The following is a 56,968-nucleotide window of genomic DNA, read 5'->3' on the forward strand; positions in this document are numbered from 1 at the left end:
TGGTGGGATTGCTTGTCGCTGCGTCCAACCGACTCTAGGCGAATCGCGGCCGATCGATAAGGCAACGCTTCGCAAAACGCTGTTTCTGCTGAGTCAAAAGAACTTCGGCAAGAAGTAGCTCGCGCACGACTGGCGCTTTGTGCCCGACCCGGCGCTCGGGGTCTGAGGCAGCCGGGGGTGGGCATGCCAGGGTCGCTCGCGCGGGGGACATCAGGCGCTGTTCCTGGAAGCCCTTTTCGGAAGGTGCGATGTCCTACAGGCGTCGCCAGGTTTGGTTGCAAACTGCGCATATGCACCTCGAAAAGCTGCAAGTGCTTCGCGTCTCGTACGAGCAGACGAGAGGCGAGTACTTCCGCGTGCATCGGGCATTGGTGGCGCGGTTGGAAGCTGCCGTAGACGGGTGTGGCCCCTGGCCGGACGCCGCCGAATATGCGCTCGTGGCTGCACTTGGCAGGAAGATGCTGAGCGCCCTTCGGGAGTACCTGGACTGCTCGAACGTGCGGCACACATCTGTGCGGTCCGTGGAAGAGAAGATGCAGCTCATTCAACGCTTGTCCGCCAACGAGCGCCTGTGGCAGCCCAGCCCGGAGCACTGGCTGGAGATGCAGGTCATCGCAGGATTTCTGCGCGACGACGGTCAATAGCGCGCGCGCCAGCCGGCCCACACGGCATGCCCGCTGACAGTATTCAAGCCGATGGCGTCCTACAGTCAGGGAAGCTCCCCGGACGAAGCGCGACTTGCGACCCGCGTGAACGAGATCGGCACCAGACTTGGCGCCAGCACGTAGGTGGTGAGCCGTCGCCCATGACAAGTACAGGGACTATCGATGAAGGAACCTTATGTCGTGGTGATCGGCGCCTCGTCGGGCGGTATCCCGGCCCTGCTGGAACTGGCATCCGCGTTGCCCAGGGACTTCGCAGCGCCTGTGCTGGTGGTGCAGCACATCGGCGCCAATCGGAGCATTCTTCCCGAGCTTTTGAGCAAGCATGGTCCCAATCGCGCGGTGCATGCAAGCGACGGCGACAGATTGCAGCGGGGGACCATCTTCATTGCGCCGCCAGACCACCACATGCTGCTGGAAGGCGATCGCATCACCCTGAATCTGGGCGCCAAGGAGAACCACGCGCGCCCGGCCATCGATCCGCTGTTCCGTTCGGCCGCGCTTCACTGGGGCCGGGGCGTGATCGGCGTGATCCTCTCGGGCCACCTCGACGACGGTGCCGCCGGGCTGCAGGCGATCAAGTCATGCGGCGGCCGGGCGATCGTGCAGGATCCGAGCAGCGCGCTGGAGCCCTCGATGCCACGCAGCGCGCTGGCGAGCGTGGCTGTCGACCTGTGCGTGCCGCTGCCCGAAATCGCGCCGGCGCTGGTGCGGATGGTTGCCGGCGCTCCGTCGCCGGAGGTCGGCGCGCCGCCGGATCTGGTCTTGCGCGAGGTCGAGATCAACCAGGGGATCGAACGCATGGAAAACCTTCTGCGCATCGGTACGCCCTCGGGGCTGACCTGCCCGGACTGCGGTGGGGCCCTGTTCGAACTGGAAGGCGCGCGGCCCGTGCGCTTCCGGTGCCACACGGGCCACGCGTTCTCGGTGAGCAGCCTGGAGCAGGCGCAGGACGACAACACCGACCAGGCGCTGCGAAGCGGCGTACGCGCCTTGCAGGAGAAAGAGATATTGCTGCGCCGGCTCGCCGCGGTTGCGCGGCAGACGGGGCAAACCAGCGAGGCGGCGGCCGGCGAAAAACGCGCGAACGAGTTCCGCCAGCAGGCGGCGATCTTGACCCGACTCATCGAAGAGGAAGACTTCCGGAGCGCATAATTCCTTCCTTCATTGGGAAGGTCGATGAGTCAAGCAGATTCGGAGAGGGAAAACCCTTTACCGCCAGAAGAGCTGAACGGCGATCTGTCGGATAACTTCGTGCCCGCGGGCGGCTACCAGACGGTTCCCGTGGTCGGGCTGGGTGGCTCCGCGGGCGGCATCGCGTCGCTGGTTTCGTTCTTCAAGACGGTTCCGGCCGATCCTGGCCTGGCCTTCGTGGTGGTGCTCCACCTGTCGCCGGAACACGAGAGCACCCTGCCCGAACTGCTGCAGCGCTGCACCGAGATGGATGTGTTGCAGGTGCAGGACACGCTGCGCATCGAGCCTAACCGGGTCTACGTGATTCCGCCGCGCAAGTCGCTGCGCATGGTCGACGGCCATGTCCAACTGGCCGAGCCACAGTCCGATCGCGGCCGCCACGTGGCGGTCGATCTGTTCTTCCGTACCCTCGCCGACACCCACGGGCCGCACTCGGCCGCGGTGGTGCTTTCCGGCGCGGACGGCGACGGCGCCATCGGGATCAAGCGCATCAAGGAACGCGGCGGCCTGACGGTGGCGCAGGATCCGGACGAGGCCGAACACGGCGGCATGCCGCGTTCCGCGATTTCCACCGGCATGGTGGACTGGGTGCTGCCCGTCGGCGAGATCGCCGCCAAGCTGCTGGAGTACTACCGGCTCGAGCCGCTGGTTCGCCTGCCGCCCGTGATCGGCCCGCAGCCCACGCATGCGGCGCGCCCGCCGGGCAGCGCGGACGAAGCGGCCCTGCGCGACGTGCTCAGCTTCCTGCGCACGCGCACCGGGCGCGACTTCTCGTACTACAAGCGCGCGACCATCCTTCGCCGCATCGGGCGGCGCATGCAGGTCAACGGCATCGACGACCTGCAGTCCTACCTCACCTGCCTGCGCACGCGCGCGGGCGAGTCGGGCGCGCTGCTGCAGGACCTGCTCATCAGCGTCACCAACTTCTTCCGCGACAGCGAATGCTTTGCCGCACTCGAGCAGCAGATCCCGATGCTGTTCGCCAACAAGGGCCCCAACGATGCGCTGCGCGTCTGGGTTGCGGCCTGTGCCACCGGCGAAGAGGCGTACTCGATCGCCATACTGCTGAGCGAGCACGCACGCACGCTGGAGTCACCGCCGCTGATCCAGATCTTTGCCACCGACCTGGATGAGGAAGCCATCCAGGCGGCACGCGAAGGCATCTACCCGGCCGCCATCGAGGCCGACCTGTCCGAGGAGCGGCTGCGCCGCTTCTTCATCAAGGAGCACCGCGGCTACCGGGTGCGCCGTGAACTGCGCGAGATGGTGCTGTTCGCGATGCACGACGTGCTCAAGGATTCGCCCTTCTCGCGCCTGGACCTGGTGAGCTGCCGCAACCTGTTCATCTACCTCAACCGCGAGGCGCAGGCGCGCGTCTTCGACACCTTCCACTTCGCCCTGCTTCCCGGCACGCGCCTCTTCCTCGGGTCCTCCGAGTCGGTGGAGGACGGTAGCCAGCACTTCGGCGTGATCGACAAGAAGCACCGGATCTACGCGCAGCGGCCCACCCCCCGCGTCGGCCTTCCGGTGCCCAGCGGGCCGGGGACCCTGGCGATGGCGCTCGAGGCCCAGCAGGCCGCTCGCGATGGCCCGGTGGTGGCGGGCAACGCCTTCGAGCAGTCGACGAACTCCATCAGCCGCGTGGTACGCACGGGCGAGCCGCGGCAGACCTCATGGAGCGAGCTGCACCTGCGGCTGCTCGAGCATCTCGCGCCGCCGTCGATCCTGGTGGACAGCGAATACGAGATCGTCCATCTCTCGCCCAGCGCTGGCCGCTTCCTGCAGTACAGCGGCGGGGAACCCAGCCGCAACCTGCTGCGCGCGGTCAATCCCAGCCTGCGCATCGAGCTGCGTGCGGCGCTCTACCAGGCCGCACAGACAAAGTCCGACTCCGAGGTGCTCGACGTCGGCGTTGACATCAACGGCGAGAGCCTGTCGATCTCGATCCGCGTGACGCCGGCCAGCGACCTGGGCGCCGACATGTACCTGGTCGTGCTGCAGGCCAACGCGCCCGCCTTGCCGCTCGGGCCACCGGAAGGGGCGGCGCCTCGGCCGGAACCCGATCCGGTGGCACGCCACCTGGACCGGGAGCTGGAGCGGCTCAAATCGCACCTGCGCGACACGGTCGAGCAGTACGAGGCTTCCACCGAAGAGCTCAAGGCCAGCAACGAGGAGCTGCAGGCCATGAACGAGGAGCTGCGCTCGGCCACCGAGGAGCTGGAGACCAGCCGCGAAGAACTGCAGTCGATCAACGAAGAGCTGACCACGGTCAACCACGAGCTCAAGAGCAAGGTCGACGAGCTGGGGCATGCCAACAGCGACATGCACAACCTGATGGACGCGACGGCCATCGCCACCGTGTTCCTCGACCGCGAACTGCGCATCACCCGCTTCACGCCCTCGGCGGTGACGCTGTTCAACCTGATCCCGACCGACGTTGGCCGCCCGTTGACCGACCTCACCACGCAGCTGCACTACTCCGAGCTGGGGGAAGACGCGCAGCGCGTGCTCGAGCGCCTGGTGCCCATCGAGCGCGAAGTCGGCCAGGCCGACGGCAGCTGGTATCTGGCGCGGCTGCTGCCCTACCGCACCATCGAGGATCGCATCGCCGGCGTGGTGCTGTCCTTCGTCAACATCACCGAGCGCAAGCAGGCCGAGGAGATGCGCCTGTGGCTCTCGGCCGTGGTGAACTCGACCACCGACGCCATCGTCAGCTTCTCGCTCGAACGCACCATCCTGAGCTGGAATGGCGGCGCCGAGCGTGTCTTCGGCTACACGGCCGAGGAGGCGATCGGGCAGCCCGTGGCCATGCTCTCGGCCGATGGCGAGAGCGAGGACACCATGTTCCTCGCCACGCTGACCGCCGCGCTGCCGCTCGAACACTTCGAGACCGTGCGCCGCCGCAAGGACGGTGCCGAGATACAGGTTTCACTGACCGTCTCGCCCATCCGCGACGACAGCGGCAACGTCGTCGCCGGCACCGCGATCGCGCGCGACATCACCGAGGCCAAGCGCATCGAGGCCGCACTGCGTGACAGCCGCGAGCAGCTTCGCATGGTGATCGAGAACGCCAGCGAGTTCGCCATCTTCTCGACCGATCTGGAGCGGCGCGTGACCGTCTGGAACGCCGGCGCGCAGCGGCTTCTCGGCTTCACGGAGGATGAAGTGCTTGGCCAGCCGGCCGACATCATCTTTACCGACGAGGACCGTGCCGCGAAGGCGCCCCAGCGCGAGTCGGAGCAGGCGCTGCGCGAGGGGCGCGCCGGTGACGACCGCTTCCACCGCCGCAAGGACGGAAGCCTGTTCTGGGCCAGCGGCGTGATGATGCAGATGCGCGATGCGGATGATCGCGCGGTCGGCTTCGTCAAGATCCTGCGCGACCAGAGCGCGGCGCGCGAGGCCCAGCAGGCCATTGAGCGCAGCCAGGCCGACCTGGTGCTCGCGCTGAACGACGTCCGAGCCTCGCGCGATGCGCTGGAGGCGGCCGATGTCGCCAAGGACCGCTTCCTCGCGGTGCTTTCGCACGAGTTGCGCAACCCGCTCACCTCGATCACGGCCGCCGCACGGCTGCTGGACATCGCGCCCGGGAGCGGCGGCGACCTGCAGCGTGCCGCCGAAGTGGTTCGGCGCCAGGCCGGCGCGATGGCTGCGCAGCTCGACGACCTGCTGGACGTCTCGCGGCTGCGACTTGGGCGGCTCACCATGCAGAAGCGCCCGGTCGGCATTTCCTCGGTGATCGAGGCGGCACTGGAGGCGACGCATCCGATCATCGAGGCCGCGGGCCACGCCGTGGCGGTGCGGATGCCGACCAACGAGCTCGAGGTCGATGGCGATCCGGTACGCCTTGCGCAGGTCGTGAACAACCTGCTGAGCAACGCAGCGAAGTACACGCCGCCGGGGGGACACATCGATATCTCGGCCGAGCTGTCGGGCAACCAGGTCATCGTGAAGGTGGCCGACGATGGCATCGGCATGGTGCCCGCCGAGATCGAGGCCATGTTCGACATGTTTTCGCAGGCGCCGCAGGCTCGTGAGCGCGCGGGCGACGGGCTGGGCATCGGCCTGGCATTGGCGCGCAACATCGCACAGCTTCACGGAGGGTGGATACGCGCCACGTCCAACGGGCCTGGAAGCGGCAGCGAGTTCCAGTTCGGGCTGCCCGTACTGCGCGTGCTCGGTGCACGCGAATCGCGTGCATTGCCCGTGACGCCGGACATGCAGCGCCCGGCCAGCGACGTGCTGGTCCTGGTGGCCGACGACAACGAGGATGCTGCGTGGAGCATGGCCAAGCTGCTCGAGGTCTCCGGCTATCGCACCATGACCGCCGCGGGCGGGCGGCGCGCACTGCAGCTGGCGGCGGAATTCAATCCGGCGGTTCTGCTGCTGGATGTGGGCATGCCGGACATCGACGGTCACGAAGTGGCCCGCCGCCTGCGCGCGACCCATGGCGGCGCGAACCTGATCCTGCTGGCGATGACCGGCTGGGGACAGGAAAGCGACGTGCGCCGCTCGCTCGAAGCCGGTTTCGATACGCACTTGACCAAGCCGATCGACTCCGATCAGGTCGCCAAGCTGATCGAGGAACAGCTCGCGCTGCGGCGAGGCGAGCGTTCGGCTGCATCCTGATTCGCGTCCGGACGGGCGGCATCGCGCAACGGGAACCACGCGGCAGCGCTGCACGGTCGTGCTGGGGCAGGCGGGTAGCGGCAAGACCACCGCGCTGCTGGCTTGGCGTCGTGAACGCCTGACGCTCGAGCATTGGGTGATCTCGCTGGTACAGGTTTTGGCCGTTCGGCAGCGAGAGCTGGTCATCATGCTCGACAAACAACCTGCACCAGTCTTCAGGCTCATCCAGCGGCTGCTCGACTACGCGCCCGGAGCGTCTGCACCTGCCGCTGAGTTCACGCAGCCCCTTACCGCTTTACTTGGAGCGCATGCGATCCAGGGAAAGGGCGACCGAGCCGGACATGCGCGACTTGCGCTTCAGCCCCGATCAAGAATTCGCTCAACCGCAGCTTCGACAGCAACTACGGGACGCTGGCCGAAATCGAGGCGCACCAGCAGGCCGTGGCCATGTCGCTTCCCTTTCGTGCCGATGCGCTGTAGCGCTTCCTGCACAAGCGACCGCTGGCTTACGACTGGGACCGGCCGGGCGAGTGCGGCGGTGAATGATGGTGCCTGGGCCGGGCGCGGCCCAGGCTGCCGGGAGAACAGTTTCGCCTTGCGCTCGGACCGGGGTGCTCGGGCGCCTTGAACTGTATCCCGTCTGCACCGATAACCGAACCACGGGTCGAACAAGGAGACACGTGTGACATCGGCAGTGCAGACGAGCCTCGCAGCCCTCGCGGCCCTGGCGGCCGCCGGAAGTGCCTCGGCGCAGTCGCGCGTGACGGTATTCGGCGTGCTGGACGCCGGCGTGAGCTACTACCAGACCAATAGCAAGGACCGCGTCGGGACGCAGCCCAATCTGCGCCAGAGCCAGTGGGCCCTGTCCACCGGCAACTACGCCGGCAGCCGCCTGGGCTTCAGCGGCACCGAGGACCTCGGTGGCGGCCTGGCGGTGGGCTTCTGGCTGGAGGCGGGCTTGGCCAATGACACCGGCTCGGCCATCTCGCCTGTGGCGCTTTTCAATCGGCGCTCCACCGTCAGCCTGACAAGCCGTTTTGGCGAACTGCGCCTGGGCCGCGACTACACGCCCACCTTCTGGAACGACACCGTCTTCGACCCCTTCGGCACGGTGGGCGTGGGCGCCAGCGCCATCAGCATGCTGCTGGGGGGCTCGGGCAGCCCGGGCACCATCAATGCCCTGCTGGTCAACCCGAACTATGTGCGCGCAGGCAATGCCGTGAGCTATTTCCTGCCGGCGGGCCTGGGTGGCCTCTATGGCCAGGTGATGTACGCATTCGGCGAGAACACCAAGTACGACCCCGGCACCAGCACGCCCCCCAACGCCTTGAACACCGCACGCACGGGCCGCTACGCAGGCGGGCGACTGGGCTGGGCCAACGGCCCGGTGGACGTCGGCGCGGCCTACGGCTCCAGCACCGTGGGCGACAACTACTACGCGGGCAGCACAAAGTACTTGAATACCAGCAACGTGGCGGGCTCCTATGACTTCGGCCCGGTCAAGCTTTTCGGCGAATACTCGTACGTGCAGCTGAAGAACGACTATGTGAGCACGCCGCAGCCCACGGGCGACGCCAGGGTCAAGGGCTACCTGCTGGGCGCGAGCGTGCCGGTGGGCGTGGGGCTGATCCGCGTGGCGTATTCGCACCTGCAGGCGAACGTCGACCAGGCGGCGGCAAACACCTCAGGGCAGGATCTGCCGGAGCCCAAGGCCGACAAGTTCTCGCTGGGCTACGTGCACAACCTGTCCAAGCGCACGGCGCTGTACGCGAGCTTCGCCTACACGAAGAACAAGAACGGCGCGGCACTGCCGCCAGCGCTGCCGCCCAACGGCTCGGTGGGCTACGCCAGCCCCACGCTGGCCGACCTGAATCAGACCGGCTATCGCGCGGATATGGGCTACGGGTATGACTTCGGCATCCGGCACTCGTTCTGATCGTTGGTCCCGCGCGTGACCGCGGGGTAGCAGCACTTGCCCTGTGGGTTCCACGATCGGACGCGTTGAGAATCTTTCGCAGCGTGTGCAGGGCGGCACGCCGCCCTCCTTGCGAAAACCCTGACGCCGGCGCGCCGCGCGCTGCCTGTCAGGATGCGCGTGGCGGCTTGCCCGAAGCGGTCGCATGCAGATGGAGGTTGCGCCATGAAAGGCTTGTGTCTTCGTGCCTCCGCCTTGGCCCTGGCCCTGGCTGCACTTTGCGGCTGCGTGGCCGTTCCCTACGACGGCTACTATGCCGCCGGCTATGGCTATCCGTACGGCTATGCGTATCCCTACGGCTATGGCTATCCCTACGGCTATGGCTACGGGTACGGCTATGGGTACCCCTATCCCTACGTGTCTTCGTCCGTCTTCATCGGCGGCGGCTACGGCTGCTGCTGGGGCCGAGGCGGGTGGGGGCGCTATCCCTACTATGGAAGCCGCCCTTACTACGGCGGGCACGGCGCGTGGGCGTCCCGCGGCTACGGCACTTACGGAGGAGGAGGCGCCCGGGGCGGGTGGGGTCGCCGCTAGCTCACCCCGTCGCTGCAGCAGGGCGATGTCGCCCAGGTCCTTCGGGGGTGCCGATCACCTCGCGCAAGCGCTGGTGGGCGGCGCCTTCCCATTCAATGGGCTGTTGATTCTTCGCACGCAGGTAGTGATGGGTGAATACCGCAAGATAGGCTTGCAGAGTTCGCTCGACAAGGTGCTCGCCCGCCAGATTCATGCACAGGGCGGCCACCTCGCTGGTACACAAGTGGTCGTCGCGGCCGGAGTGGCGCAGCTTGTATTGCGATACCTGGCCAGGTTCCAGACTCAGCACCGGGAGTTGGTCGAGGTAAGGGCTTCTTCGAAACATCTTGCGCGCCTCGGTCCACGTCGCGTCCAGGAAGATGAAAAGCGGGCGCCTTGCGGCAGCACCACGCAGGCTGTCAGGCAATTCAACCGCGCGCACGACCCGCTCGGGCGCCGCATACTGGCCCGGGAACACCACATAGGGTTGCCACTGCGGGTCGCCGAGCAAGTTCAGAAGGGCGGGATCGACTTCGGTTCGCGTCCAGCCGAAGGCAAAGGTATCGGGCACCACATCGGCGACCAGCCAACCCGTGTTGCTCGGCTTGAGTGGCTCGATGTCGGCCATGAGCAGGCACACCCCTGCGCGCGTGGTCAACGAAGGGCGCAAGGCACACATGCAGTGGCTGGGGGCGAGGCGGCAACCGGCGCAGCGCTCGCGCTTGAAGCCACCGCGGGCGAGAAAGGGCTTGGCGCTGCGCGCCAGACGCGCGGCACGCAGGTCGGACACGGCGTGGGGCATCCGGAGATTCTCGGTCATGCGCACTGGCGCTGGGCAACAGCCCGACTGTCGGCTGCCCGGCGTGATTGGTGGTGTTCCTGGACGAACTGGGGCGACCCGCGGCACGCCCATCCGCCTTAACCATAGCTCCTCCTCACCCCGACGAGAAAATGACTGGCCTCGTAGGCGCCGCGTGCCGCGAGCTTCAGCGCTTCGATCGACGCCTTGATCTGCAACTGCGCTTCCTTGTCGGAGCTGTGGGAAGGATCGTCCATCAGCGCGGTCGCGACCGCCAGGAGCTTCTGCGCTGCCGCCAGCGACTTGCGTGCCGCCAAGCGCTGCTGCGTGAGGGCCTGCCCGCCTTCCTTGTCTCCATGGGCACGCAAGATCAGGTATTGGCCTTCGTCGCCGCACCGGAGCAGGACTTGTTCGATGCGTTCCAGCGCATGCTCGACCTCAAGAAGTTCCAGGGTCTTCATTGTTGAAGGCGCCAGCAGCGCTGCTGATGCTCCCGCTCAAGACCGGTGGGCCGCATGGGATTCTCCGTGGATTCAGCTGGCGCTGACGTCGGGCAGCGCGAACTCGCGTCCGACCATGGCGCGAGCGAACAGGTAGTTGCAGCGGCTTCGCTCCGACAGCGTGTCCAGGTCCACTCGACCTGCGGAGTCGCACGGGAACACATAGCCCCGGCCCTGGTGGAAAAGCGAGCGGAACCGGATCTCGAAGCGCCCGTCGCGCCGGGACTGGCTGATGAGGTGGAACATGGTGGCGACCCTCGGGAGAGACTGCGTGTCTCCAATCTAGTCGCCGGCTCGTCCCGGAAAAAGGTGCTGCGGGACAATGTGGCATTGCCTCCGGGGAAACAATGGTCAGTGGCGGCCCAGGGGGCCAATCGTGCGTCCGAGGCATGCAAGCTCAGTGCAGATAGCCCCCGACGCCGTCCCACAGCAACTTCATCGCCGTGACGACCAGCAGGCCATAGCAGACCCTGTACATCTGGCGCTGGTCCAGCCTGGCATGCAGGCGCCAGCCGAGCCAGACGCCCGAGGGTATGGCCAGGAGACTGATCGCCATCAATGTCCAGACCGAGCCCGCTGGCCTGGCCAGGGCCAGCCACGGCGCGGCCTTGACGATGTTGCCCACTGTGAAGAAGAGGCTGGTCGTTCCGGCATAGACCTGCTTGCCCAGGCCAAGCGGCAGCAGGTACATCGCCAGTGGGGGGCCGCCGGAGTGCGCGACCATGGTCGTGATGCCCGAGGTCAGGCCGGCGGCCACGGCCTTGGGCGGGGAACGAGGCTGCACCACGACCTCCCGCCGCGCGGCACAAGCGCATGTGTCCGTCCGACCTGCTGTCGCGCATAATGTTCGTATGCGAATAAATTGCCGCTTGGGCGGCCCGTCCCGCACATGCAGCATCGCCTCGTCTATCTCCTGAACGTCGGCCAGCGACGGTTGCAACGCTGGTCGCAGGCGCGCAGGACCGCAGGCGGCGTGACGGCCGCTCAGGCCGGCTTGCTCTTCATCCTGGAGAAGAGTGACGGCGCCCTGATGAGCGAGGCCGCCGCGCAGCTGCACATGGGTGCGCCCGGGATGAGCGGGCTTGCCGATCGGATGGAAAGAGCGGGCCTCATCGAGCGCCGGGCGGACGACACCGATGGGCGCGCGTCGCGCCTGTGGCTGACCGACGCGGGCCGTGCGGCTCGGCAGCGCTCGCAGGCGGGCATGAAGCCATTGAATGCCAAGCTGACCGAAGGCTTCACCGCGGCCGAGATCGATGTGGTGGCGCGGTGGCTGACCAGCCTGCAGACGAAGTTCCCGCCTACGGACGAAGACGACGTGTAGCGCGCGGAGCCGCCGGGACGACGAAGCATTCGATTCAGTGCGGGGCAAGCTTCGTGAAGTCGGGCTTGCGCTTTTCGGCAAAGGCCGAGAATGCTTCCCTGGCCTCCGCGCTGGCCAGCCGGTCTTCGAACCTCGCGCTCTCGCGGGTCATCTGCGCAATCAGCCGCTGTGCGTCGCGCATGAGTTCTTTCATCGCGCTCAGCGAGCCTGCGGGCTTGGCAGCGAGCCTTTCCGCCACCTTGCGCGCATGCGTGCGCAGTTGATCAGCATCGCACACCTTGTTCGCGATGCCCCATGCCAGGGCGGTCTGCGCGTCGAGCGGCTCGCCCATCGCGAACATCTCGAAGGCCCTGGCGTGCCCGATGCGCAGCGGAAGCAGGTAGCTCGATGCTGCCTCGGGGACCAGCGCCAGGTTGACGAAGGGCGTGATCAGCTGCGCATCCTGCGATAGCAGGACGTAGTCGCAGTGCAGCAGCATCGTGGTACCTACGCCGACGGCCTTGCCGTTGACCGCGGCGACGATCGGCAGCGTGGAGCTTGCCAGCGAGTGCAGGAATCGATGCACATGGCGCACACCCGGGTCCTCTCCGGCAGCCATCGCGGCGAAATCACCCATGTCGTTGCCGGCAGTGAACATGTCACCGTCTCCCTGGAACAGAAGCACGCGGATGCCGGCGTTCAGCCGCGCCTGCTCGACGGCGTCGGCCAAGGCAGCGTACATCTCGTTCGTCAACGCATTCTTCTTTTCAGGCCGGGCAAACGTAATGGTGAGCACGCCGTCGATCAGGTCGGTGCGGATTTCAGAGGACATGGTGTGTTTCCGGTGAGTGGCTGGCAGCCGTGAATGAAGTTCGCATGCAAAGTATAGAAGTAATTCGCATGCAAAGTAAATCCACCGTCGTTCAGCCCTTGGGGCTGCAGCGAAGCCGATCCTTCGGCGGATGTGCCGTGGGACGTTCGAGAGGACAGTGGTCGTGTCTCCAACAAGCAATCGAGGTGGACCATGAGACTTCCCGAGTACCCGCATCCCTGCGTGGCGGCGCACTTGCGGCCTTTCTAGGGCTCGGCGCACCGACTGCGCGAGCTCGAGTACGCGCGGATGCAGCTTGCCTTCCAACGCACCGGTGGCCTGCTGAGCGGCGACGAGTTCGCCGATCGGCTGCGAGAGCGTGTGCTTCAGCCCGTATCGCACGTGGCTCGCTGGATCGTCTCGAACCGGGTGCTGAGCTTTTCCTGGAGATCTCAGACGCTGCTGCCCATCTTCCAGTTCGACCCTGTCGACATGACGCCCTCGCCATCTGCCACGGCTGTGGTGCAAGAACTGGCTGGCACGCTCGGCGACTGGGACACGGCGCTGTGGTTCATCGAGCCCAACCATCTGCTGAACGACGCCGTGCCCATGGATTTGCTGCAGGCAGGTGCGGCATCGGTCCTCTCGGCCGCACGGGCCGAGCGCTTCTTCGCTCGCGGCTAGGGGACGTTGCCGTCGGCCCGACCAGGTCGCGCTTGGCGATCCGGACCCACGCAGGCGATCGCGTCCTTTCGATCCTCAATTCTGGGGAGCCTGGACCTGCGGGCAAGTCCGAGAATTCCCCTCCACCTTCTGGAGGGAACGATGCTCATCTTCACAAACAGGGTGATGACGGCAAGCTCGAATGAATCGGCGTTCGGCACGGCCTACAACCAGGGCTCCGAGAGGTTGGGCATGGCCACGGTGAGCGCCAAGTCTGCTGGGTGGAGGGTCACCGCCGCGGACGACGACGTCGAGCAGGCCGAAGCCAAGTCGGCGCTGGACCCGATCTTCAAGGGCGCTCGCCCCGTGTTGGTCTACATCCACGGGAACAACAACTCCCCGGCCCGATGCTTCGAGCGCTGCGCCAGACTGGAGGCGCTCTACAACGTCGAGGTGGTGGCCTTCTCGTGGCCGTCGGAGGGTTACCTGCCGGACGGCCAGCGCTATCCAGGAGTCGATCCCGCTGAGACCGATGGCGACGAAGACGAGTTGAGCGCGGTGGATGCATCCAACCGCGATCAGTCCGGCATTCGCTCCAAGATCTACCGCTATCACCAGGCAAGCCTCAACGGAAAGCACGCCGCCGATGCGCTGGCACGCTTCCTTCGGCTCGTAGGCGCAGCACGCCTGGACGCCAACGCACAGTCGTTCACTGTCGCTGCCCACAGCCTGGGTGCGCAGTTCCTGCAATACGCGCTGGACATTCCCGGCGCCGCGGACTCGCTCTCCATCGCGCAGAACGTTGTGCTGCTGGCGCCCTGCGTGCGAGCCAGCGATCACCGCAGTTGGCTGGGCAAGATCAGACCGAAGAGCCAGCTTTTCGTGACCTTCAACAAGGGCGATGTGGTGCTGGCGGCCGCCAGCATTGCCGACAATGGGCTGACCGGCGACACCCAGCAAAAACTCGGCACGGACCCCACGCCCGACCGGCTTCGTGTTCCCGCCATGCGCTACATCAGTTGCACCGGGGCGAAGGTCGGGAGCGGCGGGCATGGGTACTTCGTGCAGAACAAGATGCCCAAGCGCATGAAGAACGTGTTCGGCCGCATTCTGCGTTCCGAGCGGGACCTGCAGCCAGGCGAGATCGACCGGACGGTCTACGGGATGAAGGGCGACGAAGACGGCTTGACCTGCTATTTCAACGTTGAGCCCTGACTTCGACAAATTCAATGACAGTGGCCTCGCTCCAGCGAAATCAGGCATGCTTCATTGAGCTACCAGCTCCATACAAAAACTGCGTGGCGCCCTCGTGAACTATGGGAGGGCCAAGTCCTTGCTTAGGCGATCGACCAGATCACCGGGCGTTGCAACGAAGCGAAGAAAGGGATCAATCTCGTCCTGGCGCACGACCCTTCTAGCCACCAAGTCCTTCAAGCGCGCGTTCAAGCCAGCCCAATAGATCGAGCGATCACCCAAGAAATACACGGGAACCGGCGTCTGCTGACGGCTCTTGATCGTCTCAATGGCTTGATAGATCTCCCACTCTGTCCCGGACCCACCGGGGGTAAACACGATCGCAGCAGAATGGCGGATCATGGCTGCCTCCCGCTGGGCGATGCTAGTGAAGACCAGACCGTCAGAGACAAAGGCATTGAACGCCTTGGACGGATCACCAACATACGGACGCACCGAGTTCGCCGGCGCCGGTGGGTCGGGGCGATCGTAATACGTCGTGTACCCGACGCTCGGTCCACCTGCCGCCGCAGCGCCTTCGTTTCCGGCGCTCATGAGTCCTGGTCCCGCACCCGTCAGAACCGGCAATGCTCGACCGTGCCGGCTGGTCCAGATGGCGGCGAAATCCTTCACTGCCGCATACATTCGGTCGTTCTGTTGCAGCACTTCATCGCACTTGCCCTGCGCGTCGCACGCCCTGTTGTCCTTCTCGATACGCGAACTCCCGAAGATGGTCACGAATCCGCGGGGATACTTGCTCGCCTTGAACGCGTCTGCGCAGTACAGATCGCGCGCCGCGTCACGGGCAGGCACCGCGTTCTCCATTCCCGCATACGCACCGACGTACCAGGCTTTGGGCGCAGCTGAGGAACCCGTGCATGAGAACTGAAGCGTGACCGGACTGGCACCCGCAACTACGTCTTTGGGAGTCGTGTGACACCCCGCAAGCAGACAAGCAGCCACCACCATCGATATCAGTTTGCACATCCACTCACCTCCAAGTTGTCGTCCTCGCTTGATGCATGCCCCAACAGCCGACCCTGCGAGTGTGTTGCGACTGTGCCCCTTCACACACCAGTCGTCTAGCAGCAGCAGTCATCCAACGACTCAGCCGGCGCAGATGCGACTCGAAGTAGTCGTTGTTCCAACCCTCCCTCGCCACGCCTCCTCAAACTTGTGGACGTGACAAAGGTTCCGGTTCGAGGAAACTGGAGACAATGCATTTGGCGCCTTGCGCTCCGATGCCACTCAAAGGGACTTGCCTATCGCGGGCAAGCTGCGATCGGAGGGAACATGCGGAAATCAGCATCGGGCCTGGTCAACGTACGCGCCATCAGCGGTACCCACGTCGTATTTCTCGCTCTAGACATGCGTGAACAGGACGCTCGGGGGCTCATGGGCTTTGCAATCCAGCGAACGGACCTGACCGAGGACGAAACTGTCTGGCTACGCGGCAACAAGACATTTGCGAGCATCCGCCCCCCGACCGGGTTTGAGGACGCGAGCAGCAGGCAGCATCCGTTCCAAGTTTTCCAATGGGCCGACTACACGGCGAAACCTGGCTATCGATACAAGTATCGCGTCATCCCGATGTTCGGACGCCCCGGAAAGCTGGAAGAGAAAACACCCACTGACCTGACAATTGAGGCCGAGCCCTTGAGTGCAGGCAAGCACGACTTGCACTTCAATCGTGGTGCGATCGCATCGCAGGCGTTTGTGCAACGCTTTCCAGGGCAAACTTTGAATGAAGCGGGTGCCCCCGCCTATTCCTGGCTTGCGCGTGATCTGGTCCCTGCGCTCATCAATTTCATCGGCTTGGCGAAGAACGCCGACTACAGCTTGCATGCGGCGATCTACGAGCTCAATGTACCCGGCGATCAACCTTGGCCGGATGTGCTGGCCGCGTTCAAGGCCGCGAGCGAAGCAGGCGCTGACGTCAAGCTCATCTACCACGCTGGCAGCGACGACACAGGAGTGAAGAACGGCAAGGTTCTCACGAAGGTCAAGTTCAAGGGCGGAGTGGCCATTGCGCGCAGGAATGCCAAACTGATGCACAACAAGTTCATCGTGATCAGTCGCAAAGGCAAGCCAGTGGCTGTCTGGACCGGATCCACGAACTTGAGCCGCAATGCCCTATACGGTCAATTGAACTTCGGACACGTCGTTCGAGACAAGGACGTTGCAAAGCGCTTCCTCGCGTACTGGGAGAAACTGCGCGGTGACCCGAGCTCTGAGGAGCTCAAGGACTGGACCGAAACAGAAAACGCACTGCCTCCTGTAGACGACGGGGACGAGATACTTCCAATCTTCTCACCTCATCGAGGCGAAAGCGTGTTCAAGTGGTGGATCGAACTGGCGTCCGCAGGCCGTCCCTTGTTCATGACCTTCCCGTTCGGAATCGTCAAGGATTTCCGGCCGCCATTCGACGTCAGCGACCAAGTGCTTCGCTTCGCCTTGCTGGACAAGTACGTCAATGGCGGGAGCAAGGCGTCGCGGGATGCAGCCATTCAGGACATCGAGCGAATTCGCCGACACCCGAATATCGGCATGGCGCTGGGCAATCACATCTATGTCGACTGGATCGATGGCTGGCGCAAGGAGAGCGACCCCATCGGAGTGAATGTCAACTGGATTCACACGAAGTTCATGCTGATCGACCCCTTGGGAAGGAAGCCGGTCACCCTCGCAGGCTCTGCAAACTTCAGTTCGGCCAGCGTGACCGACAACGACGAGAACATGCTCTTGATCCGGGGAGACACACGGGTTGCCGACATCTTCTTCGGCGAGTTCATGCGGGTCTTCGCGCACCACCGATTTCGCGAGTCGGTCAAGCGGCACATCGAGGAGCATGGAAGTGCGGCGCGTGACACATGGAAACCACAAGATCTGTTCGAGACATGGACCGAGTGGGTTCCGTCGCACTTCAAACCAGGCTCTGAGAAGGACATCAAGCGGCGATACTTCATCGGTGCATGAACGACCAGGAGCGATCTGAGATCGACAGGGGTTCGAAAGGTAAACGTTGTGACCTGTCCGTATCGGCGGGTGATGCCAGTGTTGCCATCTGGCTCGCGCCTTCTGTGGTGGCAGCGCTCGTGTCAGTATGCGGCGCGTTCGTCGGAATGGTCTGAGTCGCCCCGGCCGTGGCATCCGCTCAATCGATATACGACAAGGGCAGCGCGGTCGTGAACTTGAGTTCCTCCATGGCGAAGCTGGAGGACACGTCGAACAGTTGCGTGCCCGCGATCAGCCGCTTGTAGACCTGGTCGTAGGCGGCGATGTCGGGCACCACGACGCGCAGCAGGTAGTCCACGTCGCCGCTCATCCGGTAGAACTCGACCACTTCGGGAATGGCCTCGATGGTGGCGCGAAAGCGGTCGAACCAGGCCTGCGAATGGGTGTTGGTGCGCACCGAGACGAAGACGGTCACGCCCACGTTGACCTTGTCGCGGTCCACCAGCATCACGTTGCGGGTGATGACACCTGCTTCCTTGAGGCGCTGCACGCGCCGCCAGCAAGGCGTGGGCGAGAGCCCCACGGACTCGGCGAGTTCGGCGACCTGAAGCTCGGCGTTTTCCTGCAGAAGGGCCAGAAGCCTTTTGTCGATGGAATCCAATTTTACTGATTTGCTCATATGTAGAAATGGATGCTAATACGTGAGGCGTGCGAGGGTAATTTAGCACGTCCATTCCCTCCGAGCGTCTGCACAATTCCCCGGATGGAAATCTATCTCGACGCCAACGCCACCACCCCGGTCCTGCCCCAGGCGCGCTCTGCCGCGCTCGCCGTCATGTCGGAAACCTTCGGCAACCCGAGCAGCATCCACGGCAGCGGCCTGCGGGCCCGCGCCCTGCTGGACCAGGTGCGGGCGGCCGCGCGTCGCGTCCTGGGCGCGCCGAGTGGGCAGTTGATGTTCACCAGCGGCGCGACCGAGGGCATCCAGACGGCGGTGCTCTCGGCCCTGCATGCGTTGCGCCAGCGTCGCGTGTCGGGCGAAAGCATCCCGGGCCAACTGCTCTACGGTGCCACCGAACACAAGGCGGTGCCCGAGGCACTGCGCCACTGGAACGCACTCCTGGGCCTGAACCTGGAGATCCGGGCCATCCCGGTGGGCATCGACGGCCGGCATGACCGGGGCTGGCTGCGCGCCCATGCTGGCGATGCGGGCCTGGTGTGCACCATGGCCGCCAACAATGAAACAGGCGTGATCAGCGACCTGGACGGCATCGCCGACGCGCTGGCGCAGAGCCCAGCACTCTGGCTGGTCGATGGCGTGCAGGCCCTGGGCAAGCTGCCCTTGCGGCTGGCCGAGCGGCGCATCGACTACGCACCCTTCTCGGGGCACAAGCTCTACGCGCCCAAGGGCATTGGTTTGCTCTATGTGCGCGAGGGTGCGCCCGTCACGCCGCTGCTGACGGGTGGTGGGCAGGAGGGCGCGTCGCGTGCCGGCACCGAGAACATGGCGGGCATCGCCGCCCTCGGCGCGGTGCTGGCGGCGCTCGAAGCGGGCGACGTGTTCGCGAGCGGCGATGTGCTGCGCGCGCAGCGCGAACGGCTGGCCGACGCCCTTGGCGAAGCTTTCCCCGGCGTGGTGTTCAACGCACCCTTCGATTGCAGCCTCCCCACCACCCTGAATTTCTCCGTGCCCGGGCTGAGCGCGCGCCTCCTGCTCGATCTCTTCGATGCCGCCGGCCTGCGCGTGAGCGGTGGCTCCGCCTGCAGCGCCGCCAAGGCGCAACCCAGCTACGTGCTGCAGGCCATGGGCCTGCCGGCTTGGCAGACCGCCTCGGCGGTTCGCCTGTCCTTCGGCGCGGCCGACACGCCTGCGCTGATCGACGAGGCCTGCGCGCGCTTGCGCGACTGCGGCGAGATGCTGCGCGCCACCTGCCAGGGTGCCGAAGCGTCTGGCGCGGCGGGACCGCTGGACCCGCTCACCCGATTCGTCGTCGATGGCGCCTGCTGCTACGTCGTGGCCGATGCACAGAGCCGCCGCTGCGTCGTCATCGACCCCTTGCCCGAACTGACCGAGCGCCTGGCGCAATGGATCAGCTGCCGCCAGGGCGTGCTGGCCGCCGTGCTCGACACCCACAGCCACGGCGACCATGTCTCGTCCGCGCAGTCGCTGATCGACGCGCTGGCTCCGGCGCAGGTCGATCTTTTTCCCGTACGCGACGGACTGGGCTGGCCTGCGGAAGCCGCAATCGTTGCGCTGGGCGCGCATCGGCTCACGCGGCTTCACATCCCCGGCCACACGCAGGATTCCACGGCCTACCTGCTGCACGATGCGCAGGGCCTGCGGCTGGCCTTCGTCGGCGACATGGTGATGCCGGGCGCGCTGGGACGCAGCGACTTCGAACAGAGCGCGCCGCATTCCTTCGCCGCCTCGCTCAAGACGCTGGAAGCCGCGGTCGGCCCGCACACGCTGCTGCTGCCGGCGCACGACTACGACAACTTCTTCGCCACCACCTTGAGCGTCGAGTGCGCGGCCCATCCGCTGCTGGCCGGCGCCTTGACGGGCGTTGTCGATGCACAGGCTTTCGCCATGGAAAAGGCTGCGCTGGAGCGGAACCTCGCGCCGACCGAGTACCAGACCCTCGCCTGCGGCGCGCGCACCGCCTGCGCGCTTGCGATGGAAAACGTCGAGCTGCCGGCGGAGCAAGTGCGAGAGCAGTTGCGCACCGGCCAGGCGCTGCAGCTCATCGACGTGCGCGAAGCCTTCGAGGCGCGGATGGGAACCGCCGGTTCTCTGGACGCCGAGCCGGTGCCGCTGTCGACCCTGGTCGGCGCACTGCCGCGCTGGGGCGCCCTGGCCGCCGACGTGCCGCTCGTCTTCGTCTGCCGCAGCGGCAACCGCAGTGCCCAGGCCGCGCGGGCCCTTCGCCGCCTTGGCCATGCGCAGGCCTGGAGCCTGGCGGGTGGGCTCGCGCTGTGGCCGGTGGATGCACAAGCGGTACCGGGTGGCGAAGCGCTTGCGATCTGAATCTGCCGCCTGACGCGGCGCCGTGCCTGCCGATCAGAGCAGGGATTCGATGGGCAGCACCTTGAGGAAATTCACCCACCCGCGGCGCAGGGCGCTCGTGCCGGGTTCGTCCGAAAACACGGTCTCCTTGCCGCCCTCGTTCTCGACCCATTCGAGCTTCCCCTCGGGCGTGAGCCGCACCTGGTAGGCCACGTGGGGCAGGCGGCCGTCGAGCTGGCTCGACAGCTGCCCGGCCAACTGCGGACTGTCGATGACCACGCCCATCTCGGTGTTCAGCCGCGCCGAGCGCGGGTCCAGGTTGAAGGAGCCGACGAAGATGCGCTGGCGATCCGCCGCGAAGGTCTTGGCGTGCAGGCTCGCCGCGGAGCCGCCGCCGGTCGAGCCGCTGCCCGGCAGGCCGCGCGGCCTGCTTTCCTCGCTGGGCGGCGGAACGGCCGCGCCCGGCTTGAGTTCGAAGAGCGTCACGCCGGCTTCGAGCAACTGCTTGCGGTACTTGGCATAGCCGGCATGCACCGGCGCCACATCGGTGGCCGAGAGCGAATTGGTCAGCACCCGCACCTTCACGCCGCGCCGCGTCAGTTCGCCGAGGGCGGCCGTGCCGTCCTTGCCCGGCACGAAATAGGGCGAGACCAGGTCCAGTTCCTTCTGCGACTGGCCCAGGGCCCGCTCCAGCCGGGGCAGCATCTGCAGGTCGGTCCGGTCGGCGGGCTGCAGTGCCTTGGCCGGGTCATCATGGACCACGTGCGCGGTGGTCCACTCGAAGTCCACCTGGCCCTGGATCACCTGCGCGACCAGGGGCGTGCGCTGCGTGGTTTCGATGTACTCGCGCGCCTCGGACCGGCCGCGGTTTGCTTCCCACTCGGCCTTCAGCGTGTCCGCGCTCTCGGGCGTGACGCCCGACAGCATGCTGGCGGCCGGATAGGCCGAGGCGCTGTTCCAGAACAGGTCGAACTCCTGCGACACCTCGCGCACCACCGGGCCCACGGACATCACGTCCAGGTCCTGGAAACCCACTTCCATGTTGGCGCCGAAGTATTCGTCGCCGATGTTGCGCCCGCCCACGATGGACACCTGGTTGTCCGCGGTAAAGGACTTGTTATGCATGCGGTGGTTCACCCGCGTGAAGTCGCTCAGGAAGTCGCCGGCCCGGAAGCCGCGGTTGGCGAAGGGATTGAACAGGCGCAGCTCGATGTTCGGATGCGCATCGAGCGCTGCCAGCATCGGGTCCTGCCCGGCGGTGTTGGCATCGTCGATCAGTATCCGCACGCGCACGCCGCGCTCGGCCGCGCGCCACACCTCTTCCCACAGCAGCAGGCCGGTGGTGTCGCGGTGCCAGATGTAGTACTGCAGGTCCAGACTGCGCTGCGCGCCCCGGGCGAGCAGGATGCGCGCGGCGAAAGCCTCGTTGGCCTCCGGCAGGGCGCGGATGCCCGACTTGCCCGGATGAGCGGCCGTCATGCGGCGCACGCCCTGGCCCAGGCGCGTGTCGTCGGTGCTCGCGAGGGCCTTCGACTCGGCTTTCGGAACGTCGGCGGGCAGCGAGGCACAGCCGGTGAAGAGAAGCACGAGGGTGCTGGCGAGGGCGGCACGCAGGATCGACTGGGGCGACACGGCTTCTCCGGACAACGAGGGTGCCGCAAATTCTAGTGCGGCACCTCCGCCGGAGCGCCCCCCGTCTGCGAGCGCCGCGGACTGCGGATCAGCAGCAGCAGTGGAATCGCCAGCACGGTCACGAGCATCATGACGCCGAAGTCGTTGAGGTAGCCGATGAGCGCACTCTGGCGCGTCACCTCGTTGTTGAGAACCGCCAGCCCGGCCAGTGTGTCGGGGCTGATCATCGCGGGCAGGTTCGCCAGCCCGTGGTTGCCCGGCCCGACCAGCGCCGACAGCTGCGCATGCGCCTTGCCCGAGCCTTCGGTCAGCAGCGCCTGCACGATCGAGATGCCCACGCTGCTGCCGATGTTGCGCAGCAGGCTGAACACCGGCGTGCCGTCGTGCCGCAGGTGCGGTGGCAGCGTCGCGAAGGTGGCGGCGGACAGCGGCACGAAGGTGAAGCCGATGCCCAGGCCCTGGATGAAGCCGGAGGTGACGATGAGCGTGCTGTCCATCTGCAGCGTGAGCTGCGTCATCTGCCACAGCGAGAAGGCGGTGAGCCCGAAACCCACCGCCATGATGGCGCGCACGTCCACCCGCTGCACCAGCCGCCCGACCACCAGCATCGCGAGCATGGTGCCGATGCCGCGCGGCGCCGTGACCTCGCCGGTGTAGATCACCGGGTAGCCCATCAGGCCCTGCAGGAAGCTGGGCAAGAGCGCCATCGTGGCGAACAGGATCATGCCGACGATGAAGGCGAACAGCAGGCCGGTGACGAAGTTGCGGTCCTTGAGCAACTCGCGGTTGAAGAAGGAGGTGCCGCGCGCGGTGGCCGTGTGCACCACGAAGAAGGCGAAGGCGACGAGCGCGGCAGCGGCCTCCAGCTTGATCTCCCAGGAGTCGAACCAGTCCAGCTGCTCGCCGCGGTCCAGAAAGAGTTGCAGCATGCCGATGGCGATGCTGAGCGTGACGAAGCCGAAGACGTCCAGCCGCTCGCCCTGCGGCCGGCTTTCCGGCAGGTAGCGGGCGATGCCCCACCAGGCGAACACGCCCACCGGCAGGTTGATGAAGAAGACCCAGCGCCAGTCGAAGTTCTCGGTCAGCCAGCCGCCCAGCAGCGGGCCGAGGATGGGGCCGACCATGATGCCCGCGCCCCAGATGGCCATGGCCTGTCCCACCTTCTCGCGCGGGTTGATGTCCAGCAGCACCGCCTGCGACAGCGGCACCAGCGCCGCGCCGAACACGCCCTGAAGCAGGCGCGCGGCGACGATGCCCACCAGCGAGGTGGCCAGGCCGCACAGCGCTGAGGCGATGGTGAAGCCCACCACCGAGATCAGGAAGACCTTGCGCCGCCCGAACTGGCCGCACAGCCAGCCGGTGAGCGGCAGTGCGATGGCCGAGGCCACGATGTAGGAGGTCAGCACCCAGGTGATCTGGTCCTGCGAGGCCTGAAGGCTGCCCTGCATGTGGGGCAGGGCGACGTTGGCGATGGTGGTGTCCAGCGCCTGCATGATCGTCGCCAGCATGATCGAGACGGTGATCATCCCGCGATGCGGGAAGCCGCCGGGTGCCTGCGCAGCGGCGGTGCTCATGGCTGTTCCTCCCCGGCAACTGGCGTCATCAGGCCCTGGCGGGCCTTGTTGAGCAGGGCGACCAATTGGCTGCGCTCCCCCGGCGACAAGGCGGCCAGCGCACGGTCCTGGACGCCGTCGCTGATCTTCATCGCCGCGTCGAGCGCCTTTTCGGCGCCTTCGGCCAGCTGCACTTCCTTCGCGCGCCGGTCGCTGGCGCTGGCCGTGCGGCGGACCCAACCCCCTGCTTCCAGGCGCTCGCACAGGCCGCCCACGGTCATCGCGCTCAGTTCCACTTCCTGCGCCAGTTCCGCCTGCGACATGGGTTCGCCGCGCATGGCCAGCGCCCCTAGCACTCGGCACTGGGCGCGCGAGAGCCCGATGCGCTCGCGTGCCAACCGGTCGAACTGGGCGCCGTACAGGCGCGCGACGTCATTGACCAGGAAGCCGAAGCGCTGGGTGAAATCTCTTTTCATAAGCCTACTTATTATAAGCAGGCTTACTAAATGGGCGCAGGCAGACCGTTGGGCACCGCAGGGCGCTCAGCGGCGGGAGCGGACCTTGATGCGCACGGTTTTCACCTGCCAGCCGCGCATGCGCAGGCGACCGACCAGCATGGGCGCCATCTGGCGCAGCTTGGCCGCTGCGGCGTTGCTGCCGACCAATACGCACCATTCGTCGTCTTCGACCGGTCCGGGCTGCATGCCGGCACGCATCTCGCGCGGGATCAGGTCCTCCACGGCACGCAGCCGCTCGGCCGAGTCGCGGGCGCGCTCGGCCAGGGCCGCCAGGGTGGGCGAGGCCTCGGTGGCCTGCAGGACGGTGAGGGGATTGAAGCGCCGGTTCACGGAAGAAATGCGGACAGACAAGGTGGCTAAAATCAACGGTTTGCCGGCAATCCGGCGGCCTGGGCGCCTTGCGAGCCTTGCAATTGTGCAACGCACGCCCAAGTGTTGATTTTGACTATCTTTAGGAATTCAGGTCCAAGCGCCCGCGCGCGTATACGGCGTATATAGCGCGGGGGTCGACCTCCACTCATGGCCACCAACTTCCTGACCCAGCTCTTCGGCAGTCGCAACGACCGCCTCCTGAAGCAATACCGCAAGACGGTGGCGCGCATCAACGATCTCGAAGCGCAATTCGAGAAGCTCAGCGAAGACGAGCTGCGGGGAAAGACGCAGGAGTTCAAGGACCGCATCGCCAAGGGTGAAGCCCTCGACGACCTGCTGCCCGAAGCCTTTGCCGTGGTGCGCGAGGGCTCCAAGCGCATCATGAAGATGCGCCACTTCGACGTGCAGCTCCTCGGCGGCATGGCGCTGCACTACGGCAAGATCTCGGAAATGCGCACCGGCGAGGGCAAGACCCTGACGGCCACGCTGCCGGTCTACCTCAATGCGCTGACCGGCAAGGGCGTGCACGTGGTCACGGTGAACGACTACCTCGCCAGCCGCGACGCGCAGTGGATGGGGCGCCTGTACAACTACCTGGGCCTGTCGGTGGGCATCAACCTGCCGCAGATGCCGCGCGAGGAGAAGCAGGCGGCCTACCGCTCCGACATCACCTACGGCACCAACAACGAGTACGGTTTCGACTACCTGCGCGACAACATGGTCTACGAGACCGGCGACCGGGTGCAGCGCGGCCTGAACTACGCCATCGTGGACGAGGTGGACTCGATCCTGATCGACGAGGCGCGCACGCCCCTGATCATCAGCGGCCAGGCCGAGGACCACACCGACCTGTACCTGGCGATCAAGAAGGTGGTGCCGCTGCTCACCCGCCAGGAAGGCGAGGCCGACCCGCGCACCGGCGAGGGCATCACCAAGCCCGGCGACTTCACGGTCGACGAGAAGACCCACCAGGTCTTCCTCACCGAGGACGGCCACGAGAAGGCCGAGCAGCTGCTGTCCGAGTTCCAACTGCTGCCCGAAGGCGCATCGCTGTACGACCCGGCCAACATCACGCTGATGCACCACCTGAACGCGGCGCTGCGGGCCCAGCACCTGTACCACCGCGACCAGCACTACGTGGTGCAGCAGGGCGAGGTCGTCATCGTCGACGAATTCACCGGCCGCCTCATGACCGGCCGCCGCTGGAGCGATGGCCTGCACCAGGCCGTGGAGGCCAAGGAAGGCGCCAACATCCAGCCCGAGAACCAGACCCTGGCCTCGATCACCTTCCAGAACTACTTCCGCCTGTACGGCAAGCTGGCCGGCATGACCGGCACGGCCGACACCGAGGCTTACGAGTTCCAGGAGATCTATGGCCTGGAGACGGTGATCATTCCGCCCAACCGTCCGAGCAAGCGCGACGACCAGCTCGACCGCGTCTACAAGACCACGCGCGAGAAGTACCAGGCGGCCATCGAGGACATCCGCGAGTGCTACGAGCGCGGCCAGCCGGTGCTGGTGGGCACCTCGTCCATCGAGAACTCCGAGATCATCTCGGGCCTGCTCACCGAAGCCAAGCTGCCGCACCAGGTGCTCAACGCCAAGCAGCACGCCCGCGAGGCCGACATCGTGGCCCAGGCCGGCCGGCCCAAGATGATCACCATCGCCACCAACATGGCCGGCCGCGGCACCGACATCGTGCTGGGCGGCAACGTGGAGAAGGCCATCGAGGCGCTGGAGCACGACGAATCCGTCGACGCATCCGCCAAGCAGGCCGAGATCGAGCGCCTGCGCGCCGAGTGGGCCAAGGAGCACGCCTTCGTCACGGCGCAGGGCGGCCTGCGCATCATCGCGACCGAGCGCCACGAGTCGCGCCGAATCGACAACCAGCTGCGCGGCCGCTCGGGCCGCCAGGGCGACAACGGCTCCTCGCGCTTCTACCTGAGCCTGGACGACCCGCTCATGCGCATCTTCGCGGGCGACCGCGTCAAGGCGATCATGGACCGCCTGAAGATGCCCGACGGCGAGGCCATCGAGGCCGGCATCGTCACCCGCAGCATCGAGAGCGCCCAGCGCAAGGTGGAGGCGCGCAACTTCGACGTGCGCAAGCAGCTGCTCGAGTACGACGACGTGTCCAACGACCAGCGCAAGGTGATCTACCAGCAGCGCAACGACATCCTCGACGCGAGCGAGCTGTCGGCGCAGATCGCCGCGCTTCGCGAAGGCTGCATGACCGACCTGGCGCGCCAGTACGTGCCGGCCGAATCCGTGGAAGAGCAGTGGGACCTGGACGGCCTGGAGCGCACCCTGTCCAACGACTGGGGCATCGAACTGCCGCTGCGCGCGGAAGTGGAAGCCGCCACCGCCATCTCCGATGAGGAAGTGGTCGACAAGGTCGTGAATGCGGCCAACGCCGCCTTCGATGCCAAGGTCGAGCAGATCGGCAAGGACAACTTCATCCAGTTCGAGCGCATGGTGCTGCTGCAGAGCATCGACACCCATTGGCGCGAGCACCTGGCGTCCCTCGACTACTTGCGCCAGGGCATCCACCTGCGCGGCTATGCGCAGAAGCAGCCCAAGCAGGAATACAAGCGCGAGGCCTTCGAGCTCTTCGGCCAGCTGCTCGACTCGGTGAAGACCGAGGTCACCCGCCAGCTGATGACGGTGCGCATCCAGTCCAGCGAACAGCTCGACGAGGCGGCGCAGGCGATGGAAGAGCGCGGCGAGAGCCACATCAACATCACCTACACCGCGCCCACCGAGACCGGCGAGCCGGAGGTGCGTGTGGACGAGGAAAGCCTGCGTCGTGCCGCCACCGGCGGCCTGTCAGCCGGTGCGATGGCCTTTGCCCGCGTCGGCCGCAACGATCCCTGCCCCTGCGGCAGCGGCAAGAAGTACAAGCAGTGCCACGGGAAGCTGAGCTGAGCTGATCCAAGGAGCCCCGCGCCCACCTGCACGACGCGCCCGCGCCAGCCGGTCTCCTCCGGCGCCGCGGGCGCATTTTTTTGTCATCATCGATAGCGCACGTTTCCCAAGGAGCAAGACGATGCCCGTGAACCTTTCCGCCCCCGATCCGGCCTCCCTCTTTGCCGTGCCCGGCGTTCGAATCGGCGTTGCCGAAGCCGGCATCCGCAAGGCCAACCGCAAGGACCTGACGGTGGTGCTGATCGACGAGGGCGCCGCCGTGGGCGGCGTCTTCACGCAGAACCGTTTCTGCGCCGCGCCGGTGCAGGTCTGCCGCGAGCACCTGGACAAGAACTTCGGCATCCGCGCCATGCTCATCAACACCGGCAACGCCAACGCCGGCACCGGCGAGGACGGCCTGGCGCGCACCCGCGCCACCTGCATCGCGCTGGCCCGCCACCTGGAGATCGCGCCCGAACAGGTGCTGCCCTTCTCCACCGGCGTGATCATGGAGCCGCTGCCCATCGAGCGTATCGAGGCCGGCCTGCCGGCGGCGCTGGCCGACGCCAAGCCCGGCAACTGGGCGCGCGCGGCCGAGGGCATCATGACCACCGACACCCTGCCCAAGGCCTTCAGCGCCCAGGTGCAGATCGGCGGCGCCACCGTCACCATCAGCGGCATCAGCAAGGGTGCCGGCATGATCCGCCCGAACATGGCCACCATGCTGGGCTTCATGGCCACCGACGCGCGCATCGACGCGTCGCTGCTGCAGCCGTTGTCGAAGAAGCTGGCCGACGGCTCCTTCAACCGCGTGACCATCGACGGCGACACCTCCACCAACGATTCCTTCGTGGTGATCGTCACGCAGAAGGCGGCCAATCCCGTCATCGCTTCGCTGGACTCGGCCGACGGCCAGGCGCTGCTGAAGGCAATGCAGGACGTGGCGCGGCTGCTGGCGCAGGCCATCGTGCGCGACGGCGAAGGCGCCACCAAGTTCATCACCGTGCGCGTGGAAGGCGGCAAGACCGACGCCGAATGCCGGCAGGTGGCCTACGCCATCGCCCACTCGCCGCTGGTCAAGACCGCCTTCTTTGCCAGCGACCCGAACCTGGGCCGCATCCTGGCGGCGGTGGGCTACGCCGGCATCGAGGACCTGGACCAGACCGGCATCGACCTGTACCTGGACGATGTGCACGTGGCGGTCAAGGGTGGGCGCAACCCGGCCTACCGCGAGGAAGACGGCCAGCGCGTGATGAAGAAGAGCGAGATCACGGTGCGCGTGGTGCTGGGCCGCGGCAACGCCGCCGACACAGTATGGACCTGCGACCTGAGCCACGACTACGTGTCCATCAACGCCGACTACCGTTCCTGATTCCACGAGCGATGAACGAGAAATTCGAACACCTGATCGAACGCGCCGAGCAGCTCATCTCGCGCATCGAATCCATCCTGCCGCAGCCCTTGGCCGCGCCGGCCGACTGGAATGCCTCCATCGCCTGGCGCTACCGCCGCCGCAGCTCCGGCCACGGCACGCTGGAGCCGGTGCGTCACGTGGCGACGATGGCGCTGGACGACCTCAGGGAGATCGACCCGCAGAAGGAGAAGATCGAGCGCAACACCCGCCAGTTCGTGCAGGGCAAGCCGGCCAACAACGTGCTGCTCACGGGCGCGCGCGGCACCGGCAAGTCCTCGCTGATCCGCGCCTGCCTGCACGCCTACGCATCGCAAGGCCTGCGCCTGATCGAGGTGGACAAGGCCGAGCTGGTGGACCTGCCGGACATCATCGAGGTGGTCTCGCAGCGGCCGGAGAAGTTCATCGTCTTCAGCGACGACCTGAGCTTCGACGAGGGCGAGCCTGGCTACAAGGCGCTCAAGTCGATCCTGGACGGCTCCATTGCGGCGTCCACGCCCAACGTGCTGATCTACGCGACCAGCAACCGGCGGCACCTGCTGCCCGAGTACATGAAGGAGAACCTCAGCTACACCCACACGGAAGATGGCGAGGTGCATCCGGGCGAGGTGATCGAGGAGAAGATTTCCCTGTCGGAGCGCTTCGGCCTGTGGGTGAGCTTCTACCCCTTCACCCAGGCCGAGTACCTGGCCATCGTGGCGCAGTGGCTGTCGCATTTCGGCGCGAATGCGCAGGCCATCGAGGCGGCGCGGCCCGAGGCCCTGGTGTGGGCGCTGGAGCGCGGATCGCGCAGCGGCCGCGTGGCCTACCAGTTCGCGCGCGACTACACGGGGCGCGCGACGGCATGAGCGAGCAGGCGCGCAAGCACACCGAGGTCGCGGTCGGCATCCTGATCCGCGCCGACGACGCGCTGCTGTTGTCCACCCGCCCCGAAGGCAAGCCCTACGCCGGCTACTGGGAGTTCCCGGGCGGCAAGATCGAGGCCGGCGAGACGGTGGAAGAAGCGCTGCGCCGCGAGTTGCACGAGGAGCTGGGCATCAGCATCGGCGACGCCGAGGTCTGGAGGACCACCGAGCACGATTACCCGCATGCGCTGGTGCGCCTGCACTGGTGCAAGGTGCGCGAGTGGCAGGGCGAGTTCGAGATGCGCGAAGGCCAGGCCATGCGCTGGCAGCAACTGCCCCTGGACGTGACGCCGGTGCTGCCCGGCGCGATGCCGGTGCTGCAATGGCTGGCGGAAGAACGCGGCCTGGCGGCCTGAGCCGCAGCGCGTTTTTTTACTGGACGCGCGGATCGCCGAAGGGCTCGTCGTCCGGCGGTGCCTCGGTGGGCAGCGTGAATTCCTCGCTGGCCCAGGCGCCCAGGTCGATGCCCTTGCAGCGTGCGCTGCAGAAGGGCCGGTAGGGGTTGCTGGCCGCGTAGACGCTGTCCTGCCCGCAGGCCGGGCACTTCACGATGCGCGCGGCAAAGCCCTTGTCGTCGGTCGTCACGGCCACCTCAGGCGCAGAGCGTGAGTTCGAATGCGGCTTCGTCGGTGCTCTGGTGCAGCCGGTCGTCCGCTTCATGGCGCATCAGGCGCACCGAGACCATCAGCCGGTTGCCGCTGATCTCGGGGATGAGGCCCAGAGAAGGATCGATGCGCAAACGCAGCAGCTGGAAGCTGCGTCCCTGCGGCAGCGTCTGCTGATAGGTGCCGTTGGTGGCAATCACCTTGTAAGGCACGTCGGCGTCGCGCAGCAGCTTGAGCAGCAGGTACACCGACTCGGCCATGGGCGCTAGCGTGGCGGCCCAGCGCTCGATGTCGGCGCGGCGCGCGGCCGCGGGGTGGTGCTGCCAGGCGTAGTAGGCGGGCAGGTCGAATTCGCAGGTGCCACCCGGGATGTTGGCGCGGCTGCGGATGCTCATGAGCCATTCGCTCTCGGTGAGCGCCTGGCCGGCCTTGCCCTGGATGGCGTTGAGCGTGTTGAAGTTGCGCTCGAGCTGCCCGATCACCTGCTCCAGCACCGACTCCGAGATGGCCGGGTTGCCGCGGTAGCTGGCGAAGATGGTCTTGTGCTTCTCCAGGTCGCGCATGACGTCGGACTTGAGATCGGCGCGCGCAGACACGTCCATGATCTCGAAGATGGTGACCAGCGCGTAGTGGTGGGACAGCGGCGAATCCGCCGGCACCAGCTCGCCCAGGCGGCGGAACAGATGCTCCAGACGCAGGTAGGTCCGGATGCGTTCGTTGAAGGGGTACTCGTAAAGGATCACGCGGCTCCGTTTCCAGTCGAGGTCATCATAGCTTCCCGAATGGCGGCTGGTTCAATTGCTGCTGCTGCCGGTCCACAGCCGCCACAGTTGGCGCACCTCGTCTTCGAGTTGCGCGAGGCTCAGATTCTCGTTGTAAATCACCGCATCGGCAGCACCCCGGCGCAATGGCCTGCCCGCCTGCTGGGCGATGACGGCGCGCACCGCGTCGGGCTCCCACGCGGAGCGGGCGACGACTCGTTGCAATTGAATCTCTTCGCTTGCATCGACCACCAGCACCCGGTCGACGATCGCGCGCCAGCGGCGGGACTCGACCAGCAGCGGTACGTCGAACACGACCAGCGCGCCGGTGGCTGCCTCGGCCTGCCGCTCGCACTCCTGGCCGATGAGCGGATGCAGGATGGACTCCAGCTTGCGCTTGGCCTGCGGGTCGCCGAAGACCACCGCGCGCATCTGCGCACGGTCGAGGCTGCCATCGGCCGCGACCATCTGCTCACCGAAGGCCGCGCCGATCGCCGGCATGGCACCGCCACCCGGGCCGGCCAGGGCGCGCGCGATGGCATCGGTGTCGATCAGGCTCGCGCCATGGCCCACGAGCATGGCGGCCACGGTGCTCTTTCCGCTGCCGATGCCACCGGTCAGGCCGATGCGTCGCATGACGGAGAAAGGCTCAGGGCGCGAGCGCGCCCAGGGGGAAGGCGAAGGGGATCCATTGGCGCACAGTATCGGGCCCCAGCGCCAGGCAGACGAGCCCGGCCCCGGCCAGGAAGGGGCCGAAGGAAATCGGAATGTCCTTGTGCTTGAGCTTGCCGGCCACCAGCAGGATCGAGCCGAGCACCGCGCCCACCACCGAGGACACCAGCACGATGGCGATCAGGTAGTCGGCGCCCAGCCAGGCGCCCATGGCGGCCAGCAGCTTGAAGTCCCCGTAGCCCATGCCTTCCTTGCCCGTGGCCAGGCGGTAGGCGTGATAGATCAGCCACAGGGCCAGGTAGCCGAACACCACGCCCCACACCGCCGACTTGAGTGCAACGCCAGTCAGCCCGGTCGCCGCGCCGATCAGGCCCAGCCACAGCAGCATGTAGTTGAGCGAGTCGGGCAGGTACTGCGTGTCCAGGTCGATGAGGAACTGGCAGATCAGCAGGGCCGCGAAGGCCGCCCACAGCGCGCCCGCCGGCGACAGGCCGTAGCGCCAGGCGCACAGCGCGAAGAAGGCGCCGGTGACCAGTTCCACGATCGGGTAGCGCGGGCTGATCGGCGTCTTGCACGAGCCGCAGCGGCCACGCAGGAAGAGGTAGCTGAGCACCGGCACGTTCTGGTACCAGCGCACCGGCGCGCCGCAGTGGCCGCAGCGCGATGCCGGGCGCGACAGGTTGAAGGGGGGCAGGGCGTCGAGGGTCCTGGCGGCCTCGTCGGCCGCGGCTTCCAGGGCGGGCGGCGTGTTCGCCTTGGGACCGAACACGAGGCTCCACAGCGAGGGAATGCCTTCCACCCTGGCCAGGTTGCCCACTGCGTCGCCCAGCCACTGCCGGTACATCATGACCGGCGTGCGGTAGACCACCACGTTCAGGAAACTGCCCACGAGCAGGCCCAGGACGCCGGCCAATGCGGCGTCGAACCCCTGCGAGACGAACATCAGACGACCTGGCCGAGCTTGAAGATGGGCAGGTACATCGACACCACGATGCCGCCGATGATCACGCCCAGGAACACGATGATGATCGGCTCCATCAGGCTGGACAGGCCCGCCACCATGTCATCGACTTCCTGCTCGTAGAAGTCGGCCGCCTTGCCCAGCATGTGGTCGATGGAGCCCGACTCCTCGCCGATGGCCGTCATCTGCAGCACCATCGAGGGGAAGAGGTTGGCGTTGGTCATCGCGCTGGTCAGGCTGGTGCCGGTGGACACCTCCTGCTGGATCTTGCTGGTAGCAAGCGCATACACAGAGTTGCCCGAGGCACCGCCCACCGAATCCAGCGCTTCGACCAGCGGCACGCCGGCGGCGAACATGGTGGCCAGTGTGCGGGTCCAGCGTGCGATGCAGGACTTCTCGATCAGGGCGCCGAAGATCGGCACCCGCAGCATCAGCCGGTCCATGACCTGCTGCATGCGCTCGTTGCGCTTCCAGGCCTGGAAGAAGAAGTAGGTGCCGCCGCCCACGACGCCGAAGATCAGCCACCAGTAGGAGACGAAGAATTCGCTCATGCCCATCACGAAGAGCGTGGGTGCGGGCAAGTCGGCGCCGAAGGAGGTGAACACCTGCTTGAAGGCAGGGATCACGAAGATCATGATGATCGCCACGACCACGAAGGCCACCACCACCACGGAGGTGGGGTACATCAGGGCCGACTTGATCTTGGACTTGATCGCCTCGGTCTTCTCCATGTAGGTGGCCAGGCGGTCCAGCAGGTCTTCCAGGATACCGGCCGCTTCACCCGCTTCCACCAGGTTGCAGTAGAGGCTGTCGAAGTACTTGGGGAACTTGCGGAAGGCAGACGACAGCGAGGTACCGGTCTCGACGTCCGCGCGGATGTCGTTGAGCAGCTTGCCGACGCTCGGGTTGGCATTGCCGCGGCCCACGATGTCGAAGGACTGCAGCAGGGGCACGCCGGCCTTCATCATGGTGGCCAGCTGGCGGGTGAAGATCGCGATGTCCTTGGGCTTGATCGACTTGCCCGAGCGCATCTTCTTCTTCTTGATCTTGGTCGTCAGCACGCCCTGGCGGCGCAGCGAGGCCATGACCTGGTTCTCGCCGGAGGCTCGGACCTCGCCGCGAACGATCTTGCCGTTGCGGTCCTTGCCCTCCCATTCGTAGAGGTATTCCTGGTGCGAAGTGGGTCGACGGGACGATGCTGCGGTGGCCATGGATTCTTCTCCGGTGCGCCGTGTTATTCGTTGGTGACTGCCACCACTTCTTCAAGTGATGTCAGGCCCTGCATGACTTTCTGCAGGCCCGATTGGCGCAGGGTTCGCACGCCTTCGGCCTCGGACTGCTTGGCGATGTCGAGCGCGCTGCCGTCGCGCAGGATGATCTCCTGGATCTTCTCGGTGATCGGCATCACCTGGTAGATGCCTACCCGGCCCTTGTAGCCACCGTTGCAGGCCGAGCAGCCGACCGCGCGGTAGGGCTTCCAGGTGCCGTTGAGATCGCTGGCCTTGTAGCCGGCGTCCAAAAGGGCTTCGCGCGGCACGTCGTGCACCTCGCGGCAAACCATGCACAGCCGGCGCGCCAGGCGCTGGGCGGTGATCAGGATCACGCTGGACGCGATGTTGAAGGGCGCGATGCCCATGTTGCGCATGCGGGTGAGCGTGGTGGGCGCGTCGTTGGTGTGCAGCGTGGAAAGCACCAGGTGGCCGGTCTGCGCGGCCTTGATGGAGATGTCGGCGGTTTCCAGGTCGCGGATTTCACCCACCATGATGATGTCCGGGTCCTGGCGCAGGAAGGCGCGCAGTGCCGCCGCGAAGGTCAGGCCCGCCCGCTCGTTCACGTTGACCTGGTTGACCCCTGGCAGGTTGATTTCCGAGGGGTCTTCCGCCGTGGCGATGTTCACGCCCGGCTTGTTCAGCAGGTTCAGGCAGGTGTAGAGGGACACCGTCTTGCCCGAGCCGGTCGGGCCGGTGACCAGCACCATGCCATAGGGGCGGCCGATGGCGGACAGCAGGCGCTCTTTTTCGGTCGCGTCGTAGCCCAGCGCATCGATGCCCAGGCGGGCGCTGCTGGGGTCGAGAATACGGATCACGATCTTCTCGCCGAACAGCGTCGGCAAGGTGCTCACGCGGAAGTCGATCACACGCTCCGGGCCGATCTTGAGCTTCATCCGGCCGTCCTGCGGGATGCGCTTCTCGGAAATGTCCAGGCGCGAGATCACCTTGATGCGCGAGGCCAGCTTTTCCTTGATGACCACCGGCGGGGTGGCCACTTCGCGCAGTTCGCCGTCGACGCGGAAGCGCACGCGGTAGTTGTGCTCGTAGGGCTCGAAGTGGATGTCCGAGGCCCGCATGCTGAAGGCGTCCAGCAGCATCTTGTGCAGGAAGCGCACCACCGGCGCGTCTTCCACCTCGGCGCTGGCCTGCTCGTTGCTCTCGGGCGTCTCGGCAGCGGAGTCGTCGAACTCGAACTCCACACCGACGATGCTGTCGATGGTTTCGGAGGCGCTCACCGCCGCCGCCTCGATCATGCGCGACAGCTTGTCGTACTCGGCGATGACCCAGTCCACGCCCATCTGCGAGGCGAACTTGATCTTCTCCACCGCCTGCTGGTCCGACGGGTCGGCCGTGGCCACGATCAGGCGGTTGTTGCGCTTGCTCAGGACCACGATGCGGTAGGCCTGGCACATCTTGGGGTCGAGCAGGTCCTTGGGCAGGCGCTGCGAATCGACCGCGTCGAGGTCGAGCAGGGGTGCGCCGAAGGCGCTCGAGAGGGTGTGGGCGAGGTCGGCCGGCGACACGGCGCCCGAGCCCGTCAGCTCTGCGATGAAGCTGCTGCGTGAACTCTGCGACTTCTGGTAGATCTCCTCGGCGACCTTGGCCTGGAGCTTTCCTGCAGAAATGAGCGCACGCGCCAACCCCGGCAGTGCGACAGGCGCGTTGTCCTTAGCGAGGGGTTCCGCAGCAGCAGCCATTCAAGGGATCGTAAAAAGAGTCACTAATTGATTCTTGATCATCGCTGATCGACTCCGGGGCGTAAACCGCCGGCCTTGCTCGGATCGCGCAACATTTGGCACTACAACGCCAAATCTGTCCCGGAGAATGAAGACCTTTGACCCACAGAGGCAGTCAATGCGCCCGAGCTTTCAAAAGGATAGCGCACAAGGGGCGGGACGGACCCGCCGCCGAAGGGCCATTCCCCCAGGTGTTGACTCTGCGCCACGTTTGTCCGCAAGTGCAGTCCGGATGGATTAATCAGAAAGCTTTGCCGGGCCGGAAAGCCGGGGCGGGGCATTTGCACCCCATGCCCCGCCGGCCAAAGAAAAAGGCCAGCTGTCCGGATGGAAAGCTGGCCTTCTGTATTGTTGGTGGGCCCTGAGTGACTCGAACACTCGACCTACGGATTAAGAGTCCGCTGCTCTACCAACTGAGCTAAGAGCCCCCGAAATCATTGCTGGTTTCAGGCAATCCAAAAATTATAGCACAAGCAATTGGCGCCATCCAGGGCGGGGCAGCGAATGCTGCGTTTTCGTGCGCGCTGCCGTCTCGACCGGCCCGGACGCCGGTGACTACACCAAAGGTTTTCATCTTTCGCCCTGTGCATGCGGCGGTGCGTTGCGAGCCCGCAGCAATCCGCGAAATAGTCTCCAAAGTGTGAACTCTTTCTCCGCCGAGTGCCGCGGGCCGAACCTAGGATGCAACCCGGCTCAGCAAGAAAAAACAGGTCAAGCCAATGCATTTCGTACGCATCTCCCGCGCCGCTCTCGTCCTCGCCCTCGGGGCTGCAAGCTTTGTCGCCAGTGCGCAGATCCATCGCTGCAAGGACGACAAGGGACAGACCATCCTGTCGGACCGCCCGTGCGCCACCGCCGATGCCGCGGTTCAGCAGGGCAGCAGCGGCAGCAATGCGGGTGCGGTCGACCGCATTGCGGCCCCGCAGATGGTCAACGTCCGCATGCGCGACATGTCCGCCCAATACGACTTCATTCCCGACCAGGCAACGCGATCCACTGCCGGCAGCCGCCCGGGCAAGTGAGGCGAAGCGGCCGATCGTGGCCGCGGCCAATACAGCTGTTTGAATGCCTGCCGGCCCGGATGCGGCCGGCGCCTCGGCTCCCCAGTCTCCTCCGAATTTCCTCGCGCTTCTCCGCGGCCATGCCGCTGCGACATATCTAAAAGTGCGCCGGCTGCGTAGCGGCCAGCCGCCCTCGCGGGAATAGTCCGGATCCGCCGCTGCTGCGCGAGCAGCGGCGTGCCTTCCAGACAAATCGAACGAGGAGATAAACCCATGAATCCGCGCGCCCGTGCCTGCCTGGCCGCAGGCCTTGCCATTGCCGCTGCCCTTCCCGCCCTGGCCCAGAACGCCGCCGCCTCGCGCGACAGCGTGAGCGTCTATGGCGTGCTCGACGAATATGCCGGCTCGATGCGCCGAAGCGACTCGCCAGGCCGCACCACGGTCCTGAACAGCGGCGGCATGACCACTTCCTACTGGGGCGTGCGTGGCACGGAGGACCTGGGTGGCGGACTGAGCGCCTTTTTCACCCTGGAGAGCTTCTTCCAGGTGGACACCGGCACCAGCGGCCGCACTGCCGCCGACCCGCTCTTCTCGCGCAATGCCTTCGTGGGCCTGGGCGGGCGCTACGGGCGACTGAGCCTGGGGCGCCAGACCAACCCGATGTTCACCGTCACCGGCACCTTCAACCCCTTCGGTGTCTCGGCCAACCTGAGCCCGGTCATGCTGCAGATCTGGAGCGCCAACTACAACCGCGCCGTGCTGGGCGACAGCGTGTGGAACAACGCGGTGCAGTACAGCTCACCGGCCTTCGCAGGCTTTCGCGCCTCGGCCACTTACGGCCTGGGCGAGGTGGCGAACGATGCCGGCGTCCACAACCTCAACGCGACCCTGAACTACGACAATGGCCCGTTCGCCGCCGTCGTCTCCGCGCAGCAGGGCGAGTACGGCCCCGGCTTTACCACCACCATCACCAGGCAGGACGCTCGGATGGCGGGCCTGAGCTACGACTTCGACTTCGTGAAGGTCTTCGGCCAGTACTTCCACACCGACACGCCCGACATCCGTACCAGGACGCGCACGGGCCAGCTCGGCTTCGCGGTGCCTGTGGGTCCGGGCCGCATCATGGCCACGGTGGCGCGCACCGAGCGAGATGCAGCGGGTACCGATACCAGCCGTACGACAACGGGCCTGGGCTATGACCACTTCCTGTCGAAGCGCACCGACCTCTATGCGGTCTACCTGCTGGACAAGCTCACATCCTTCGACCGCCAGTCGAGCGTTGCCCTTGGCGTGCGGCATCGCTTTTAAGCGCCATCCAAACCGGAGATCTCCATGCACTCACTCGCTTCCGCATTCGTCCGCCCCGTGGCTGCGGCTGCGCTGGCCGCCCTGGCCCTCGCGGCCGGACCGGCGCTTGCGCAGCCCTCGGCCTCCGCCACCAAGCCCATCCGCGTGGTGGTTCCCTTCGGCCCCGGCGGCGTGGCCGACCTCACGGTGCGCACCGTCGCGCACAAGATGTCCCAGTCCATGGGGCAGAGCATCATCGTGGACAACAAGCCCGGCGCCGGCGGCGTCGTGGCAGCCGACGCCGTGGCCAAGGCGCCGCCGGACGGCCTCACCGTGTTCCTGATGTCCAACGGCACCGCCGTGACGGCGGGCCTGTTCGAGAAGCTGCCTTTCGACACGGTCAAGGACCTGGCACCCGTCTCCACCCTCGGCTACTTCGACATGGCCGTCGTCACGGCGGCCGAGTCGCGCTTCAAGACGATGAAGGAGTTCCTGGACTATGCCAAGGCCAACCCGGGCAAGGTGAACATCGGCAGCATCAACGTCGGCAGCACGCAGCACCTGGCGGCCGAGCTCCTCAAGCGCAGCCTGGGCATCGACGCGCAGGTGGTGCCCTTCAACGGCTCGCCGGCGATGATCACCGCTCTGCGCGGCGGGCAGATCGATGCGGGCGTGGAGATCCTGGCGCCCATCCTGGGCCAGATCGCCGGCAAGGCGATCCGGCCCATCGCCACCATGGGTGCCAAGCGTTCCTTCGCGCTTCCCGACACGCCCACGGTGGCCGAAAGCGGCGCCCCCGGCTTCAACGTCGCCTCGTGGAATGCCTTCGCGGTGCCGGCCAAAACCCCGGCGGCTGTCATCGAACGCCTCAACAAGGAAGCGAATGCGGCCCTCGCCTCGCCCGAGGTGAAGGAGCAGTTGCGCAAGCTGGGCGTCGAGGCCCAGGGCAGCACGCCCGAGCAGCAGGCCGCCTTGCTCAAGGGCGAGATCCAGCGCTGGTCGGAAGTGATCCGCCAGGCCGGCATCCCGAAGCAGTGATTTCGCCTGTCCCGACCGGATGCGGGTGGGCGGCTGTCAACCCGCCGGGGCGGGAAAAGCCTGGCTGACCACTTCCTGGATCAGCTTGTGGGTGGCCTGCTGCGTCAGCGTGGCGGGCCGTTGAGAACTCACCGCCAGTGCGAGCCGGCTGCGCAAGGGCGGGTTCACGATGCGCCGCATCGAGAAGGCTTCCGGCCGCGGCGCCGTCATCACCGCATTGGATGAAAGCACCGCGTGGCCCAAGCCTTCGGCCACCAGGTCCAGGATGGCGGCCACGCCGTCGATCTCCATGGCAATGGCGGGCCGGCGTCCGATGTTGGCCAGTTCGGCCTCCACCAGCATGCGGATCGAATTGGCCCTGGTGGGAATCACCAGGGGCAGGACGGCGACGTCTTGCAGGTCCACCTCGGGCGGCGACTGACTGTCCCGTCCCGCCGGCCCGACGAGAAACAGCTCCTCTTCCAGGATCACCGTGCTGTCGATTTCCGCTGAAGGCGCGGGGTTGTAGATCAGCGCCAGGTCGATGCGCCCCGCCACCACCGATTCGTGCATTGCGCCGGAGAGCGCCTCGGTGATCGAAAGTCCCGCATCGGGAAGCTGCTGACGGAAAGCCCGCGTGAGCGGTACGGCCAGCCGCTTGGCAATGCTGGGCGGCATGCCCACCGCCACCTGGCCGGCCAGCGCGCCGCGCAGGCGTCCCAGGTCTTCCTTGGCGCGCTCGACCTGGTGCAGGATGCCGCGCCCGTGCTCCAGCAGCAGCTTCCCGGCCTCGGTGAGCGTTACGCCACGGCCATTGCGCGTGAGCAGGTTCTGCCGCAGCTCCACCTCCAGCTGGCGCACCTGCCGGCTGAGCGCAGGCTGCGCCACGTCGATCACGATGGAGGCGCGGGTGAAGCTGCCCAGCTCGGCGACGCGGACGAAGTACTCTAGCTGCTTGAGGTCCATGGCGGCTAGTCTAGGCGCCGCCCGCCGGGGCCCGCTCGATGCGCGCCGCAAGCCCGGGCGGGCTCAGGCCCAATACAGGCGCATCGGGTTGTCGACCAGGAGCTTGTGCTGCAGTTCGGGCGTGGGCGCGATGCGCGGGATCATGTCGACCAGCTCTCCGTCGTCGGGCATGTGCGACTTGAGGTTGGGGTGCGGCCAGTCGGTGCCCCAGAGCACGCGGTCCGGGAAGCTTTCGACCAGCCGGCGCGCGAAGGGCACCACGTCGTCGTAAGCGGGCGGTCCGCAAAGCGAGAGCCGCTCCGGGCAGCTCACCTTGGACCAGATGTTCGGGTGCTCGCGCAGCAGTTGCACGAAGCGCTCGAACTGCGGGCCGTCCACCGGTTGGCTCACATCGGGGCGGCCCATGTGGTCGACCACGACAGTGGTGGGCAGGCTGGTGAAGAAGTCCCACAGCTCGGGCAGGTCCTGCGCCTCGAAGTAGACGACCACGTGCCAGCCCATCGGCGCGATGCGCTGGGCAATTCGCATCAGCACCTCGCGCGGCGTGAAGTCCGCCAGGCGCCTGAGGAAGTTGAAGCGCACGCCGCGCACGCCGCCTTCGTGCAGCGCCTGCAGTTCCGTGTCGCTGACATCGGCCGACACCGAGGCCACGCCGCGCGCCCGTCCGCCCGAATGGGCGATGGCCTGCAGGAGGGCACGGTTGTCGTTGCCGTGGCAGGTGGCTTGCACGATCACGTTGCGCTCGAAGCCCAGCAGGTCGCGCAGGGCGAAGAGCTGGTCCTGCGATGCATCGCAGGGCGTGTACTTTCGCTCCGGCGCAAAGGGAAACTGCGCCGCCGGGCCGAAGACATGGCAGTGCGCGTCCACCGCACCGGCCGGCGGCCTGAAGCCGGGCCTGGAGGGATTCGGGTGGAAACAGATCCAGCCCGGGTCCATGGTCTGGATTTCGGTGTCAGCGGGCATGCTGCGCCCCTGGAGTCGATGTGTGCATGGGCGAGGATCTTGCGCGCAATCCCCTCGCCCCGCGAGCCCCAGCGCGAGCTAGCAGCTAGCGCGTTCCGGCATGGCAGATCCCCGACTCGGCCGGGATCGTCGGGCTCGCTCAGGCCGTGGCCTGCAGGTGGGCGAGGTTGCCCAGCATGTCCTGCGTGATCTCCGGCAGGCCATAGCGCGGTGCCCACTGCCAGTCGCGCCGCGCCACCGAGTCGTCGATGGAGGCGGGCCAACGGCTCGCGATGCCCTGCCGGAAGTCCGGCGTGTAGCGGATCTCGAAGTCGGGCACATGCGCGCGGATTTCTGCAGCGATCTGCGCGGGCGTGAAGCTCAGGCCGGCCACGTTGTAGCTGCCGCGCTCGGAGATGCGCTCGGGCGGTGCCTCCATCAGCTCGAGGGTGGCGCGCACCGCGTCCTCCATGTACATCATCGGCAGCGCCTCGTCGCTGTCCAGGAAGCAGGCATAGGCCTCGCCCTTGAGTGCGCTGTGGAAGATGTCGATGGCGTAGTCGGTCGTGCCGCCTCCCGGCGCCGTCTTGTACGAGATGAGGCCGGGGTAGCGCATGCTGCGCACGTCCACGCCGTGGTTCTCGTGGTACCAGCGGCACCAGCCTTCGCCGGCCAGCTTCGAGATGCCGTAGACCGTCCGCGGGTCCATGACGGTGGCCTGCGGGGTGCGGTCGAAAGGCGTGCCGGGCCCGAAGGCTGCGATGGAGCTGGGCCAGAAGACCCGGTCGAGCTTGAACTGGCGCGCGACTTCCAGCACGTTCAGCAGGCCCGACATGTTCAGGTTCCAGGCCCAGGTCGGTGCGCTTTCGCCCGTGGCCGACAGCGCCGCTGCCAGGTGGTAGATCTGCGTGATCCGGTGGCGCTCGACGATGGACTTGAGCTGGCCGATGTCGGTCACGTCGAGCATCTCGTGTGCGATGCCGGCGTGGCGGCCGGTGGGCACCCTGTCGCTGCTCACCACGCTGCCTTCGCCATGGCGCCGGGCGAGGGCAAGCGTGAGCTCGGTTCCCAGTTGCCCATTGGCGCCGATCACCAGGATCCGGGACGCCGCGTTCATGCCAGCACCCCGACTTCCTTGCCCGCCTGGGCGAAGGCGGCCAACGCCGCATCGAGCTGTTCGCGCGTGTGCTGCGCGCCCAGTTGCACGCGGATGCGCGCCAGCCCCTTGGGCACCACCGGGTAGGAGAAGCCGATGACGTACACGCCCAGTTCCAGCAGGCGGGCCGACAGCTTCTGCGCTTTGGGCGCGTCGTAGATCATCACGGGGATGATCGGATGGTGCCCCGGCTTGACGTCGAAGCCCAGGCGGTCCAGCCCCTGGCGGAAGTAGTCGGCGTTGGCCTCCAGCCGGTCGCGCAGCTCGGTGCTGGCTTCGAGGATGTCCAGCACGCGCAGCGTGCCGCCCACGATGGCCGGCGCCACCGTGTTGGAGAACAGGTAGGGCCGCGAACGCTGGCGCAGCAGTGCGATCGCCTCGGCCCGCCCACTGGTGAAGCCGCCCGATGCGCCGCCCAGTGCCTTGCCCAGCGTGCCGGTGATGATGTCGATCTTGCCGAACACGCCGCGGTACTCGTGCGTACCGCGCCCCCGCGCGCCCAGGAAGCCGGTGGCGTGGCTGTCGTCCACGCCCAGCAGCGCGCCGAACTCGTCGCAGACGGCCCGGACCTGGTCCAGCCGCGCAATGGTGCCGTCCATGGAGAACACGCCGTCGGTGAACACCAGCTTGAAGCGCGCGCCATCGGCGCAGGCCTGGCGAAGCTGCTGGCGCAGGTCGTCGATGTCATTGTTCCGGTAGCGATAGCGGCTGGCCTTGCACAGGCGGATGCCGTCGATGATCGAGGCGTGGTTCAGCTCGTCGCTGATCACCGCGTCCTGCTCTCCCAGCAGGGTTTCGAACAGGCCGCCGTTGGCGTCGAAGGCCGAGCCGTAGAGGATGGTGTCCTGCGTGCCCAGGAAGGAAGAGAGGCGCTTTTCCAGCTGCTTGTGCAGGTCCTGCGTGCCGCAGATGAAGCGCACCGAGCTCATCCCGTAGCCGCGAGATGCCAGCGTCGCCTGCGCCGCGGCAACCACCTCGGGATGCGAGGACAGCCCCAGGTAGTTGTTCGCGCAGAGGTTGATGGCCGAGCGCCCGTCGTCGGTGACGACGCTGCTGCCCTGGATGGAGGTGATGATCCGTTCCGACTTGAAGAGGCCCGCAGCGCGAATGGCCTCGAGTTCCTGCCGGATGGACGTGTAGAAGTCTTCTGTTGAATGCATGGTCCCTGAGCGTTGGTTGTTATGTATGTGGATCGTTGTTCTGTATAACGAACAACATGTTCACTATAACGAACGGACCGGGCGCACGCAAGTGCGAGCTGGCCCGTCGGCCTCCTCAGAACCTGGGGGATTGGCTGAGGTATTCGACCACCAGCAGGGCCACGGCGGCGGTCTTGGCGGGGTTGCGGATCGCGTGCTGCACGTCCACGGCGTAGCGCGCTGTCTCGCCGTGCCGCACTTTCTTCTCGCTCTCGCCCGACTGCACGACCAGGCTTCCGGAGACCACTGACAGGTGCTCGCGCGCGCCGCGCTCGTGCGCATCGGAAGCCAGCACGCCCCCGGGCTGGAAGCTGAGTTCGTACCACTCCACCTTGCCGGCCAGCTCGATGGTTCCCAGGATGCGCAGCTCGCACTTGCCATCCGGGCTCTTGATCACCGGCGTGCCGTGCGATGGCGTGACGGCTACGTCCACCGCCGCCTCGGGCGGCGACACCGAGAGAAAGTCGGCCAGGCTCACGCCCAGCGCATTGGACAGCCGCCACAGCACGGCCACCGTCGGATTGGCGTTCTTGCGCTCGATTTGCGAGAGCATGGACTTGGACACCCCCGCCCGCCTTGAGAGTTCGTCCAGCGACACCTTCAGGGCCTGGCGCCGCATCTGGAGCAGTGCGCCCACGGGCGGGGGGCCGCCGGCGGCGGAGTCGGGCGATGCAGCTTTGTTCATTGTGGATTCCTTCTCGTGGCTGGTGGCCTCAGTGCGCGCACGCGTTCGAGTCGTAACACGCCATTGCCGCGCAGGCAGGTGCAACCCTACAATGGCCGCTGTTCAGTATATCGAACACGCGTTCGATATGGTGAACAAAGGTTAAACAGAAAAATCGACAGGGAGTAAGCGCAATGCGCGTGGGTATCTTGGGTGCCGGGGCCGTAGGCTTCGGCACAGCCGCGTTTCTCGCGGAAAAAGGGCATGAGCCGCTGATCTGGTCGCCATCGGGCGACCGCACGGCTCGTTTTGCGCAAGGGGCGCGGCTGGTGGCCAGCGGCGCCATCCATGGCCAATTCGAGGTCGGGGTGGCGGAAAGCTGCCATGACGCGGTCTGCAACGCGGAGATGGTGCTGCTGGCGCTTCCCGGTTACGCCCACCGCGCCACGCTGGAAGCGGCCGCGCCGCACATCCGGGCCGGGCAGCCGGTCATCATCAGCTCGCACATGTCCTTCGGCGCCCTCTACCTCGAGCGGCTGCTGGAAGAGCGCGGCGTGCGCGCGCCCGTCATCGCCTGGGGCACCACGCTGGTCACCGGATCGCAACCGTCCTCGACCGAGGTCAAGGTGGTCTCGGTGCGTGGCCGCATCGACCTGGCGGCCGTACCTGCGGCCAGCGTCGGCGAAGCGCTGGCCCTTTGCACGCGGCTCTTCGGCGATCGCTTCGTGGCACGCGAGGGCCTGCTGGCCATCGCGCTGAGCAACCTGAACCCGCAGAACCACCTGGCCATCGCGATGATGAACCTCACGCGCATGGAGCGCGGCGAGACCTGGAGCCAGAGCGAGAACGTCACGCCCGCGGTGGGCCGCCTCATCGAAGCGCTGGATGCCGAGCGGCTGGCCATCGCGCGGGCCTGCGGCGTGTCCGTGAAGACGGTGCGCGAGCATTTCTCGCAGTCATTCCATGTGCCGCCCGGCGGCGTGTTCGAGATGAACCGGCAGATGTTCGAGCAGGGCAACACGGCCTTCGGACCCCGGAGCGCCGACAGCCGCTACGTGCTGGAGGACGTGCCCTTCGGCCTGGTGGCCACGGTGGAGCTGGCCCGCCTTTGTGGCGTGCCGGTGCCCTTGCACGAGGCCGGCGTGGCGCTGTTCTCCGCTGCCTACGGCCGCGACTTCGCTCACGAGAACGACCTGCTGCGGGCCCTCGGCTTCAAGGCCATGGGCCTGGCGCAACTGCAGCAGACCGCGCGCAACGGCAACTGAAGAACATTTCACACAGGGAGACCCGCAAATGCAAAGAAGAACCGCGCTGATCGGCCTGGCCGGCATCGCCGCCGGCGCAACCACCACCACCACCACCTGGGCCCAGGGCCTGGTGTGGCCCGGCGCCACCGTGCGCATCGTCGTGCCCTACGGGGCGGGCGGCGGCACCACCGACCCGCTGGCACGCGTGTTCGCCGAGGAACTCGGCAAGGAGCTGGGCACCAGCTTCATCGTGGAGAACAAGCCCGGGGCCAACGGAAACATCGGCGCCGTGCTGGTCAAGCGGGCGCCGGCCGATGGCAGCGTCTTTCTCTTCACGGGAACCGGAACGCTGGCCACCAACATGGCGCTCTACAAGGATCCTGGCTTCGACACCCTCAAGGACTTCGACCCGGTCGTCCTGGTGGGCAACGTGCCCAACGTGCTGGTGGTGAACCCCTCGCTCAAGGTGAACAGCGTGAAGGAGTTCGTTGCCTACGCGCAGAAGAACCCCGGTGCGCTGACCTATGCCTCGACCGGAAACGGCAGCTCCATGCACACGGCCGGCGAGCTCTTCAGCCAGTCCACCCACGTGAAGATGCTGCACGTTCCCTACAACGGCGCGGGCCCCGCCACCACCGACCTGCTGGCTGGCACCGTTCAGGCCATGTTCCAGCTGGTGCCCGGCATCGTGCAGCAGGTGAAGGCGGGCAAGGTCCGGGCGCTGGCCGTGATGGCGGCCAGGCGCTCGGCCAGTCTTCCGGACGTGCCGACCATGGCGGAGGCCGGCTATCCCGGCCTGGAGTCCTCCACCGGGCTGGGCTTCGTGGCGCCCAGGGGAACGTCGCCGGCCATTGCCGCGCGGATGAATGCGGCCGTGAACACGCTGCTTCAGCGCCCGGCGTTCCGCGCCCGGGTGGCCGAGATGGGGGTGGAGCCCATGGGGGGCAGCCAGAAGGAATTCGCGGCCTTCCTCGGCGTGGAGATAAAAAAATGGGGCGATGTGGTGCGCAACGCCGGCATGGCCATCGAGTGAGCTGGCTTGCAGCTCAGGCAAAGCAAAACGGGCCCCGCGGGGCCCGTTTTCGATTGCATGGGTGCGAGATGGTGGAGAGGAGGAGGATCGAACTCCCGACCTCCGCATTGCGAACGCGGCGCTCTCCCAGCTGAGCTACCCCCCCACATCGCGAAGCAAGTCTAACGCGAATCGCCAGGGGCCGGGTGTCCGTGCCGTGTCAAGATTGCGGCCTTCCGACACCCCCGATGGAGCCCCGACCGATGCCGCTGGACGACCCCGAATGGCTGGAGCGCATGTACAACAACCGGGCGCGGGTGCCCGAGCATGGCGAGTACTTCGCCCGCTGGGCCGCCGACTCGGCGCGCGTGCGTGAATCGCAGCCCTGCAGCATCGACGTGCCCTATGGCGACGGGTTGAACGAGACGCTGGACATCTTTCCGGCCGACGGCGGCACGGAACGCGCGCCGGTGCTGGTCTTCATCCACGGCGGCTACTGGCGTTCGCTGGACAAGCGCGACCATTCCTTCGTCGCGCCCGCCTTCACCGGGCGCCGGGTCTGCGTGGTGGTGCCCAACTACGCGCTGTGTCCCGGCACCGACGCGGCGCCGGTGAGCATCTCGCACATTGCCCTTCAGATGGTGCGCGCCCTGCACTGGACCTGGCGCAACATCGCCATGCACGGCGGCGATCCCGGGCGGATCACGGTGGCGGGCCACTCGGCCGGCGGACATCTCGCCGCGATGCTGCTGGCATGCCAGTGGGAGAGGGTGGCCGGCGACGTGCCGGACCAGATGGTGCGCAATGCCCTGGCGCTCTCGGGCCTGTTCGAGCTGGAGCCGATGCGCCGCACGCCGTCCTTCCAGGCCTCCCTGAACATCACGCCCGAAGAGGTGCCGCGCATCAGCCCCGCCATGTGGCCAGCGCCCGCAGCCGGCACGCTCTACGCGGTGGCCGGCGCGAAGGAAAGCGAGGAGTTCATCCGCCAGAACGAGGCCATCGCCGAAGCCTGGGGGCCGAAGGTGGTGCCGGTGTGCGAACTTGCGCCGGGACTGGACCACTTCAGCATCGTCGATGCGCTGGCCGACCCGGCGCACCGGGTGCACGAACTGGCGGTGGGGTTGCTGGAGCGCCGCGGCTGACGATCGACGGCGCGCGGCGCGCCGCTGCCCTTACATGAGCAGGTGCTCGCCGGCGTTGTCGCCGCCCAGGGTCACGTAGTTGACCTTGCGGATGTCCATGAGCTTCTTGCCGCCCGCGTAGCTGATGGAGCTTTGCACGTCCTGCTCCATCTCCACCAGCGTGTCGGCCAGCTTGCCCTTGACCGGCTCCAGGATGCGCTTGCCCTCGACGTGCTTGTACTCGCCCTTGTTGAAGTCGCTGGCCGAGCCGTAGTACTCCTTGAAGAGCTCGCCGTCGACCTCCACGGTCTTGCCGGGCGATTCCTCGTGGCCGGCGAAGAGCGAGCCGATCATCACCATCGAGGCGCCGAAGCGGATGCTCTTGGCGATGTCGCCGTGGTCGCGGATGCCGCCGTCCGCAATGATGGGCTTGGTGGCCACGCGCGCGCACCACTTGAGCGCCGACAGCTGCCAGCCGCCGGTGCCGAAGCCTGTCTTCAGGCGGGTGATGCACACCTTGCCCGGGCCGATGCCCACCTTGGTGGCGTCGGCGCCCCAGTTCTCCAGGTCGATCACGGCCTCGGGCGTGCCCACGTTGCCAGCGATGACGAAGGACTTCGGCAGCTTCTGCTTCAAGTAGCCGATCATGTTCTTCACCGTGTCGGCATGGCCGTGGGCGATGTCGATGGTGATGTATTCGGGCACCAGCTTCTCGGCGGCCAGGCGGTCGACCGTGTCGTAGTCGGGCTTCTTCACGCCCAGCGAGATGGAAGCGAACGCGCCCTTGGCGTGCATGTCGCGCACGAACTTCAGGTTGTCGATGTCGAAGCGGTGCATCACGTAGAAGTAGCCGTTCTGCGCCAGCCAGAGGCAGATGGATTCGTCCACCACCGTCTTCATGTTGGCCGGCACGACCGGGATGCGGAACTTGCGCCCGCCCAGCTCGACGCTGGCGTCGCATTCGGAACGGCTTTCCACGCGGCACTTGCGCGGAAGAAGAAGGATGTTGTCGTAGTCGAAGATTTGCATGAACCAGGCTCCAGATGGAAGTCGTTGAAAAAACGAGTGAGCGCTTGGTCCGGCCGGTTTCTTCGCGCCTGCCACAAAGGCTTCGGCCACAAAAAACCGGGCGCAAGAATCTTGGGCCCGGTGACTGATTCTACGCCATCGCACCATCCCGCGCAGGCACAGGAATTCATATGGAGTCCATACGGCGCGCTTTCTACGGCGCACTTTCTACAATCGGTCGATGCTGACTGATCTCGAGGCGTCTGCCGCCCCATCGCCTCTGCTCCAGAACCTCAATGCGGAGCAGCGCGCCGCCGTGACGCTGCCGCAGGGGCATTCGCTCATCCTGGCGGGTGCCGGCTCGGGCAAGACCCGTGTCTTGACCACGCGCATCGCGTGGCTTCTGCAGACCGGCCAGGTATCACCCGGGGGCATCCTGGCGGTGACCTTCACCAACAAGGCCGCCAAGGAGATGCTCACGCGCCTGTCGGCCATGCTGCCGGTGAACGTGCGCGGCATGTGGATCGGCACCTTCCACGGACTGTGCAACCGCTTCCTGCGCGCGCATTGGAAGCTGGCCGGGCTGCCTTCCACCTTCCAGATCCTGGACACGCAGGACCAGCTCTCGGCCATCAAGCGGCTGATGAAGCAGTTCAACGTGGACGAGGAGCGCTTTCCGGCCAAGCAAACCCAATGGTTCATCGCCGGCGCCAAGGAGGACGGCCTGCGCCCGCGCGACGTCGAGGCGCGCAGCGAGGACGACCGCAAGAAGGTCGAGATCTACCAGCTGTACGAAGAGCAGTGCCAGCGCGAGGGCGTGGTCGACTTCGGCGAGCTGATGCTGCGCAGCTACGAACTGCTGCGAGACAACGACTCGATCCGCGAGCACTACCAGCGGCGCTTCCGCCACATCCTGATCGACGAGTTCCAGGACACCAACCGCCTGCAGTACGCCTGGATCAAGATGCTGGCCGGCAACACGGTGGAAGGCCGTTTCGTCTCCGGCGACAACAGCGTGCTGGCCGTGGGCGACGACGACCAGAGCATCTATGCCTTCCGCGGCGCGCGGGTGGGCAACATGGCCGACTTCGTGCGCGAGTTCGACGTGCAGCACCAGATCAAGCTGGAGCAGAACTACCGCAGCTTCAGCAACATCCTCGATTCGGCCAACCACCTCATCAGCCACAACAGCCAGCGCCTGGGCAAGAACCTGCGCACCGACCAGGGGCCGGGCGAACCGGTTCGGGTGTACGAATCGCCCACCGACTTCGCCGAGGCGCAGTGGATGGTGGAGGAGATGCGCCAGCTGGTGCGCGAGGATTTCGAGCGCAAGGAAATGGCGGTGCTCTACCGCAGCAATGCGCAAAGCCGCGTGCTGGAAACCGCGCTCTTCAATGCCGGCGTGCCCTACCGTGTGTACGGCGGCCTGCGCTTCTTCGAGCGCGCCGAAATCAAGCATGCGCTGGCCTACCTGCGCATCCTGGAGAACAAGGACGACGACACCAGCTTCCTGCGCGTGGTCAACTTCCCGCCGCGCGGCATCGGCGCGCGCACGCTGGAACAGTTGCAGGACGCGGCCCGCGCCGCCGGCACCTCGCTGCATGCGGCCGTGAGCTCGATGACCGGCAAGGCCGGCGCCAACCTCTCGGCCTTCGTCGCCAAGCTGGACGTGTTGCGCGAGCAGACCCAGGGCATCACCCTGCGCGAGATCATCGAGCTGGTGCTGCAGCACAGCGGCCTGGTGGAGCACTACCGCGCCGACCGCGAAGGCGCCGACCGGGTGGAGAACCTGGAGGAACTGGTCAACGCCGCGGAGAGCTTCGTGACGCAGGAAGGCTTCGGCCGCGACGCCGTGGCCATCCCGCTGGACGAACTGCGCCAGTCGCCCGCCAGCCAGGGCATCGACACCTCGCGCCCGCTGCTCGACGACCTGCTGCCGCCTCCGCCCGACGCCGACACCGGCGAGACGCTGAGCCCGCTGGCCGCCTTCCTCACGCACGCCGCGCTGGAAGCCGGTGACAACCAGGCCCAGGCCGGGCAGGACGCGGTGCAGCTCATGACCGTACACGCGGCCAAGGGCCTGGAGTTCGACGTGGTGTTCATCACCGGCCTGGAAGACGGCATCTTCCCGCACGAGAACTCCATGAGCGACCGCGAGAGCCTGGAGGAAGAGCGCCGCCTGATGTACGTGGCCATTACCCGGGCGCGCAAGCGGCTGTACCTGAGCCATTCGCAGACCCGCATGCTGCACGGCCAGACGCGCTACAACGTCAAGAGTCGCTTCTTCGACGAGCTGCCGGAAGAGGCGCTGAAGTGGCTCACGCCCAAGAACCAGGGCTTCACCCCCTCGGCCTTCGGCTATGGCGGCGGCTACGGCTCCACGCGCGGGCAGGGCGGTGGCGGCGGCTACAGCAGCGGATACAGCGGCGGCTATGGCGGGTCGAGCGGCCGCAACGAGACCTTCTCCAGCCCGCCGGTCCCGCCCCAGAAGGCGGAGCCTGCGCATGGCTTGCGCTCGGGCATGCAGGTCTTCCACAACAAGTTCGGCGAAGGCACCGTGCTGGCCCTGGAAGGCACGGGCGACGACGCGCGCGCGCAAGTCAAGTTCAGCCGCCACGGCGTGAAGTGGCTCGCGCTGAGCGTGGCCAAGCTCACGCCGATCTGAGCGAACTGAGGACAGCGACGCGGCCGGGGCGCTCAGTCCTCGCTGAACGAATCCCTGAAGCTGAACCAGAGCGAGGCGAAGAACATCGCCGCCATCACCAGCGCGCCGCCCACCATCAGCACGCTGCCGATGGCCGAGCCGGCGTCGCCGCCGCCCATCGCGCCCGCGGCCACCATGATGCTGGTGACCAGGCTGATGACGATGCCGGCGCCCACGAAGACGCCCAGCCAGACGATGCCGAACAGGGTCAGCGCGCCGAAGTTGCGGAAGCACGCCACCGCGCTGAAGAAGATGCTCTTGACCGGCGGCACGCGGTGCCAGTGCATCAGCGCCGGCGCATGCCAGAAGGCCAGCGACAGCGGCAGGTACAGCGCCATGGCGATCCACAGGGCGAGCTGGAAGTCGGTTTCCTGCGCCGCCTCGCGCGTGAGCGGCCGGCCGAGCAGGTAGACGCCGGCGAACTTGCCACCGTCGGCCAGGGCCGAGATCGCCATCACCAGCAGGAAGCCCACGGCATAGAGCCCGCCCAGCACGAGCAGCGGCCGGATGTCCTGACGAACGGCCCGGATGGCGGCCATGAACACGCTGCCCGCCGGCGCCCGCACGCCGGGCACGGCCTGCGTGCTGGCGCTGGCGGCCATCAGGCCCAGTGTCATGGTGGGCAGCAGCACCAGCGCCACCGTGCCGCCGATGACCGGCAACTGCGAGGCGATGGACACCGCCGCCATGAAGAAGAAGAACAGCGAGACGAAGGCCAGCGGCTGGCGGAAGAAGGTCTGCAGGCCCTGGCGCACCCAGAGGGAGCCGTTGCGGGCGGGGACGATGTTGAGTTTCATGTCAGGCCATCCGCCGGGCCGCCCCAGCAATGGGCTGTGAGCGCGCGGCGTGGTGAGCGTAAGGTTTCATGTCAGGCCGCCATCTCGGCCGGCGCCTGGGTCGTGTTGTACAGGTCGAATGCCGGCAAGGCGCGTGCGCGGTAGCGCAGCACCCGCTCGAAGTGGCGGGGGTCGTGCGGCTTGAGCATGGACGCCTCGCGCGGCAGGTGGAAGTCCCACAGGCGCGAGATCCAGAAGCGCAGTGCCGCTGCCCGCAGCATGCCCGGCAGCAGGTGGCGCTCGGCCGCGCCCAGCGGCCGCACCGACTGGTAGGCGGCGAGCAGGGCCTCGGCCCGCTCGGGGTGGTCCTCGCCCGTGGGCAGGTCGATGGCCCAGTCGTTCAGGCACACCGCCAGGTCGAAGAGCCAGCTGTCCGTGCCGGCGAAGTAGAAGTCGAACACGCCCGACAAATGCGGCGGGTGGCCCGGCTCCTCGTCGCGGATGGCGAACATCACGTTGTCGCGGAACAGGTCGGCATGCACCGGCCCGCGGGGCAGGGCGGCATAGGCGGCCGATTCGGCCACGTGGTTCTGGTAGGCCAGTTCGCCGGCCAGCAGCGCCGCCTGGGCTTCGTCCAGGTGGGGCATCACCACCGGCGCGGTTTCGTTCCACCAGGCCAGGCCGCGCAGGTTGGGCTGGATGCGCGGGAAGTCGCGCCCCGCCAGGTGCATGCGGGCCAGCAGGCGGCCGAGTTCGGCGCAGTGGGCCTCGGTCGGGTCCAGCTCGCTCTTGCCGGCCAGGCGGTGCACCACCGCCGCCGGCTTGCCGGCGACCGTGTGCAGGAACTCGCAGGGGGCGTTGGCGGGAATCTCCAGCGCGTGGCCGTTTGGCGGCGCGACGGCCGGGTCGGCAAAGGGCTCGGGCACCGGCAGGCCCTTGGCCGCCAAGTGCTTCATCAGGCACAGGTAGTAGGGCAATTGCTCGGCGCGCAGGCGCTCGAACAGCGTGAGCACGAACTCGCCCGTGTCGGTGCTGGCGAAGTAGTTGGTGTTCTCGATGCCGCCCTGGATGCCCTTGAGGGCCTGCAGTTCGCCCAGGCCCAGGCGCGCCATCAACTCGCGGGCTTCGTCGAACCCGACTTCGGTGAAGACAGCCACCGGCTGCTCAGAACTTGAAGATGTTCCAGAGCGTCGGGCCGGTGCCCCCGCCCGCGTCGCCGCCGCCCTGCTGGCCGGTGCGGCTGTTGTTGTTGTTGGGAACAACCTCGTACTGGGGCATGCGCTCGTTCTTGGGGGTGACCGTGATGCTCTGGGTCTGGCCGCCGTAGCGCAGCTCGTCGACCTTGGCGCCGCCGTCGTCGACATGGATGCGTTCGATCTTCTGGTTACGCCGGCCTTCTTCGCGCTTTTCCGCCTTGGTCAGGCCGTCATCGGGTGCCGGGGAGGGGGCGGGCGCCTGCGCGTGCGCCAGGCCGGCAATGATGGCAAGGCAGGCCAGGCTCAGCGAGGCGATGCGAACGAAGGAGGTGGTTGGGGCGGCCATGATGAAGATATTGTAGGTGGCGCCAATCGCCTTTAGTAGCTTCCTTTCGCCCCTGCGGACGGGTTGTGGCTGGCAGGCAAAATGCCTGGATGACCGACACCAAGACCTTGCTGCTCGTGGATGGCTCGAGCTACCTCTATCGCGCCTTCCATGCCATGCCCGACCTGCGCGCGGTGCCCGGCGATCCTTCCAGCCCCGCGACCGGTGCCATCCGCGGGATGATCAACATGATGACGGCGCTGCGCCGGGAGGTACGGGCCGACTACGCCGCCTGTGTATTTGACGCGCCCGGAAAGACCTTCCGCGACGAGTGGTATCCGGCCTACAAGGCCAACCGCTCGCCCATGCCGGACGACCTGCGCAGCCAGATCGACCCCATCCACGAAGTGGTGCGCCTGCTGGGCTGGCCGGTGCTGCACGTGCCCGACGTGGAGGCCGACGACGTCATCGGCACGCTGGCGCGCATCGGTGCCGCGCAGGGCATGGAAGTGATCGTCTCCAGCGGCGACAAGGACCTGAGCCAGCTGGTGACCGAGCACATCACCATCATCGACACCATGAACGGCAAGAAGCGGGACGTGGCCGGCGTCACCGCCGAGTTCGGCGTGCCGCCCAGCCTCATGGTCGACTACCAGACCCTGGTGGGCGACACCGTGGACAACGTGCCCGGCGTGCAGAAGGTGGGCCCGAAGACGGCGGCCAAGTGGCTGCTCGAATACGGCTCGCTGGACGCCCTGGTCGCCCGGGCGGCCGAGGTGAAGGGCGCCGCCGGCGAGAACCTGCGCCAGGCACTGGACTGGCTGCCGCAGGGCCGCCGCCTGGTCACCATCCGCACCGACTGCGACCTGAAGGAGCACATGCCCAGGCTGCCGTCGCTGGACGACCTCGAGCTGGGTGGCCAGCAGGTCGAGGCGCTCAAGGCCTTCTACGATCGCTACGGCTTCAAGAGCCTGGTGAGGGCGCTGGAATCGCAGGAGTCTCCACCCGAGCTGATCGGGGAAGTGCCCGGTCTCAGCGCGGGCTCCGGCGGCATCGAGGCATCGGCGCTGCGCGCCGCCGCCCCGGCCAGCAACCTGGTCTACGACACGGTGCTGACCTGGGAAGCCTTCGATGCCTGGCTCGCGAAGCTGGAAGCCGCCGAGCTCACCGCCATCGACACCGAGACCAGCTCCCTGGACGAGATGGTGGCCGAGATCGTGGGCCTGTCCTTAAGCGTGACGCCTGGCGAGGCGGCGTACGTGCCGCTGGGCCACAACTACCCGGACGCACCGGCGCAGCTGCCGACGAACGAGGTGCTCGCTCGCCTGAAGCCCTGGCTGGAAGATGAAAGCAAGAAAAAGCTCGGCCAGCACATCAAGTACGACCGCCACGTGTTCGCCAACCACGGCATCGAGGTCAAGGGCTATGCGCACGACACCATGCTGCAGAGCTACGTGCTCGAAGTGCACAAGCCCCATGGCCTGACCAGCCTGGCCGAGCGCCACCTGGGCCGCACCGGCATCGAGTACGAGGACCTGTGCGGCAAGGGCGCGCACCAGATCGCCTTCTCGCAGGTGGACATCGCCAAGGCGGCCGAGTACGCCTGCGAGGACTCCGACCTCACGCTGGACGTGCATCGCTTCCTGTGGCCGCAGCTGCAAGCCAACGAGCAGCTGCGCTTCATCTACCAGCTGGAGATGGACAGCAGCGAGGCGCTCTACCGCGTGGAGCGCAACGGCGTGCTGATCGATGCGCCCACGCTTGCCGCCCAAAGCCACGAACTGGGCACCCGCATCATGGCGCTGGAGCAGGAGGCCTACGCGCTGGCCGGCCAGCCCTTCAACCTGGGCAGCCCCAAGCAGATCGGCGACATCTTCTTCAACAAGCTGGGCCTGCCGGTGGTGAAGAAGACACCCAGCGGCGCGCCGAGCACCGACGAGGAGGTGCTGGAGAAGCTGGCCGAGGACTTTCCGCTGCCGGCCAAGATCCTGGAGCACCGCAGCCTCTCGAAGCTCAAGGGCACCTACACCGACAAGCTGGGCCAGCTGGCCCATCCGCGCAGCGGCCGGGTGCACACCCACTACGCGCAGGCGGTGGCCGTCACCGGGCGCCTGTCGAGCAACGACCCCAACCTGCAGAACATCCCGATCCGCACGCCCGAGGGCCGGCGCGTGCGCGAGGCCTTCGTGGCGCCGGCGGGCAGCCAGATCGTGAGCTGCGACTACTCGCAGATCGAGCTGCGCATCATGGCCCACATCAGCGGCGACGAGGCGCTGCTGCGCGCCTTCACCGACGGCGTGGACGTGCACCGCGCCACCGCATCGGAAGTGTTCGGCGTGGCGCCCGAGCAGGTGAGCAGCGAACAGCGCCGCTACGCCAAGGTGATCAACTTCGGCCTGATCTACGGCATGAGCAGCTTCGGCCTGGCGCGCAACCTGGGCATCGAGAACGCCGCGGCCAAGAGCTACATCGACCGCTACTTCGCGCGCTACCCCGGCGTGAAAGCCTACATGGACGACACGCGCCAGTCGGCCAAGGAGAAGGGTTACGTGGAGACGGTGTTCGGCCGGCGCCTGTACCTGCCCGAGATCAGGTCGCCCAACGGCCCGCGCCGCGGCGCTGCCGAGCGGGCCGCCATCAACGCGCCCATGCAGGGCACCGCGGCCGACCTGATCAAGCTGAGCATGGTGAAGATCCAGGACGTGCTCGACGCCGAGAAGCGCGCCACCCGGATGATCATGCAGGTGCACGACGAACTGGTTTTCGAAGTGCCCGACGCCGAGATCGAATGGGCCCGCACCGAGGTGCCGCGCCTGATGGCGGGCGTGGCCGAGCTCAAGGTGCCGCTGCTGGCGGAAGTCGGCGTGGGGCCCAACTGGGACAAGGCGCACTGACCCGACATTCAATGGAACAAGCAATCACAAGGAGACTCCCGAAGATGAAGTTTGCGCACACGACATTCGCCCCACTGGTATTCGCCATCGCCGGCTTCGCCGCGATGGCGCCGGCCCAAGCCGCCAAGGACGCACAGGTCCTGGCCGAAGCGGCGAAGCAGAAGCGGGCGCTGCTCGAGACGCTGAAGGAATACGTGTCGATCGAATCGGGCAGCCGCGACCTGGAGGGCCTGGACAAGCTTGCGAACCTGATTGCCGGCAAGCTGCGCGCCCTGGGCGGCAAGGTGGAACTGATCGAGCCCACCGGCGACGCGGTCTACCGCATGGAAGACACGCCCGAGAAGATCGGCAAGGTGGTGCGCGCCACCTTCACCGGCACGGGCACGAAGAAGATCATGCTGATCGCGCACATGGACACGGTGTACCAGCGCGGCATGCTGGAGAAGCAGCCCTTCCGCGTGGAAGGCGACAAGGCCTGGGGCCTGGGCATCGCAGACGACAAGCAGGGCGTGGCAGTCATCACGCACGTGGTGGCGCTGCTCAAGGCGCTGGACTTCAAGGACTACGGCACGCTGACGGTGCTGGTCAATGCCGACGAGGAGATCAGCTCGCCGGGCTCGCGCTCCCTGATCACCAAGCTGGGCAGCGAGCAGGATGCGGTGCTGTCCTTCGAAGGCGCGTCGATCAAGGAAGACAAGCTGTCGCTGGCCACCGCCGGTATTGCCTCGGTCACGCTCAACGTAAGTGGCAAGGCCTCGCACGCGGGCTCGGCGCCGGAAGCGGGCGTGAACGCGCTGTACGAACTCTCGCACCAGATCCTGCAGATGCGCGACCTGTCGGATCCGGCCACGGGCCTGAAGATGAACTGGACCATCGCCAAGGCCGGCACCAACCGCAACGTGATTCCGGCGAGC

49 protein-coding genes and 2 tRNA genes (1 of these 51 only partly in view) are annotated in these 56,968 nt (G+C 66.7%); 23 read left to right on the forward strand and 28 right to left on the reverse strand.

Annotation, left to right across the window (positions count from 1 at the left end):
* The first annotated feature begins 248 nt into the window (after positions 1-248).
* The 5 genes from BM345_RS06750 (at position 249) to BM345_RS30055 (ending at position 8,991) form a co-directional block, all read left to right on the forward strand.
* A complete protein-coding gene (locus tag BM345_RS06750; protein ID WP_093376959.1) occupies positions 249-644 on the forward strand; it encodes a hypothetical protein in 396 nt (131 codons plus the stop codon).
* A gap of 183 nt (positions 645-827) precedes the next feature.
* The gene (locus BM345_RS06755) at positions 828-1,817 is read left to right on the forward strand and encodes a chemotaxis protein CheB (protein WP_093376962.1); all 990 of its coding nucleotides are present in this window, start codon (positions 828-830) and stop codon (positions 1,815-1,817) included.
* A 24-nt stretch (positions 1,818-1,841) separates the two neighbouring features.
* Positions 1,842-6,482, forward strand: a complete 4,641-nt coding sequence (locus tag BM345_RS06760) for a PAS domain S-box protein (protein WP_093376964.1) — start codon at positions 1,842-1,844, stop codon at positions 6,480-6,482.
* Between the two features lie 682 nt (positions 6,483-7,164).
* Positions 7,165-8,418, forward strand: coding sequence for a porin (locus BM345_RS06765; RefSeq protein WP_254789611.1), 1,254 nt, complete (start codon positions 7,165-7,167; stop codon positions 8,416-8,418).
* A gap of 204 nt (positions 8,419-8,622) precedes the next feature.
* Positions 8,623-8,991, forward strand: a complete 369-nt coding sequence (locus BM345_RS30055) for a hypothetical protein (protein ID WP_254789613.1) — start codon at positions 8,623-8,625, stop codon at positions 8,989-8,991.
* A 1-nt stretch (position 8,992) separates the two neighbouring features.
* Here the strand turns inward: BM345_RS30055 and BM345_RS06775 are convergent, their stop codons facing one another.
* The 4 genes from BM345_RS06775 to BM345_RS06790 form a co-directional block, all read right to left on the reverse strand.
* A complete protein-coding gene (locus BM345_RS06775; RefSeq protein WP_093377350.1) occupies positions 8,993-9,772 on the reverse strand; it encodes a tRNA-uridine aminocarboxypropyltransferase in 780 nt (259 codons plus the stop codon).
* A 116-nt stretch (positions 9,773-9,888) separates the two neighbouring features.
* Positions 9,889-10,230: a hypothetical protein gene (locus tag BM345_RS06780; RefSeq protein ID WP_093376969.1), complete on the reverse strand. Its 342-nt coding sequence runs from the start codon at positions 10,228-10,230 to the stop codon at positions 9,889-9,891.
* A 72-nt stretch (positions 10,231-10,302) separates the two neighbouring features.
* Positions 10,303-10,515, reverse strand: a complete 213-nt coding sequence (locus BM345_RS06785) for a hypothetical protein (RefSeq protein WP_093376972.1) — start codon at positions 10,513-10,515, stop codon at positions 10,303-10,305.
* 151 nt (positions 10,516-10,666) lie between these two features.
* Entirely contained in the window at positions 10,667-11,053 is a 387-nt protein-coding gene (locus BM345_RS06790) for a sulfite exporter TauE/SafE family protein (protein WP_254789615.1), read from the reverse strand.
* Positions 11,054-11,158: 105 nt separating this feature from the next.
* Here BM345_RS06790 and BM345_RS06795 point away from each other — a divergent pair, with 105 nt between their 5' ends.
* Positions 11,159-11,593 carry a MarR family winged helix-turn-helix transcriptional regulator gene (locus BM345_RS06795; RefSeq protein ID WP_093376974.1) on the forward strand — a complete coding sequence of 145 codons (435 nt, stop codon included), beginning with the start codon at positions 11,159-11,161 and terminating at the stop codon, positions 11,591-11,593.
* Positions 11,594-11,627: 34 nt separating this feature from the next.
* On the opposite strand, the gene BM345_RS06800 is transcribed toward BM345_RS06795, so the two are convergent.
* Positions 11,628-12,404, reverse strand: a complete 777-nt coding sequence (locus tag BM345_RS06800) for an enoyl-CoA hydratase (protein ID WP_093376977.1) — start codon at positions 12,402-12,404, stop codon at positions 11,628-11,630.
* Positions 12,405-12,692: 288 nt separating this feature from the next.
* Here BM345_RS06800 and BM345_RS06805 point away from each other — a divergent pair, with 288 nt between their 5' ends.
* Positions 12,693-13,067 (forward strand): hypothetical protein, encoded by a 375-nt coding sequence (locus BM345_RS06805; protein WP_093376979.1) that lies wholly within the window; start codon positions 12,693-12,695, stop codon positions 13,065-13,067.
* A 141-nt stretch (positions 13,068-13,208) separates the two neighbouring features.
* A complete protein-coding gene (locus tag BM345_RS06810; RefSeq protein WP_093376982.1) occupies positions 13,209-14,261 on the forward strand; it encodes an alpha/beta fold hydrolase in 1,053 nt (350 codons plus the stop codon).
* Between the two features lie 99 nt (positions 14,262-14,360).
* On the opposite strand, the gene BM345_RS06815 is transcribed toward BM345_RS06810, so the two are convergent.
* Positions 14,361-15,104: an LOG family protein gene (locus tag BM345_RS06815; RefSeq protein WP_175544925.1), complete on the reverse strand. Its 744-nt coding sequence runs from the start codon at positions 15,102-15,104 to the stop codon at positions 14,361-14,363.
* Positions 15,105-15,572: 468 nt separating this feature from the next.
* Here BM345_RS06815 and BM345_RS06820 point away from each other — a divergent pair, with 468 nt between their 5' ends.
* Complete coding sequence (locus BM345_RS06820; protein WP_093376987.1) at positions 15,573-17,255, forward strand: phospholipase D-like domain-containing protein; 1,683 nt, start codon at positions 15,573-15,575, stop codon at positions 17,253-17,255.
* A 178-nt stretch (positions 17,256-17,433) separates the two neighbouring features.
* Here BM345_RS06820 and BM345_RS06825 read toward each other — a convergent pair whose 3' ends face one another.
* Complete coding sequence (locus BM345_RS06825; protein WP_254789617.1) at positions 17,434-17,895, reverse strand: Lrp/AsnC family transcriptional regulator; 462 nt, start codon at positions 17,893-17,895, stop codon at positions 17,434-17,436.
* Positions 17,896-17,997: 102 nt separating this feature from the next.
* Here BM345_RS06825 and BM345_RS06830 point away from each other — a divergent pair, with 102 nt between their 5' ends.
* The gene (locus BM345_RS06830; protein ID WP_093376991.1) at positions 17,998-20,259 is read left to right on the forward strand and encodes an aminotransferase class V-fold PLP-dependent enzyme; all 2,262 of its coding nucleotides are present in this window, start codon (positions 17,998-18,000) and stop codon (positions 20,257-20,259) included.
* A 33-nt stretch (positions 20,260-20,292) separates the two neighbouring features.
* Here the strand turns inward: BM345_RS06830 and BM345_RS06835 are convergent, their stop codons facing one another.
* The 4 genes from BM345_RS06835 to BM345_RS06850 form a co-directional block, all read right to left on the reverse strand.
* A complete protein-coding gene (locus BM345_RS06835) occupies positions 20,293-21,870 on the reverse strand; it encodes a phospholipase D family protein (RefSeq protein WP_093376994.1) in 1,578 nt (525 codons plus the stop codon).
* Between the two features lie 32 nt (positions 21,871-21,902).
* A complete protein-coding gene (locus BM345_RS06840) occupies positions 21,903-23,444 on the reverse strand; it encodes an MDR family MFS transporter (protein WP_093376997.1) in 1,542 nt (513 codons plus the stop codon).
* Positions 23,441-23,899, reverse strand: coding sequence for a MarR family winged helix-turn-helix transcriptional regulator (locus BM345_RS06845; protein WP_093376999.1), 459 nt, complete (start codon positions 23,897-23,899; stop codon positions 23,441-23,443). The genes BM345_RS06840 and BM345_RS06845 overlap by 4 nt, the downstream gene beginning before the upstream one ends.
* A gap of 66 nt (positions 23,900-23,965) precedes the next feature.
* Complete coding sequence (locus BM345_RS06850; RefSeq protein WP_093377002.1) at positions 23,966-24,271, reverse strand: DciA family protein; 306 nt, start codon at positions 24,269-24,271, stop codon at positions 23,966-23,968.
* Between the two features lie 189 nt (positions 24,272-24,460).
* Between BM345_RS06850 and secA the strand changes: the two genes are divergently transcribed.
* The 4 genes from secA (at position 24,461) to mutT (ending at position 29,889) form a co-directional block, all read left to right on the forward strand.
* Positions 24,461-27,238: a preprotein translocase subunit SecA gene (secA, locus tag BM345_RS06855; RefSeq protein ID WP_093377004.1), complete on the forward strand. Its 2,778-nt coding sequence runs from the start codon at positions 24,461-24,463 to the stop codon at positions 27,236-27,238.
* A gap of 121 nt (positions 27,239-27,359) precedes the next feature.
* Complete coding sequence (gene argJ / locus BM345_RS06860) at positions 27,360-28,589, forward strand: bifunctional glutamate N-acetyltransferase/amino-acid acetyltransferase ArgJ (RefSeq protein ID WP_093377007.1); 1,230 nt, start codon at positions 27,360-27,362, stop codon at positions 28,587-28,589.
* 11 nt (positions 28,590-28,600) lie between these two features.
* Positions 28,601-29,476 (forward strand): ATP-binding protein, encoded by an 876-nt coding sequence (locus BM345_RS06865; RefSeq protein ID WP_093377009.1) that lies wholly within the window; start codon positions 28,601-28,603, stop codon positions 29,474-29,476.
* Positions 29,473-29,889, forward strand: coding sequence for an 8-oxo-dGTP diphosphatase MutT (mutT, locus tag BM345_RS06870; protein ID WP_093377012.1), 417 nt, complete (start codon positions 29,473-29,475; stop codon positions 29,887-29,889). The genes BM345_RS06865 and mutT overlap by 4 nt, the downstream gene beginning before the upstream one ends.
* A gap of 16 nt (positions 29,890-29,905) precedes the next feature.
* Here mutT and BM345_RS06875 read toward each other — a convergent pair whose 3' ends face one another.
* From BM345_RS06875 to BM345_RS06905, 7 genes are all read right to left on the reverse strand, one after another.
* Complete coding sequence (locus BM345_RS06875; protein ID WP_254789619.1) at positions 29,906-30,124, reverse strand: DNA gyrase inhibitor YacG; 219 nt, start codon at positions 30,122-30,124, stop codon at positions 29,906-29,908.
* A gap of 1 nt (position 30,125) precedes the next feature.
* Complete coding sequence (zapD, locus tag BM345_RS06880) at positions 30,126-30,881, reverse strand: cell division protein ZapD (RefSeq protein ID WP_093377017.1); 756 nt, start codon at positions 30,879-30,881, stop codon at positions 30,126-30,128.
* A gap of 51 nt (positions 30,882-30,932) precedes the next feature.
* The gene (gene coaE / locus BM345_RS06885) at positions 30,933-31,535 is read right to left on the reverse strand and encodes a dephospho-CoA kinase (protein WP_093377020.1); all 603 of its coding nucleotides are present in this window, start codon (positions 31,533-31,535) and stop codon (positions 30,933-30,935) included.
* 13 nt (positions 31,536-31,548) lie between these two features.
* Complete coding sequence (locus BM345_RS06890) at positions 31,549-32,514, reverse strand: prepilin peptidase (RefSeq protein WP_093377022.1); 966 nt, start codon at positions 32,512-32,514, stop codon at positions 31,549-31,551.
* Positions 32,514-33,743 (reverse strand): type II secretion system F family protein, encoded by a 1,230-nt coding sequence (locus tag BM345_RS06895; RefSeq protein WP_093377025.1) that lies wholly within the window; start codon positions 33,741-33,743, stop codon positions 32,514-32,516. Before BM345_RS06895 ends, BM345_RS06890 begins: the two co-directional genes overlap by 1 nt.
* Positions 33,744-33,766: 23 nt before the next feature.
* Positions 33,767-35,500 (reverse strand): type IV-A pilus assembly ATPase PilB, encoded by a 1,734-nt coding sequence (gene pilB, locus BM345_RS06900; protein ID WP_093377027.1) that lies wholly within the window; start codon positions 35,498-35,500, stop codon positions 33,767-33,769.
* Between the two features lie 391 nt (positions 35,501-35,891).
* Positions 35,892-35,967 (reverse strand) — tRNA-Lys (locus tag BM345_RS06905).
* 291 nt (positions 35,968-36,258) lie between these two features.
* Between BM345_RS06905 and BM345_RS06910 the strand changes: the two genes are divergently transcribed.
* From BM345_RS06910 to BM345_RS06920, 3 genes are all read left to right on the forward strand, one after another.
* Entirely contained in the window at positions 36,259-36,561 is a 303-nt protein-coding gene (locus BM345_RS06910) for a DUF4124 domain-containing protein (RefSeq protein ID WP_093377030.1), read from the forward strand.
* 252 nt (positions 36,562-36,813) lie between these two features.
* Positions 36,814-37,848 carry a porin gene (locus tag BM345_RS06915; protein ID WP_093377032.1) on the forward strand — a complete coding sequence of 345 codons (1,035 nt, stop codon included), beginning with the start codon at positions 36,814-36,816 and terminating at the stop codon, positions 37,846-37,848.
* 24 nt (positions 37,849-37,872) lie between these two features.
* A complete protein-coding gene (locus tag BM345_RS06920; protein WP_093377035.1) occupies positions 37,873-38,865 on the forward strand; it encodes a Bug family tripartite tricarboxylate transporter substrate binding protein in 993 nt (330 codons plus the stop codon).
* 36 nt (positions 38,866-38,901) lie between these two features.
* On the opposite strand, the gene BM345_RS06925 is transcribed toward BM345_RS06920, so the two are convergent.
* The 5 genes from BM345_RS06925 to BM345_RS06945 all read right to left on the reverse strand — a co-directional run bounded on the left by BM345_RS06925 (position 38,902) and on the right by BM345_RS06945 (position 43,792).
* Complete coding sequence (locus tag BM345_RS06925; protein ID WP_093377037.1) at positions 38,902-39,810, reverse strand: LysR substrate-binding domain-containing protein; 909 nt, start codon at positions 39,808-39,810, stop codon at positions 38,902-38,904.
* Positions 39,811-39,873: 63 nt separating this feature from the next.
* Positions 39,874-40,773: an amidohydrolase family protein gene (locus BM345_RS06930; protein WP_093377040.1), complete on the reverse strand. Its 900-nt coding sequence runs from the start codon at positions 40,771-40,773 to the stop codon at positions 39,874-39,876.
* A gap of 139 nt (positions 40,774-40,912) precedes the next feature.
* Positions 40,913-41,869, reverse strand: coding sequence for an NAD-dependent epimerase/dehydratase family protein (locus BM345_RS06935; RefSeq protein ID WP_093377042.1), 957 nt, complete (start codon positions 41,867-41,869; stop codon positions 40,913-40,915).
* Positions 41,866-43,068: a glycine C-acetyltransferase gene (gene kbl, locus BM345_RS06940; RefSeq protein ID WP_093377044.1), complete on the reverse strand. Its 1,203-nt coding sequence runs from the start codon at positions 43,066-43,068 to the stop codon at positions 41,866-41,868. The genes BM345_RS06935 and kbl overlap by 4 nt, the downstream gene beginning before the upstream one ends.
* Positions 43,069-43,183: 115 nt before the next feature.
* Positions 43,184-43,792, reverse strand: coding sequence for a helix-turn-helix domain-containing protein (locus BM345_RS06945; protein WP_093377046.1), 609 nt, complete (start codon positions 43,790-43,792; stop codon positions 43,184-43,186).
* A 173-nt stretch (positions 43,793-43,965) separates the two neighbouring features.
* Here BM345_RS06945 and BM345_RS06950 point away from each other — a divergent pair, with 173 nt between their 5' ends.
* A complete protein-coding gene (locus BM345_RS06950; protein WP_093377048.1) occupies positions 43,966-45,036 on the forward strand; it encodes an NAD/NADP-dependent octopine/nopaline dehydrogenase family protein in 1,071 nt (356 codons plus the stop codon).
* A 28-nt stretch (positions 45,037-45,064) separates the two neighbouring features.
* Entirely contained in the window at positions 45,065-46,051 is a 987-nt protein-coding gene (locus BM345_RS06955) for a Bug family tripartite tricarboxylate transporter substrate binding protein (protein WP_093377051.1), read from the forward strand.
* A 69-nt stretch (positions 46,052-46,120) separates the two neighbouring features.
* On the opposite strand, the gene BM345_RS06960 is transcribed toward BM345_RS06955, so the two are convergent.
* Positions 46,121-46,196 (reverse strand) — tRNA-Ala (locus tag BM345_RS06960).
* A 97-nt stretch (positions 46,197-46,293) separates the two neighbouring features.
* Here BM345_RS06960 and BM345_RS06965 point away from each other — a divergent pair.
* The gene (locus BM345_RS06965; RefSeq protein WP_093377054.1) at positions 46,294-47,172 is read left to right on the forward strand and encodes an alpha/beta hydrolase; all 879 of its coding nucleotides are present in this window, start codon (positions 46,294-46,296) and stop codon (positions 47,170-47,172) included.
* A 30-nt stretch (positions 47,173-47,202) separates the two neighbouring features.
* On the opposite strand, the gene BM345_RS06970 is transcribed toward BM345_RS06965, so the two are convergent.
* A complete protein-coding gene (locus BM345_RS06970) occupies positions 47,203-48,180 on the reverse strand; it encodes a GMP reductase (protein ID WP_093377057.1) in 978 nt (325 codons plus the stop codon).
* A gap of 220 nt (positions 48,181-48,400) precedes the next feature.
* Here BM345_RS06970 and BM345_RS06975 point away from each other — a divergent pair, with 220 nt between their 5' ends.
* The gene (locus BM345_RS06975) at positions 48,401-50,824 is read left to right on the forward strand and encodes a UvrD-helicase domain-containing protein (protein ID WP_093377060.1); all 2,424 of its coding nucleotides are present in this window, start codon (positions 48,401-48,403) and stop codon (positions 50,822-50,824) included.
* A 32-nt stretch (positions 50,825-50,856) separates the two neighbouring features.
* Here BM345_RS06975 and BM345_RS06980 read toward each other — a convergent pair whose 3' ends face one another.
* The 3 genes from BM345_RS06980 to BM345_RS06990 form a co-directional block, all read right to left on the reverse strand.
* Positions 50,857-51,660 (reverse strand): BPSS1780 family membrane protein, encoded by an 804-nt coding sequence (locus tag BM345_RS06980; RefSeq protein ID WP_093377063.1) that lies wholly within the window; start codon positions 51,658-51,660, stop codon positions 50,857-50,859.
* Positions 51,661-51,731: 71 nt separating this feature from the next.
* A complete protein-coding gene (locus BM345_RS06985; RefSeq protein WP_093377066.1) occupies positions 51,732-52,796 on the reverse strand; it encodes a homoserine kinase in 1,065 nt (354 codons plus the stop codon).
* A gap of 7 nt (positions 52,797-52,803) precedes the next feature.
* The gene (locus tag BM345_RS06990) at positions 52,804-53,181 is read right to left on the reverse strand and encodes a hypothetical protein (protein WP_093377069.1); all 378 of its coding nucleotides are present in this window, start codon (positions 53,179-53,181) and stop codon (positions 52,804-52,806) included.
* 89 nt (positions 53,182-53,270) lie between these two features.
* Between BM345_RS06990 and polA the strand changes: the two genes are divergently transcribed.
* Both polA and BM345_RS07000 read left to right on the forward strand, forming a co-directional pair.
* On the forward strand, positions 53,271-56,054 hold the full coding sequence (polA, locus tag BM345_RS06995; RefSeq protein WP_093377072.1) for a DNA polymerase I: 2,784 nt from the start codon (positions 53,271-53,273) through the stop codon (positions 56,052-56,054).
* Between the two features lie 104 nt (positions 56,055-56,158).
* Positions 56,159-56,968 carry the 5' portion of a M20/M25/M40 family metallo-hydrolase gene (locus tag BM345_RS07000; RefSeq protein WP_254789636.1) on the forward strand. Its footprint extends 426 nt past the window's final position, so only the first 810 of its 1,236 coding nucleotides appear in the window; it begins with the start codon at positions 56,159-56,161; its stop codon lies off the right edge, out of view.

Source organism: Variovorax sp. OV329, assembly GCF_900114785.1.
In the GTDB taxonomy this organism is placed as follows: domain Bacteria; phylum Pseudomonadota; class Gammaproteobacteria; order Burkholderiales; family Burkholderiaceae_C; genus Variovorax.

Excerpts from the sequence above, each read along its gene's own strand:
- BM345_RS06845 (WP_093376999.1), bottom strand. The coding sequence starts at position 23,899 with ATGAAAAGAGATTTCACCCAGCGCTTCGGCTTCCTGGTCAATGACGTC.
- BM345_RS06990 (WP_093377069.1), bottom strand. The coding sequence starts at position 53,181 with ATGGCCGCCCCAACCACCTCCTTCGTTCGCATCGCCTCGCTGAGCCTG.
- BM345_RS06980 (WP_093377063.1), bottom strand. The coding sequence starts at position 51,660 with ATGAAACTCAACATCGTCCCCGCCCGCAACGGCTCCCTCTGGGTGCGC.
- BM345_RS06760 (WP_093376964.1), top strand. The coding sequence starts at position 1,842 with ATGAGTCAAGCAGATTCGGAGAGGGAAAACCCTTTACCGCCAGAAGAG.
- BM345_RS06815 (WP_175544925.1), bottom strand. The coding sequence starts at position 15,104 with ATGGAGAACGCGGTGCCTGCCCGTGACGCGGCGCGCGATCTGTACTGC.
- BM345_RS06780 (WP_093376969.1), bottom strand. The coding sequence starts at position 10,230 with ATGAAGACCCTGGAACTTCTTGAGGTCGAGCATGCGCTGGAACGCATC.
- BM345_RS06895 (WP_093377025.1), bottom strand. The coding sequence starts at position 33,743 with ATGGCCACCGCAGCATCGTCCCGTCGACCCACTTCGCACCAGGAATAC.
- BM345_RS06840 (WP_093376997.1), bottom strand. The coding sequence starts at position 23,444 with ATGAGCACCGCCGCTGCGCAGGCACCCGGCGGCTTCCCGCATCGCGGG.
- BM345_RS06925 (WP_093377037.1), bottom strand. The coding sequence starts at position 39,810 with ATGGACCTCAAGCAGCTAGAGTACTTCGTCCGCGTCGCCGAGCTGGGC.
- mutT (WP_093377012.1), top strand. The coding sequence starts at position 29,473 with ATGAGCGAGCAGGCGCGCAAGCACACCGAGGTCGCGGTCGGCATCCTG.
- BM345_RS06950 (WP_093377048.1), top strand. The coding sequence starts at position 43,966 with ATGCGCGTGGGTATCTTGGGTGCCGGGGCCGTAGGCTTCGGCACAGCC.
- BM345_RS06920 (WP_093377035.1), top strand. The coding sequence starts at position 37,873 with ATGCACTCACTCGCTTCCGCATTCGTCCGCCCCGTGGCTGCGGCTGCG.
- kbl (WP_093377044.1), bottom strand. The coding sequence starts at position 43,068 with ATGCATTCAACAGAAGACTTCTACACGTCCATCCGGCAGGAACTCGAG.
- BM345_RS06795 (WP_093376974.1), top strand. The coding sequence starts at position 11,159 with ATGCAGCATCGCCTCGTCTATCTCCTGAACGTCGGCCAGCGACGGTTG.
- BM345_RS06810 (WP_093376982.1), top strand. The coding sequence starts at position 13,209 with ATGCTCATCTTCACAAACAGGGTGATGACGGCAAGCTCGAATGAATCG.
- BM345_RS06800 (WP_093376977.1), bottom strand. The coding sequence starts at position 12,404 with ATGTCCTCTGAAATCCGCACCGACCTGATCGACGGCGTGCTCACCATT.
- BM345_RS06820 (WP_093376987.1), top strand. The coding sequence starts at position 15,573 with ATGCGGAAATCAGCATCGGGCCTGGTCAACGTACGCGCCATCAGCGGT.
- BM345_RS06865 (WP_093377009.1), top strand. The coding sequence starts at position 28,601 with ATGAACGAGAAATTCGAACACCTGATCGAACGCGCCGAGCAGCTCATC.
- pilB (WP_093377027.1), bottom strand. The coding sequence starts at position 35,500 with ATGGCTGCTGCTGCGGAACCCCTCGCTAAGGACAACGCGCCTGTCGCA.
- BM345_RS06750 (WP_093376959.1), top strand. The coding sequence starts at position 249 with ATGTCCTACAGGCGTCGCCAGGTTTGGTTGCAAACTGCGCATATGCAC.
- BM345_RS30055 (WP_254789613.1), top strand. The coding sequence starts at position 8,623 with ATGAAAGGCTTGTGTCTTCGTGCCTCCGCCTTGGCCCTGGCCCTGGCT.
- BM345_RS06915 (WP_093377032.1), top strand. The coding sequence starts at position 36,814 with ATGAATCCGCGCGCCCGTGCCTGCCTGGCCGCAGGCCTTGCCATTGCC.
- BM345_RS06785 (WP_093376972.1), bottom strand. The coding sequence starts at position 10,515 with ATGTTCCACCTCATCAGCCAGTCCCGGCGCGACGGGCGCTTCGAGATC.
- BM345_RS06890 (WP_093377022.1), bottom strand. The coding sequence starts at position 32,514 with ATGTTCGTCTCGCAGGGGTTCGACGCCGCATTGGCCGGCGTCCTGGGC.
- BM345_RS06975 (WP_093377060.1), top strand. The coding sequence starts at position 48,401 with ATGCTGACTGATCTCGAGGCGTCTGCCGCCCCATCGCCTCTGCTCCAG.
- BM345_RS06910 (WP_093377030.1), top strand. The coding sequence starts at position 36,259 with ATGCATTTCGTACGCATCTCCCGCGCCGCTCTCGTCCTCGCCCTCGGG.
- polA (WP_093377072.1), top strand. The coding sequence starts at position 53,271 with ATGACCGACACCAAGACCTTGCTGCTCGTGGATGGCTCGAGCTACCTC.
- BM345_RS06930 (WP_093377040.1), bottom strand. The coding sequence starts at position 40,773 with ATGCCCGCTGACACCGAAATCCAGACCATGGACCCGGGCTGGATCTGT.
- BM345_RS06755 (WP_093376962.1), top strand. The coding sequence starts at position 828 with ATGAAGGAACCTTATGTCGTGGTGATCGGCGCCTCGTCGGGCGGTATC.
- secA (WP_093377004.1), top strand. The coding sequence starts at position 24,461 with ATGGCCACCAACTTCCTGACCCAGCTCTTCGGCAGTCGCAACGACCGC.
- BM345_RS06805 (WP_093376979.1), top strand. The coding sequence starts at position 12,693 with ATGCAGCTTGCCTTCCAACGCACCGGTGGCCTGCTGAGCGGCGACGAG.
- BM345_RS06830 (WP_093376991.1), top strand. The coding sequence starts at position 17,998 with ATGGAAATCTATCTCGACGCCAACGCCACCACCCCGGTCCTGCCCCAG.
- BM345_RS06775 (WP_093377350.1), bottom strand. The coding sequence starts at position 9,772 with ATGCCCCACGCCGTGTCCGACCTGCGTGCCGCGCGTCTGGCGCGCAGC.
- coaE (WP_093377020.1), bottom strand. The coding sequence starts at position 31,535 with ATGCGACGCATCGGCCTGACCGGTGGCATCGGCAGCGGAAAGAGCACC.
- BM345_RS06935 (WP_093377042.1), bottom strand. The coding sequence starts at position 41,869 with ATGAACGCGGCGTCCCGGATCCTGGTGATCGGCGCCAATGGGCAACTG.
- BM345_RS06965 (WP_093377054.1), top strand. The coding sequence starts at position 46,294 with ATGCCGCTGGACGACCCCGAATGGCTGGAGCGCATGTACAACAACCGG.
- BM345_RS06945 (WP_093377046.1), bottom strand. The coding sequence starts at position 43,792 with ATGAACAAAGCTGCATCGCCCGACTCCGCCGCCGGCGGCCCCCCGCCC.
- BM345_RS06955 (WP_093377051.1), top strand. The coding sequence starts at position 45,065 with ATGCAAAGAAGAACCGCGCTGATCGGCCTGGCCGGCATCGCCGCCGGC.
- argJ (WP_093377007.1), top strand. The coding sequence starts at position 27,360 with ATGCCCGTGAACCTTTCCGCCCCCGATCCGGCCTCCCTCTTTGCCGTG.
- BM345_RS06970 (WP_093377057.1), bottom strand. The coding sequence starts at position 48,180 with ATGCAAATCTTCGACTACGACAACATCCTTCTTCTTCCGCGCAAGTGC.